54 protein-coding genes and 1 other annotated feature (1 of these 55 running past the window's edge) are annotated in these 57,671 nt (G+C 28.3%); of the genes, 42 read left to right on the plus strand and 12 right to left on the minus strand.

Annotated features, from left to right (window positions below):
* Positions 1 to 243: 243 nt before the first annotated feature.
* Positions 244 to 2,517 (plus strand): carbamoyltransferase HypF, encoded by a 2,274-nt coding sequence (gene hypF / locus J2Z24_RS04765; protein ID WP_035148712.1) that lies wholly within the window; start codon positions 244 to 246, stop codon positions 2,515 to 2,517.
* A gap of 61 nt (positions 2,518 to 2,578) precedes the next feature.
* On the opposite strand, the gene J2Z24_RS04770 is transcribed toward hypF, so the two are convergent.
* Positions 2,579 to 2,737, minus strand: coding sequence for a hypothetical protein (locus J2Z24_RS04770; RefSeq protein ID WP_173680050.1), 159 nt, complete (start codon positions 2,735 to 2,737; stop codon positions 2,579 to 2,581).
* A 155-nt stretch (positions 2,738 to 2,892) separates the two neighbouring features.
* On the opposite strand from J2Z24_RS04770, the gene J2Z24_RS04775 reads away from it, so the two are divergent.
* The 3 genes from J2Z24_RS04775 (at position 2,893) to J2Z24_RS04785 (ending at position 5,286) form a co-directional block, all read left to right on the plus strand.
* Positions 2,893 to 3,684, plus strand: coding sequence for an inositol monophosphatase family protein (locus tag J2Z24_RS04775; RefSeq protein ID WP_035148776.1), 792 nt, complete (start codon positions 2,893 to 2,895; stop codon positions 3,682 to 3,684).
* A gap of 17 nt (positions 3,685 to 3,701) precedes the next feature.
* A complete protein-coding gene (msrC, locus tag J2Z24_RS04780) occupies positions 3,702 to 4,205 on the plus strand; it encodes a free L-methionine (R)-S-oxide reductase MsrC (RefSeq protein ID WP_035148714.1) in 504 nt (167 codons plus the stop codon).
* Between the two features lie 181 nt (positions 4,206 to 4,386).
* Positions 4,387 to 5,286, plus strand: a complete 900-nt coding sequence (locus J2Z24_RS04785; protein WP_035148716.1) for an HD domain-containing protein — start codon at positions 4,387 to 4,389, stop codon at positions 5,284 to 5,286.
* Positions 5,287 to 5,426: 140 nt separating this feature from the next.
* On the opposite strand, the gene J2Z24_RS04790 is transcribed toward J2Z24_RS04785, so the two are convergent.
* A complete protein-coding gene (locus tag J2Z24_RS04790) occupies positions 5,427 to 5,840 on the minus strand; it encodes an HNH endonuclease (protein WP_051593300.1) in 414 nt (137 codons plus the stop codon).
* A 160-nt stretch (positions 5,841 to 6,000) separates the two neighbouring features.
* Between J2Z24_RS04790 and J2Z24_RS04795 the strand changes: the two genes are divergently transcribed.
* Positions 6,001 to 6,618 carry an IDEAL domain-containing protein gene (locus J2Z24_RS04795; RefSeq protein ID WP_035148718.1) on the plus strand — a complete coding sequence of 206 codons (618 nt, stop codon included), beginning with the start codon at positions 6,001 to 6,003 and terminating at the stop codon, positions 6,616 to 6,618.
* Positions 6,619 to 6,670: 52 nt separating this feature from the next.
* Here the strand turns inward: J2Z24_RS04795 and J2Z24_RS04800 are convergent, their stop codons facing one another.
* Entirely contained in the window at positions 6,671 to 8,383 is a 1,713-nt protein-coding gene (locus J2Z24_RS04800) for a methyl-accepting chemotaxis protein (RefSeq protein ID WP_051593301.1), read from the minus strand.
* 270 nt (positions 8,384 to 8,653) lie between these two features.
* Here J2Z24_RS04800 and J2Z24_RS04805 point away from each other — a divergent pair, with 270 nt between their 5' ends.
* Complete coding sequence (locus J2Z24_RS04805; protein WP_051593302.1) at positions 8,654 to 9,529, plus strand: hypothetical protein; 876 nt, start codon at positions 8,654 to 8,656, stop codon at positions 9,527 to 9,529.
* A 79-nt stretch (positions 9,530 to 9,608) separates the two neighbouring features.
* Positions 9,609 to 9,983 carry an HIT family protein gene (locus J2Z24_RS04810; RefSeq protein ID WP_035148719.1) on the plus strand — a complete coding sequence of 125 codons (375 nt, stop codon included), beginning with the start codon at positions 9,609 to 9,611 and terminating at the stop codon, positions 9,981 to 9,983.
* Between the two features lie 69 nt (positions 9,984 to 10,052).
* Here J2Z24_RS04810 and J2Z24_RS04815 read toward each other — a convergent pair whose 3' ends face one another.
* The 4 genes from J2Z24_RS04815 to J2Z24_RS04830 all read right to left on the minus strand — a co-directional run bounded on the left by J2Z24_RS04815 (position 10,053) and on the right by J2Z24_RS04830 (position 14,735).
* The gene (locus J2Z24_RS04815; protein WP_035148720.1) at positions 10,053 to 10,781 is read right to left on the minus strand and encodes an accessory Sec system protein Asp2; all 729 of its coding nucleotides are present in this window, start codon (positions 10,779 to 10,781) and stop codon (positions 10,053 to 10,055) included.
* 147 nt (positions 10,782 to 10,928) lie between these two features.
* Complete coding sequence (locus J2Z24_RS04820; protein ID WP_241393026.1) at positions 10,929 to 11,780, minus strand: DNRLRE domain-containing protein; 852 nt, start codon at positions 11,778 to 11,780, stop codon at positions 10,929 to 10,931.
* Positions 11,781 to 11,794: 14 nt separating this feature from the next.
* A complete protein-coding gene (locus J2Z24_RS04825; RefSeq protein ID WP_035148722.1) occupies positions 11,795 to 13,564 on the minus strand; it encodes a tetratricopeptide repeat-containing glycosyltransferase family 2 protein in 1,770 nt (589 codons plus the stop codon).
* Between the two features lie 184 nt (positions 13,565 to 13,748).
* A complete protein-coding gene (locus tag J2Z24_RS04830) occupies positions 13,749 to 14,735 on the minus strand; it encodes a DUF6385 domain-containing protein (RefSeq protein ID WP_111947728.1) in 987 nt (328 codons plus the stop codon).
* A 263-nt stretch (positions 14,736 to 14,998) separates the two neighbouring features.
* On the opposite strand from J2Z24_RS04830, the gene J2Z24_RS04835 reads away from it, so the two are divergent.
* The 12 genes from J2Z24_RS04835 (at position 14,999) to J2Z24_RS04890 (ending at position 26,510) form a co-directional block, all read left to right on the plus strand.
* On the plus strand, positions 14,999 to 16,945 hold the full coding sequence (locus tag J2Z24_RS04835) for a glycosyltransferase (protein ID WP_051593303.1): 1,947 nt from the start codon (positions 14,999 to 15,001) through the stop codon (positions 16,943 to 16,945).
* Positions 16,942 to 17,880 carry a glycosyltransferase gene (locus tag J2Z24_RS04840; RefSeq protein ID WP_085059082.1) on the plus strand — a complete coding sequence of 313 codons (939 nt, stop codon included), beginning with the start codon at positions 16,942 to 16,944 and terminating at the stop codon, positions 17,878 to 17,880. The genes J2Z24_RS04835 and J2Z24_RS04840 overlap by 4 nt, the downstream gene beginning before the upstream one ends.
* A 21-nt stretch (positions 17,881 to 17,901) precedes the next feature.
* Complete coding sequence (locus J2Z24_RS04845) at positions 17,902 to 18,297, plus strand: sugar 3,4-ketoisomerase (RefSeq protein WP_035148725.1); 396 nt, start codon at positions 17,902 to 17,904, stop codon at positions 18,295 to 18,297.
* A 15-nt stretch (positions 18,298 to 18,312) separates the two neighbouring features.
* On the plus strand, positions 18,313 to 18,999 hold the full coding sequence (locus J2Z24_RS04850) for an acetyltransferase (RefSeq protein WP_035148726.1): 687 nt from the start codon (positions 18,313 to 18,315) through the stop codon (positions 18,997 to 18,999).
* Between the two features lie 21 nt (positions 19,000 to 19,020).
* A complete protein-coding gene (locus J2Z24_RS04855) occupies positions 19,021 to 19,899 on the plus strand; it encodes a glycoside hydrolase family protein (RefSeq protein WP_051593305.1) in 879 nt (292 codons plus the stop codon).
* Positions 19,900 to 19,919: 20 nt separating this feature from the next.
* Positions 19,920 to 20,876, plus strand: a complete 957-nt coding sequence (locus J2Z24_RS04860) for a GNAT family N-acetyltransferase (RefSeq protein WP_207714598.1) — start codon at positions 19,920 to 19,922, stop codon at positions 20,874 to 20,876.
* A gap of 22 nt (positions 20,877 to 20,898) precedes the next feature.
* Complete coding sequence (locus tag J2Z24_RS04865) at positions 20,899 to 21,996, plus strand: DegT/DnrJ/EryC1/StrS family aminotransferase (RefSeq protein WP_035148727.1); 1,098 nt, start codon at positions 20,899 to 20,901, stop codon at positions 21,994 to 21,996.
* 269 nt (positions 21,997 to 22,265) lie between these two features.
* Positions 22,266 to 23,009 (plus strand): sugar phosphate nucleotidyltransferase, encoded by a 744-nt coding sequence (locus J2Z24_RS04870; protein ID WP_035148728.1) that lies wholly within the window; start codon positions 22,266 to 22,268, stop codon positions 23,007 to 23,009.
* Between the two features lie 22 nt (positions 23,010 to 23,031).
* Positions 23,032 to 23,916, plus strand: coding sequence for a dTDP-4-dehydrorhamnose reductase (gene rfbD, locus J2Z24_RS04875; RefSeq protein WP_307861361.1), 885 nt, complete (start codon positions 23,032 to 23,034; stop codon positions 23,914 to 23,916).
* Between the two features lie 16 nt (positions 23,917 to 23,932).
* Positions 23,933 to 24,502 (plus strand): dTDP-4-dehydrorhamnose 3,5-epimerase, encoded by a 570-nt coding sequence (rfbC, locus tag J2Z24_RS04880; protein ID WP_035148730.1) that lies wholly within the window; start codon positions 23,933 to 23,935, stop codon positions 24,500 to 24,502.
* Positions 24,499 to 25,491, plus strand: coding sequence for a dTDP-glucose 4,6-dehydratase (gene rfbB / locus J2Z24_RS04885; RefSeq protein ID WP_035148784.1), 993 nt, complete (start codon positions 24,499 to 24,501; stop codon positions 25,489 to 25,491). The genes rfbC and rfbB overlap by 4 nt, the downstream gene beginning before the upstream one ends.
* 20 nt (positions 25,492 to 25,511) lie before the next feature.
* Positions 25,512 to 26,510, plus strand: a complete 999-nt coding sequence (locus J2Z24_RS04890) for a glycosyltransferase (protein WP_035148731.1) — start codon at positions 25,512 to 25,514, stop codon at positions 26,508 to 26,510.
* 294 nt (positions 26,511 to 26,804) lie between these two features.
* Here J2Z24_RS04890 and J2Z24_RS04895 read toward each other — a convergent pair whose 3' ends face one another.
* On the minus strand, positions 26,805 to 27,377 hold the full coding sequence (locus tag J2Z24_RS04895) for a beta-class carbonic anhydrase (RefSeq protein ID WP_035148732.1): 573 nt from the start codon (positions 27,375 to 27,377) through the stop codon (positions 26,805 to 26,807).
* A gap of 357 nt (positions 27,378 to 27,734) precedes the next feature.
* Between J2Z24_RS04895 and J2Z24_RS04900 the strand changes: the two genes are divergently transcribed.
* The 10 genes from J2Z24_RS04900 to J2Z24_RS04945 all read left to right on the plus strand — a co-directional run bounded on the left by J2Z24_RS04900 (position 27,735) and on the right by J2Z24_RS04945 (position 40,510).
* On the plus strand, positions 27,735 to 28,403 hold the full coding sequence (locus J2Z24_RS04900; RefSeq protein ID WP_035148734.1) for a response regulator transcription factor: 669 nt from the start codon (positions 27,735 to 27,737) through the stop codon (positions 28,401 to 28,403).
* The gene (locus J2Z24_RS04905) at positions 28,400 to 29,410 is read left to right on the plus strand and encodes a sensor histidine kinase (protein ID WP_035148736.1); all 1,011 of its coding nucleotides are present in this window, start codon (positions 28,400 to 28,402) and stop codon (positions 29,408 to 29,410) included. The genes J2Z24_RS04900 and J2Z24_RS04905 overlap by 4 nt, the downstream gene beginning before the upstream one ends.
* 379 nt (positions 29,411 to 29,789) lie before the next feature.
* Positions 29,790 to 30,503 (plus strand): ABC transporter ATP-binding protein, encoded by a 714-nt coding sequence (locus J2Z24_RS04910; RefSeq protein WP_051593306.1) that lies wholly within the window; start codon positions 29,790 to 29,792, stop codon positions 30,501 to 30,503.
* The gene (locus tag J2Z24_RS04915) at positions 30,493 to 32,496 is read left to right on the plus strand and encodes an FtsX-like permease family protein (RefSeq protein WP_035148740.1); all 2,004 of its coding nucleotides are present in this window, start codon (positions 30,493 to 30,495) and stop codon (positions 32,494 to 32,496) included. The genes J2Z24_RS04910 and J2Z24_RS04915 overlap by 11 nt, the downstream gene beginning before the upstream one ends.
* A gap of 31 nt (positions 32,497 to 32,527) precedes the next feature.
* Positions 32,528 to 33,820 (plus strand): glycosyltransferase family protein, encoded by a 1,293-nt coding sequence (locus J2Z24_RS04920; RefSeq protein WP_035148742.1) that lies wholly within the window; start codon positions 32,528 to 32,530, stop codon positions 33,818 to 33,820.
* A 186-nt stretch (positions 33,821 to 34,006) separates the two neighbouring features.
* A complete protein-coding gene (locus tag J2Z24_RS04925) occupies positions 34,007 to 34,876 on the plus strand; it encodes an ABC transporter ATP-binding protein (RefSeq protein ID WP_035148744.1) in 870 nt (289 codons plus the stop codon).
* Complete coding sequence (locus J2Z24_RS04930) at positions 34,873 to 37,059, plus strand: membrane protein (RefSeq protein ID WP_035148745.1); 2,187 nt, start codon at positions 34,873 to 34,875, stop codon at positions 37,057 to 37,059. The genes J2Z24_RS04925 and J2Z24_RS04930 overlap by 4 nt, the downstream gene beginning before the upstream one ends.
* Positions 37,052 to 37,771, plus strand: a complete 720-nt coding sequence (locus J2Z24_RS04935) for a hypothetical protein (RefSeq protein WP_035148746.1) — start codon at positions 37,052 to 37,054, stop codon at positions 37,769 to 37,771. The genes J2Z24_RS04930 and J2Z24_RS04935 overlap by 8 nt, the downstream gene beginning before the upstream one ends.
* Before the next feature lie 593 nt (positions 37,772 to 38,364).
* Positions 38,365 to 40,122 carry a helicase-related protein gene (locus tag J2Z24_RS04940; protein ID WP_035148747.1) on the plus strand — a complete coding sequence of 586 codons (1,758 nt, stop codon included), beginning with the start codon at positions 38,365 to 38,367 and terminating at the stop codon, positions 40,120 to 40,122.
* A 157-nt stretch (positions 40,123 to 40,279) separates the two neighbouring features.
* A complete protein-coding gene (locus J2Z24_RS04945; protein ID WP_035148748.1) occupies positions 40,280 to 40,510 on the plus strand; it encodes a DUF3892 domain-containing protein in 231 nt (76 codons plus the stop codon).
* 235 nt (positions 40,511 to 40,745) lie between these two features.
* Here J2Z24_RS04945 and J2Z24_RS04950 read toward each other — a convergent pair whose 3' ends face one another.
* Positions 40,746 to 41,660 (minus strand): transposase, encoded by a 915-nt coding sequence (locus J2Z24_RS04950; protein WP_035148749.1) that lies wholly within the window; start codon positions 41,658 to 41,660, stop codon positions 40,746 to 40,748.
* 248 nt (positions 41,661 to 41,908) lie between these two features.
* Here J2Z24_RS04950 and J2Z24_RS04955 point away from each other — a divergent pair, with 248 nt between their 5' ends.
* The 7 genes from J2Z24_RS04955 to J2Z24_RS04985 all read left to right on the plus strand — a co-directional run bounded on the left by J2Z24_RS04955 (position 41,909) and on the right by J2Z24_RS04985 (position 49,805).
* Positions 41,909 to 43,480: a sigma 54-interacting transcriptional regulator gene (locus J2Z24_RS04955; RefSeq protein ID WP_035148750.1), complete on the plus strand. Its 1,572-nt coding sequence runs from the start codon at positions 41,909 to 41,911 to the stop codon at positions 43,478 to 43,480.
* A 397-nt stretch (positions 43,481 to 43,877) separates the two neighbouring features.
* Complete coding sequence (gene megL, locus J2Z24_RS04960; protein WP_035148752.1) at positions 43,878 to 45,083, plus strand: methionine gamma-lyase; 1,206 nt, start codon at positions 43,878 to 43,880, stop codon at positions 45,081 to 45,083.
* A gap of 48 nt (positions 45,084 to 45,131) precedes the next feature.
* On the plus strand, positions 45,132 to 46,574 hold the full coding sequence (locus J2Z24_RS04965) for a Na+/H+ antiporter NhaC family protein (RefSeq protein ID WP_477100030.1): 1,443 nt from the start codon (positions 45,132 to 45,134) through the stop codon (positions 46,572 to 46,574).
* Between the two features lie 185 nt (positions 46,575 to 46,759).
* On the plus strand, positions 46,760 to 47,344 hold the full coding sequence (locus J2Z24_RS04970) for a 2-oxoacid:acceptor oxidoreductase subunit gamma family protein (RefSeq protein ID WP_035148755.1): 585 nt from the start codon (positions 46,760 to 46,762) through the stop codon (positions 47,342 to 47,344).
* Complete coding sequence (locus J2Z24_RS04975) at positions 47,337 to 47,636, plus strand: 4Fe-4S binding protein (protein ID WP_085059083.1); 300 nt, start codon at positions 47,337 to 47,339, stop codon at positions 47,634 to 47,636. Before J2Z24_RS04970 ends, J2Z24_RS04975 begins: the two co-directional genes overlap by 8 nt.
* Positions 47,637 to 47,651: 15 nt before the next feature.
* Positions 47,652 to 48,842: a pyruvate ferredoxin oxidoreductase gene (porA, locus tag J2Z24_RS04980; protein ID WP_035148756.1), complete on the plus strand. Its 1,191-nt coding sequence runs from the start codon at positions 47,652 to 47,654 to the stop codon at positions 48,840 to 48,842.
* Between the two features lie 12 nt (positions 48,843 to 48,854).
* The gene (locus J2Z24_RS04985) at positions 48,855 to 49,805 is read left to right on the plus strand and encodes a thiamine pyrophosphate-dependent enzyme (protein ID WP_035148757.1); all 951 of its coding nucleotides are present in this window, start codon (positions 48,855 to 48,857) and stop codon (positions 49,803 to 49,805) included.
* A 103-nt stretch (positions 49,806 to 49,908) separates the two neighbouring features.
* Here J2Z24_RS04985 and J2Z24_RS04990 read toward each other — a convergent pair whose 3' ends face one another.
* Positions 49,909 to 50,637 (minus strand): YkgJ family cysteine cluster protein, encoded by a 729-nt coding sequence (locus J2Z24_RS04990; RefSeq protein ID WP_035148758.1) that lies wholly within the window; start codon positions 50,635 to 50,637, stop codon positions 49,909 to 49,911.
* Positions 50,638 to 51,089: 452 nt separating this feature from the next.
* Positions 51,090 to 51,341: a binding site (T-box leader), on the plus strand.
* Between the two features lie 177 nt (positions 51,342 to 51,518).
* On the opposite strand from J2Z24_RS04990, the gene J2Z24_RS04995 reads away from it, so the two are divergent.
* The 5 genes from J2Z24_RS04995 to J2Z24_RS05015 all read left to right on the plus strand — a co-directional run bounded on the left by J2Z24_RS04995 (position 51,519) and on the right by J2Z24_RS05015 (position 55,111).
* Complete coding sequence (locus J2Z24_RS04995; RefSeq protein WP_035148759.1) at positions 51,519 to 52,145, plus strand: class I SAM-dependent methyltransferase; 627 nt, start codon at positions 51,519 to 51,521, stop codon at positions 52,143 to 52,145.
* An 18-nt stretch (positions 52,146 to 52,163) separates the two neighbouring features.
* On the plus strand, positions 52,164 to 53,315 hold the full coding sequence (locus tag J2Z24_RS05000; RefSeq protein ID WP_035148760.1) for a trans-sulfuration enzyme family protein: 1,152 nt from the start codon (positions 52,164 to 52,166) through the stop codon (positions 53,313 to 53,315).
* A complete protein-coding gene (locus tag J2Z24_RS05005) occupies positions 53,308 to 53,760 on the plus strand; it encodes an S-ribosylhomocysteine lyase (protein WP_035148761.1) in 453 nt (150 codons plus the stop codon). The genes J2Z24_RS05000 and J2Z24_RS05005 overlap by 8 nt, the downstream gene beginning before the upstream one ends.
* Positions 53,744 to 54,652, plus strand: a complete 909-nt coding sequence (locus J2Z24_RS05010) for a PLP-dependent cysteine synthase family protein (RefSeq protein WP_035148762.1) — start codon at positions 53,744 to 53,746, stop codon at positions 54,650 to 54,652. The genes J2Z24_RS05005 and J2Z24_RS05010 overlap by 17 nt, the downstream gene beginning before the upstream one ends.
* A gap of 90 nt (positions 54,653 to 54,742) precedes the next feature.
* Positions 54,743 to 55,111, plus strand: coding sequence for a VOC family protein (locus J2Z24_RS05015; protein ID WP_035148763.1), 369 nt, complete (start codon positions 54,743 to 54,745; stop codon positions 55,109 to 55,111).
* 145 nt (positions 55,112 to 55,256) lie between these two features.
* On the opposite strand, the gene J2Z24_RS05020 is transcribed toward J2Z24_RS05015, so the two are convergent.
* Positions 55,257 to 55,679 carry a putative ABC transporter permease gene (locus tag J2Z24_RS05020; protein WP_035148765.1) on the minus strand — a complete coding sequence of 141 codons (423 nt, stop codon included), beginning with the start codon at positions 55,677 to 55,679 and terminating at the stop codon, positions 55,257 to 55,259.
* Between the two features lie 276 nt (positions 55,680 to 55,955).
* Positions 55,956 to 56,870: a branched-chain amino acid transaminase gene (locus tag J2Z24_RS05025; protein ID WP_035148766.1), complete on the minus strand. Its 915-nt coding sequence runs from the start codon at positions 56,868 to 56,870 to the stop codon at positions 55,956 to 55,958.
* 556 nt (positions 56,871 to 57,426) lie between these two features.
* Between J2Z24_RS05025 and ilvN the strand changes: the two genes are divergently transcribed.
* Positions 57,427 to 57,671 carry the start of an acetolactate synthase small subunit gene (gene ilvN / locus J2Z24_RS05030; RefSeq protein ID WP_035148768.1) on the plus strand. It continues 247 nt past the right edge of the window, so only the first 245 of its 492 coding nucleotides appear in the window; it begins with the start codon at positions 57,427 to 57,429; its stop codon lies beyond the right edge, outside the window.

A 57,671-nucleotide genomic window follows, 5' to 3' on the forward strand; every position in this document is an offset into this window, starting at 1 on the left:
CACATAATTCTTAAAGAACCGCCGTGTACCAGACCGGTACGCACGGTGGTGTGAGAGGTCGGGAAAATTTAATTAATTTTCCCTCCTACTCGATTCTAAAATTTTTTTATTATATAAGTTTAAAGATTATTAATGATTTTATATACTTATTATGTATTTATAAAAAATAAAAGGTAATAATTATAAGTAAATTTAAATACATTCTAATATGAAAAATAAAACATAATTTAAGGAAGAATTATTATGGAGAGAAGATATATAGTAGTTAGAGGAATAGTTCAAGGTGTAGGTTTTAGACCTTTTGTATATAGGGAGGCAGTTAAAAATGGACTAAAAGGATGGGTAAAGAATACATCTAAGGGAGTTTATATAGATGTTGAAGGAGATAAAAATAATATCTATAAGTTTTTACAAGAGATTAAAATTAATCCTCCACCACTTTCTCTAGTTGAAAAAATAGAAGTGAGTAGAAAAGAAGTTAAGCAATATAAAAGCTTTAATATAGAGAAAAGTAATGAAAGTAACAGTAACTCTATCACTATTATTTCACCTGATATAGCCATTTGTAAGCAGTGTGAGGAGGATATAAAAAATCCTAATAATAGAAGATATAAATATCCTTTTACAAACTGTACCAATTGTGGACCAAGATATTCTATAATAGAAAAGCTTCCTTATGATAGAGAAATGACTACTATGAAAGAATTTAATATGTGTTCTTCTTGTAAAGAAGAATATAAAAATCCTTTAAATAGAAGATTTCATGCTCAACCTAATGCTTGTAAGGAGTGTGGACCAAAAGTATGGCTTGCAGATTCTCATGGAAATATTATTGAAGAAAAGCAGGCCATAGAAAAATCAAAAGAGTTGTTGAAACATGGTAAAATCATAGCAGTTAAGGGATTAGGAGGTTTTCATTTAGTTTGCAACGGAAAAGATGAAATAGCTATAAAAATTCTAAGAGAAAGAAAAAGAAGACCTTTTAAATCTTTAGCTCTTATGATGAAAAACATGGATACGGTAAAGAAATATTGTGAGGTAAGTCCACTAGAAGAAACAGTATTAAATGGAATAAAGAAACCTATATTATTACTTCAAAGAAAGAATAGTCTTTTACCAAAGAACATATCGCCAGATAATAACAACCTAGGAATAATGTTACCATATACTCCTTTGCATATACTTTTATTTGATAATGATTTAGAAGTATTGATTATGACTAGTGCTAATTCTAGTGGACTTCCTATGGTGTATAGTAATAAGGAAGCACTAGAGGGTTTAAATGAAATAGTAGATTATTTTTTATTACACGATAGAAATATATATATGCCCGTAGATGATTCCGTTGTAAAAGTTATAATGAATAAAGAATATGTAATAAGAAGTGCTAGAGGATATGCTCCAGGATATTTACATTATGAGGGAATAGAAGATACTTTAGCTTGTGGTTCGGAATTAAAAAATACTTTTGCCATATCTAAGGGGAATTCTATATTTATTAGCCCTCATATAGGAGATATGAGTAATTTTGAAGTATATAATAGTTTTAAAAAAGGTATAGAGCATTTTAAAAATATATATAATATAGCACCTAAAAGAATATGTTTCGATATGCACCCTCACTTTATGGGGAATGTGTTAAGTAAAAGGTTTGAAGGAAGGAAAGTTCCAATTCAACATCATCATGCACATATAGTAAGTTGCATGGTGGAAAATAGAGTTAAAGATGAAGTTATAGGAGTAGCTTATGATGGTACAGGTTATGGATTAGACGGTAAAATATGGGGAAGTGAATTTTTAATAACTTCCTTAGGAAAATTTAAAAGAGTAGGACATTTAGATTATATACCTTTACCTGGAGGACAACAGGCTATAGAGGAACCTTTCAGGATAGGATTAAGTTATATTTATAAATGTTTTGGAGAAGAATGGGGAGTATTTTTGCCTTGGAAGGATTTTAATGATAAATATTTACTTCAAAATATAATAAAAATCATTAAAAAAAATGTTAATTGCATAGAGACTTCAAGTATGGGAAGATTTTTTGATGGAGTAGCATCGCTTTTAAATTTAAAGAAAAGAATTACTTATGAAGGAGAGGCCGCCATAGCTTTAGAGAATATATGTAATCCTCAAGAAAAAGGAGTTTATAATTATGATATAGTAAATCACAAAGGGGAATTTATTATAAAAGAAGAAAAAATAATAAAAGGAATATTAAAAGATTTATTTCACAGTGTAGAAAAAGGAGTTATAGCTAAAAAATTTCATAATACTATAATAGAGCTTACTGTGGATATGTGCAAAAAAATAAGGAATGTATATAGAATAGATAAAGTTGCTTTAAGTGGAGGAGTCTTTCAAAATAATATTTTGATTTTAGGAACGGTAAAAAAGCTTCAAGAAGAGGGGTTTAAAGTTTACACACATAGTAAAATACCTTGTAACGATGGAGGGGTGTCATTAGGACAATTGATTATAGGAAATTATAATATTTTTAAGGATAAGTTACTCTAAGCTTCAGCTAGATAATGTATTTTATATAAGGTTGTTTTAGCTGAAGCTTAAAATAACCTCATTAATTTTCTTCATAAAAGGTTATCATATTTTTAATAACTTCAAGCCTTGCTTGAACTTCAGGATAATCCATATAATTATCACCAAATTGATATTTAAAGCTTTCCTTTAATTCTTCTAATTCTTCTTTTAATAGAGCTACTTTTACATCTTTATCCAAATAAATCACCTCGTTTTATTCTTCTTTATTTATTATCTCATAAAATCTTTAATAAATTAATAATTCACTTAAAAATAAATATAATTTCACAATTAAGTATTTTTAGTATAAAATTGATAATGTATAATTAAGAGAAGAAGGTGATTTTCTTGGAAATGAAAGAGATATTATTAAATGTAAAACAATGGGTTCTAGAGGTTGGTAAAATACAATTAGAAAAATTCAATGAGGATATTAAATATTCTAGTAAAAGTACTAAAATAGATATGGTAACGGAAGTGGATATTCTTTCAGAAAAGATTATTATAGAAAAAATAAAAGAAAACTATCCAAATCATTCAGTAATATCTGAAGAAAAGGGAGAAATGAGTTTAGAAAGTTCTTATACTTGGATTATAGATCCATTAGATGGAACTAATAATTATCTACATAAATTTCCTATATTTTGTATATCAATAGCCTTAAAGCACTTAGAAGAAACTGTTTTAGGTGTGGTATATGTTCCTAAACTTAATGAAATGTTCTATGCAATAAAAGGAAAAGGTGCATTTTTAAATGAAAATAAGATAGAAGTAGGAAATAAAGAAGAACTCCAAAGCTGTATACTTACTACAGGATTTCCTTATGATAAGAAAATATCTACGCATAATAATGTAAATTTATTTGATAATATAGTAAAGGATATACAGGGAATTAGAAGAACGGGAAGTGCTGCTTTTGATCTTTGTTCTGTAGCTTGTGGAAGAATAGATGGATATTGGGAGCTTAAATTAGGACCTTGGGATTTAGCAGCTGGAGAACTTATAGTAAAAGAAGCTGGCGGAAATATACTTACTTCAAAAATAAGAAAAGAGAATGGGGAAGAAGGAATAAATGTTATTGCAGGTAATGGAGAAGTAGTGAAATTAGTTTACAATAAAATTAATGAAGTATATAAATATTTTTAAGTTTAGGGGGATATAATATGTTTGATATAAGTGTATTTGAAGGATTAAATGAGGAAGAAAAATATGAAAATATGGTTACTATGTTAGAAGGATTAATAAGTGATGAAAAAGACATAATAACCAATCTAAGTAATACATGTTCATTAATAAAAGCTTTAGTAGATAGAACTAATTGGGTAGGATTTTATATAATGAAAAAAGGAGAGTTGGTACTAGGACCATTTCAAGGATTGCCAGCTTGTAATAGGATAAAAGTTGGAAGTGGAGTTTGTGGCACTTCAGTAAGTGAAAAAAAGGTAATGAGAATAGAGGATGTACATAGTTTTAAAGGACATATAGCTTGTGATGCTTCATCTAACTCAGAATTGGTTATTCCTATTATAAAAGACGATAAAGTATATGGTGTTCTAGATTTAGATAGTCCTTATCAAGGAAGATTTACAGAAAAGGAAGAAAAATATTTAAAACAATGTATGGATATATTAAATAAATATACAAATTGGAGACAAATAAGTTATTAAATTTAATATTAAAGTTACATTTAGTTACATAAGGATTTAAGATTTTAAAGAGTTAGAAATCTTAAATCCTTTTATATTTTTATATTGGATTGAACATAATAGATATATGCAAAAAGAACTTAGTAAAGATTATATTTTGGCTACATAATTTAATAAATCATAGGAAAGGAGAAAGATAGTGATGAAACAGGTATATAGTAAAGATATAAAATCCGGGTTAAATGTAAAGTCAAGTTTTATGATAATGAAGAAACTTTATAGAGATGATAATGGAAATACTATTTGTTATTTAGGTGACAATACAGGAGATATTAAAGCTTTAGTTCCAGATAATGAAGATAGGCTCAGTGTAGGAGATGTAATAGAAGTAGAAGGTAAAATGGCGGCATTTTTTGAAATAGGATCTTTTAAAAAAATAGAAGAGGTTAATATAGAGGATTACTTACCAACGGTGAAAAGACCTATAGAAGAGATAATGGAGGAAATTGATAAAATTTCAAAGGAAGAGTTTAAGAGTAAAGAAATAATAACTTTAGATAAATATTTCTTTGGAAATAAGGATTTTGTAGAGAAGTTTAAAAAGTGTATAGGAGGAGTAAGCCAACATCATAATTATAGAGGTGGATTAGCAGAACATACTCTAGATGTTATGTATTTAACTAAAATTTTTGCCTATAGATATGACTGTAGAAACAAGGAAATAGCCATACTTGGAGCAAAACTCCATGATATGGGAAAAATATATGAGTATTTTGTAGATGGACCATTTTCTTATACATTAAAAGGAGAAATGGAAGGACATATTGTTATAGGAGTAACTATGCTTGAAGAAGCTTTTGGAGCTGATATGGATGTTTACAATGAAGAGTTTAAAGAAAGAATGAAGGGATGCATAGTACAACATCATGGAAAGATGGAATATGGGTCACCTAAGCAGCCAAACACAGAAGAAGCTTATATAGTTCATTATGCAGATTATGTAGATGCTACTTTGAATAAGATATCTCAGATAAAAGCAGGACTTACACCGGGCACCTGGTCTAACTATGAAAGAAGAATAGAAGGAAAAATTTATTATTAGTTGACAGTGTAACAAATTATAAGTAATTTTTAATATAACAGAATATAGAGAACAGAGTACAGATAAGGAAAAAATTCTTTGCTAACATTATTGTTTTTGAAAATATGTTCTGTGCTTTGTTATCTGTAATCTGTAATTGATTAAAGATGTATTATTTTAAATACTCTATTATTTTTTACATAAAATCTCTTTTCTAAACTTTGGAATATGAAATAATCTGTTAGCCCTTCTAGCTTAGTTACTTTTACAAGATCTGATTTAAGATCTTTTTGAGAAACTTTTAAACCACTTCCTAATATATAATTATCATCTACAGCTTTTAAAAATAGCTGCAATATAGTTTCTTCATAATTTTCAGGGATTCTATTTCCTTTTAATTTATTACAAAATTTGCAGCAGGTAACTAAATTAAAAATGTCTGTAGTACCTTTTTTGCTTTTAGGAAGAAAATGATCTAAGGTTATATTATTATATTTTAAATTTTTTCCACAATAGTAACATTTACCGTTATCTCGAGTATATATATAATATTTATTTTTATTAGGTATATTCATAGAATATCACAGATCCTTTCAATAATATTATAACCTTAATAAAATAAAAACTATATCTAAAATTTAAATTATCTTAATATTTCGCAAAAGGCGCTATAATGATTTTTTTAATGTATAATATACTATGTTGTAATTTAATCGAAAAAAAGGAGAATTTGTCGTGGAAATAAATAACTTTGTTTTACCAAAAAATACATTGGGTAGCAGATTTAAGTACGGCGTAAGATTCATTCCAGAGAGGACTTTAAATAGATATTTAGATTATATGTTGTTTGTTGCAAAGAATGACTTTAAGGGACAAGAAGTGTACAATTTATGTTTTAAAAGAAGTAATGAATTCAATAACTTTGTTTTTACACAAAATAAATTTACACATTATATTAATTTCTTAAAAAAGGTATATTTTAATGTAAAAAACTCTTTAGATATAGAAGAAGAATTCTTAGTTAAGGAAGGACAAAAAATAGTTATTTCTTCTTTAAATGAGAATTACCTAAAAATTTGTTCTATTAAAGAGAATAAGATTTCTAATTCTAGAGTATTTTTTGTACTTTCAAAAGAAGAAATAGGGGAATACTTAATAGCATTAAATGCTTTTTATAGAGAAAGAAGAATAGTAGAAGAGTTAAATAAAACTACAACTGGATTTTTGAGAAAGATAGAAAAAGATAAGCTTTATTTAAATGCTTTATATATACTTATAAACGAAGCATTAGATAGTAGAAATGAAAATATGTTTAAAATTTTATCAAAAGAAATTAAAAGATTTACAAATTAAAGAGTTTAAAAAGCGTGGAATGATTTCCACGCTTTTATATATGAAATATTTGTTATATTTTAAACTGTTTTATAGAATCATTTAATTTAGTAGTTATAGTTAATTGTTTTTCTGCAATTGAAACTATTTTATTCATGTTAACTGAAGTTTCATTTATGCTTTCTAGTATATTATTTGAACTGTTATTACTGTTGTTTAGTGACTGCGAAATATTTTGTACAACTGTAGATACTTCATCTATAGTTGCATTAATCTCTTCAGACATGGCAGCAATATTTTGAGACATTTCATTTAAGAACTTAGCATCTTTTTCATATTTATTTCCTGTATCAACTAATAAATCATAATCTTTTTTAATATTATTATTGATAAATTCTATAACTTCATGAGAATTATCTGATAAGTTTTTAAATGCCAACTCTACTTTTTCAACGATATTTTGTATATTGGAAACATTTTTATTAGATTGTTCTGCAAGTTTTTTTATTTCATTAGCTACCACAGCAAATCCTTTTCCATACTCTCCAGCTTTTGCTGCCTCTATAGTTGCATTTAATGAAAGAAGATTAGTTTGTTCGGCAATGGTTGCTATAGCATCTGCCATTATTTTTATTTCTTTAACTACTTGCCCATCTTCTATTGCTTTAATTATATTTTTTTCTTTTTCTTCACACAATTTATTAGTTGAAGTTTTTGATAAATTACCTTTAGCTTTCAGTTCTTCTGATTTCTCTTTTATATTGATAGACTCATTACTTCCTTCAATAGCTCGTTTTGAAAGTTCAGTAGTTCCAGCGTTAACTTCTTCAATAGATGCTGTAATTTCTTCAGTAGTAGCATTAACTTCGGAAAGTTCTTCAACTATAGTTTGAGTAGATTTATCTATATTTTTTATTTTAGTATTTATATTTTCTATACTTTTAAGCAGCTGTTCACTCTCTATACTACTTTCATTAGATTGTTCAATTATAGCTTGTACTAAATTTTTCATATTACTTTGAGCTAAATGAAGCTCTTTGCTTAATTCACCTAATTCATCATTAGACTTTAAGTCAATATTATAAGTTAAATCTCCATTACCAATGGCTTTTGCAAAGTTTAATCCTTCTTTTAATGAATTAGAAATATATTTTGATATTATTATTGATAGTACTATTGATACTAATAATCCCAAAATCATAATGAAGATCATTGTAATTATCATTTTTCTATATAATTGATTATTTGTATCATTAAATTGTTTAGCCATAGTAGTATTTTTATCTATTAAATTATTTAAGGATACAAGTATTTTTTCTCTGGATTTTCTCATTTCAGGCCAATAATTTTCAGCATCAGAAAACTTTTTTAATTTTATTAATTGAATTGTTTTAGCTTGAGCTTCCCTATATATTGCAAGATCTTCTTTAAATTTATCCCATATTCTCATTGCTTCAGGAGATAAAGGATATTTATCATATTTATTTATTAATTGATTATTGGTAAGTTTTAATTTCTCAATATTGTTAATTCTACTTTGAATTTCTTCTTCGGTGTTTATGAAAATTGATGCTTGTAGCTCAGCTCGTGCATCTAATATATTTTCCCTTATTAAGTGTAGATCATCTATACTTTTTAAATTATACATATACATAGTAGAAGCGTTTTTATTTATAGTTTTTATGCTAATTAATCCAGTAAATCCAACCATTATAATAATTACTGTCATAAAGAGAAATGACAGTATAAGTTTTGTTTTTATTCTTAAATTCTTAATGAATTTCATATTAATCATCTCCTATATTCTTAATATATAATATTAAAAACATATTAGGGTGGTTCTGAATTATTAAATTAAAATAAGTTATAAAATTTATTAAAATACTTTTATATAGTGAATTTTATTGTAAAATATGATATAATATTCAATTGAATGTATTAAATACATATGATTGGAAATGATAATTTTTATTTTAAAAAATTATAAAACGCCCCCTTATATTAGAAATAGTATAGGGGGGGCTTTATTAATTTAATTAAAATGGAGGGATTTTTAATGAAGATATTGTTCTGTAACATAGGGTGGATGAAGAGATATAAAGGAGTTACAGGAGATGATAATATTACATTATCAGGAGAATATGTGGATAAAAATCATAAAGGAGCTGAACAATATAATTTTTTGAATATAGATGGCAATTATTATGGGTATGTATGCACAAAATCTAGCGGAAATAAAAATAGTGAACTTCAATTAGAAAAAATAGATGATAGCGGGGAGAATAAGGATTCCTTAGAAGAAGTATTAGTAATATGGGTAGCTAAAAGACCCAATGATAAAGTAGGAGGGAGAATAATAGGATGGTATAAAAATGCTACAGTATATAGATTCTATAAAGAAAATTCTTTATTAATTTATAATATAAAAGCGAAGGTGGAAGATTGTGTTTTGATACCTCCTATGCATAGAACTTATATAATATATCCTGCTAGAGTAATAGGAGCAGGAAAGGGAATGGGTAAATCTAATACATGGTTTGCAAAAGGAGAAGAAGCAGAGGAAATAATAGAAAATTGTATAAGATATATAGAAACTTATAGTTATGAAAGATATGATCAACCTATAACAGAAGACCAGTTAACTTTCGTAACAAAGGATGAATTTAATGATTTGAATAGTTACCTAAAAGAAGGAGATAAACTTTTATACAAAAATCCTTTGAAGTCTATACAATATTGGAACAAAATAATTAAAGAAGGAGGAGAGGATTTAAATATTTTATATAGAAAAGCATTAGGATTTATCAATCTAAGATTTTATAGTAAAGCTGATAAATTATTGAGATATATTTTAACTAAGGATAGCAATTACAAAGAAGGAAAGAAGAAAATAATAGAACTGGAAAATATGTTGAGGGGTTTGGAAAACTAATAATATTTTAATTTAAAAAAAGTTATAATTTAGTTTATAATATATAATTAATATATTATTAGAGTTAAGGAGAAGAAAAATGAATTGTATATTTTGTAATAATGATGAACTAGAAATAATAGCAGAAAATAAGTTAGCTTTTGCTATAATGGATAAGCATCCAGTAAATGAAGGACATGTACTTATAATACCCAAAAGGCATTTCGCAAGCTATTTTGAAGCTACAGAAGAAGAAGTAAAATCTATACGCAATTTATTGCATGAAGTGAAGGAAATGTTAGATGTTCAGTATGAGCCATCAGGCTATAATATAGGAGTAAATGTTGGTTATGATGCCGGACAAACTATAATGCATTTACATGTACACCTGATTCCTAGATATAAAGGAGATATAGAAAATCCTAGGGGAGGAGTTAGAAAACTTAAGAAAGCTTTAGTAGAATATGATGGATAATAAAAATATTTTAAGCTTCAGTTGGGGGGAAGGTTTTGATTTTAGGGAAACTCCAGCTGAAGCTTACAATTATTTCATAATATGGAGTAATATTTTTCTTAAATAATTTGGATAATATATTCCTGTATCATTGTGAGAAGAATAATCTTCAATATCTAATTCATATTTAATTTTGTATTTATCAAAAGTATTTATTAATGGCATAACATGATTTTCATAATGGAAATCTCCTCTACCAACATGAATAAATATTTGGGATACAATAGGAACTTTTTTTATTATGTCAAATATTAAATTGTCCAAATATATAATATCATTATTATTTATATCACCAGATATAAATTTAGCTGTATTCATAGCGGTAGGACATTGCTTTATCAGATATGAACCTATTTTACTTTGAGGCGCTCCAGATATTATATACCCCATACCATATTTCATACCATAATATAGACAAGAGTAGCCTCCTTTACTAGAACCTGTGCATATTACATTACTCTCATTTATATTATATTTTGATAAAATACATTTTATAAGTTTGTAAACTGAAGCTTCAAAGTTAAAAGATCTATGTTTGCCTAGATAATAACAGCCTCTATCACCATAATCATCTAATATATAAAGCTTGTTAATATCTATATCATTAAAAGTAGTTATATAACTATAATGGGGTGGTTCACCAATTGGGCTAAAGGCTGAAAAAATTATCATCAGGTATTTATAATTTTTAATAGCTTTCTTAAATACATATTTAATATCGCAAGAATAGTGAAATATTTCTTCATTTATATAGGGCAATAAAATCACCTTCTTTATTTGCAATTATGATACTTAAAACCACCAAGTTTAGATAAGTATTTTATATAAAGAAGAAGGAGCTCTTAATAAGGTTCAGATGGATGGAGTATTTTATATAAGTGAATTCCATCTGAACCTAAGAATAATTTAATATTGTTTTAATATCCAGTATTTTAAATTACTAATCCCATCAGGAGAAGAATATCTAAGTCTAATATAATTTGTAAAATATTTTGGAGTAATTAAACCTAATTCTCCTACAGCTAAAGGCTCGTCAGTAGTATCTGGAAGGAAATTTGAACCATCTGGACTTACATCTAAGGATACCTTAATTGGATTATCACCAATGTTTCTAATGAATATAGTGTATTCAGAAATATTGGATATATTTATTGCAGCAGTAGCTTGTTCTGAAGGAGAAGTAATTACTGTATCTGTCATATTTTCAAATCTTCGTTCATATATAAACACAGAAGATGGATCATTATATACTACTTTAATAAAAGGTCTAAGTCCTAGTGAAGTAGTTTCATTACTACTAAAAAAAGTTTTAACTCCATATTCTACTATTTCTGTAGAGTTAATAACTAAACCATTGTTAATTCCAGTACCAACCCAATATTTTAATAAAGTAGTAATATCAAAATTTACAAATCCTCTAGAGGTTATTGCCTCGGAAGAACCTCTAATTGAGTAATTTATTCCTGGTTGAGTAGCCCATTTTGTAGCTTCTGTCCAAGAAGAATTAACCAAATAAGGAGTAAAAAAATCTCTTATATTAGGATCAACTGCGCTATATACATACAAGCTTAAAGTGCAACTTTCTATTACAGCAGATGAAGGTATCGAACTTACATCAAAATGAAGAAGGCTTCTATAAAGAGAAGGGGGAGTAGATGAAGATAAATATAAGCCTGATAATAAAAAGTCGCTTTCAGCCCAGTTAGTTCCTGGGTTTGCTTGATCTAATGTTACATCATAGTCTGAATAAAATATCATTTCAGGCAAAGTAATCACATCCTTAAATAGAGTTTGTTTAAGATGTTAGCACCTTCTCCATCCATTACATTCATTAAATTAATAGAACGTAAAAGTTCTTTCATACTTAAATTATATTTTTCATATTTGAAATAAAGTTTACCTAATTTTAAAAGTAAAGTGTTGTCATTTATTAAATTTAATAATTCTAAAGCTTTTTCAAAGTTATCATATTCTTCAAATTCTAATAAAATATCTAAAAGCTTAAATATAATTTTTGAGTAAATTATAGATTCATTTTCGTCATCGGTAATATCATTAACTTCTTTGCTATTTATTAGCAAATAATAGCATTTACATATATCAGTAACCTTACTTTTCTCATTTAGTAAATTGGAAATTTCATCTTCTTTATTAAGCTTAATATAGGATAAAAATTTAAATAATAAAGATTCTTCCTTATAGGCATCAGATACTATATTAGAGAAACTATTTAAGCATCCATTAAAATTAAAAAGTTTAAATTCGCAAAGACCTTTTAAATAGAAAAGTTTATCATCTTTTTTAGAATTAAGTCCTACATTACAGTATTCCAAGGCTAAGGCATAATCTTTTTCACAAACAAGTATATGAGAAATGATACTTGCACTATTAGATAAATTGTTTCCAAATAATTTATTTAGTGTATTTCTTATATAATTTTTGTCTAAATTAAGTTTGTATAGGCAGTGTACAAGAAGGTAGATTATATTAATGTTGCTATTATAATTTAATGTCTTATAACAACAGTCTAGACATTTTTCATAATCTTCTAAAGAAGAATATATATTTGCTAATCTTTCGTAACTTAAATAACTTCCAACTCCACTAAAGAAAGCAATTTCTTGAGGAGGTTCTCCATATTCAATACATTTATTTAAATCATCTATAGCCAAAGTAGGTTTTGACAGATTTAGGTGAATTAAACTTCTAAGATAATAAAAATCAGATAATTTATTATAATATTTTAATCCTGTGTTTATACAATCGTATGCTTTTTCATATAATTTAGTTTCAATAAAACATAAAGTTAGTCTTATAATTATTTTTGTATAATAAGCTAAATTTGGGCTACAATTAGTCATAGCTTTAATATAAAGTGGAATAGCTTTATCATACTGTCTTAAGGAATAATATTCACTAGCTAAATTGAATTCTGTAAAAGGATCATTTGGAGATGCTTTTATTTCTTCTTCAAGTATTTTTAAATTTCGTTGTCTTTTATTCTTCTTTTCAACATTTTCTTGTAAATAGCCGTAATGATATATTTCTATATCTTCAGTTTTTAATATAGCTTCAGGACATATTTTTTTTATATTAGATGCTAGCTGTTCATGAATTCTTCCGCTGAATCTATAAAAAGGTTTATTTTGAAATAATCTAAAGTTAGAATTTACTATTACATCTTTATTGTTATAAGATGAATTTAAAAAATTTATAGTTTTAAAAAAATAACCTTCAATATTTTTATTAGAAGTAAGCTCTAAAATTTTATTTTTATATTCTTCGGGAACTTCATCATCACCATCTAATAATAATATCCAATCTCCTTTAGCTTTCTCTAAAGAGAAATTTCTTGCAGCACTAAAGTCGTTATCCCACTTATAATAATAAATTTCATCAGTATATTTTTGGGCTATATTTACAGTAGAATCTGTTGAACCTGTATCTACAATGATAATTTGATCAACTATGCCTTCGATACTTTTTAGGCATCTGTCCAAATTATCTTCTTCATTTTTTACTATCATACATAAGCTTATCAAGGAAAGCCCCTCCTAATTATATTAAATTTATATAAGCTTTATGACTTACTTAATAACACCGGATATTAAACCTAATTTAATAGGTTCAACATCCGGTTAATTTTATCTTATAGCTATCATACTAAAATTAGCAATAACTTAACATCATGTGACAGAAAAATTTTAAATAATAGTGAGGATTATATTATACAACACCTACAAAATATAATTCAGCAGTAGCTGAGGAACCAGCTGTATTAAATATAAGCCTTGTATACTTACCATATCTACCTACAGGAAGTAAACCCGAAGTTGAAGTTTGAACAGTAACTGTAGCAGCTCCATCATCTACGAAATAATTACCATCATCTAAAGGAGAAACTTCTACATCAAAACCTATATCAGCTGATCCTGTATTTCTTACGAATATTGATGCATCAGAGTAGATTGAAGTGTCAATTGTAAATACTGGGTCGTTAGTTCCTATTACATTTGCTATAAGAGTAGTATTAGAAGACTCTGTTACCCTTCTAGAACCTAATTCAATTGAATCATCTGTATAGGAAATATTTCTAATGTCAAAGTCTGTAGCAGTAACAGTAACTGTATCTAAAGTAGCAAGTAGATTTCTAATGTCGAAGTCTTCAGCAGTAACAGTAACTGTATCCAAAGTAGCAAGTAGATTTCTAATGTCGAAGTCTTCAGCAGTAACAGTAACTGTATCCAAAGTAGCAAGTAGATTTCTAATGTCAAAGTCTGTAGCAGTAACAGTAACTGTATCCAAAGTAGCAAGTAAATTTCTAATGTCAAAGTCTTCAGCAGTAACAGTAACTGTATCCAAAGTAGCAAGTAGATTTCTAATGTCAAAGTCTTCAGCAGTAACAGTAACTGTATCTAAAGTAGCAAGTAAATTTCTAATGTCTAAATCTGTAGCAGTTACAATTACATTACCAGCATCGTCAACTTTTAAGATATGACCAGTTGAACCGTCAGAACCATAAACATATACGCTATCCTGAGTGAAAGTCAAATTTCTTATATCTAAATCAGTGGCTGTTATAGAAATATCACCAGTAATACTAACAGAACCATCAGAAGTAACCTTTATAGGGGTTGTCCCTGTCCCTGTACTTCCATAGATTTGAACTTTTAAGTCTTCAGCTATATTGCTGAAAACAACCTTATTAGGCATAAAGAACACATCCTTTTTTTATTTCAAATTTTAGTAAGAATTTTTCTAACTATTTAAGAACTTATTTTTGTTCGTAATTTAATATATTAAAAGTTGTGTGAATATGTGATTTTTAATGTTCATTTTATTATATTTCCATGGTTGTAAATATATTCGCTAAATACGATATTGTAAATCATCAATCAATACAAAGTTTTGCACAAATTAATAATTAAATGAATAGATTATATAAGCGTACACTAACATTTAAGGATGGGGATCTTATGAAAACAAGTATAGTAATACTTACAAAGGATAATCTGAAGTATACAAAATTATGTTTAGAAAGTATTAGAAAATATACTAAAGAGAGAACTTATGAACTGATAATAGTAGATAATGGTTCTCAGGATGGAACAGTAGATTATATAAAGGGATTAAAAGGAATCAAATTTATATTAAATGAAAGTAATAGAGGATTTCCACAAGGATGTAATCAAGGCATACAGATTGCAAATAAAGAAAATGATATTTTACTTTTAAACAATGATGTAATAGTAACTAATAATTGGTTGTTAAATTTAAATAAATGCCTATATAGTAGTAAAGATATAGGAGCGGTAGGAGCTGTAACTAATAGTTGCTCATATCTTCAAACTATAAATGCAAGTTATAAAAATTTAAATGAACTTCAAGATTTTGCAAAAGTAAACAATATATCAGATAGTAATAGATGGGAAGAGAGACTAAAACTTGTAGGTTTTTGTATGCTTATAAAAAGAGAGGTTTTAGATAAAATAGGACTTTTAGACCAAAGATTTACACCAGGAAATTTTGAAGATGATGATTATTCTTTGAGAATTATAAGAGAAGGATATAGACTTATGCTTTGTAAAGACTGTTATATACATCATTTTGGCAGTGTTTCTTTCAATAAAAATTTATCTTTTCTTAGCAATTCAATGTTAATTAATAGAGAAAAATTCTATAAAAAATGGGGAGTTGCCTCAGATGAAATTTTTGGATTTAATAGAGACACTCCAATATTTTTAAATGAAAACTCATTAGATAAATTTAGCTTTCTACATGTAAACTGTGGAGGAGGAGGAAGTCTTCTTTATCTAAAAACTATATTTAAGAATATAGAAGTATATGGAATAGAAAATGATATTAATTTAATAAAAACACTTGCTCCTTGTGGATGGAATAATGATAGAGGAATAGGAAAGAGTATTACTATATATACCTATGATGAAATATATAATATGGAGAGAAAAAATCTCTTTGACTATATTTATATAGAAGTTAAGAACTTATATAATTTTGAAAAAGATTTTATAAATGCAGTGAAACTTATAAAAAAACAGGGAACCTTTATAATAAATAGAGATATATTTAAGTTAAAAGAAGAGTATATAAAAGCCACATTGACTAAAGAATTTAATAATTATTCTTTAATTGAATTGTATAATAAAATTCTAATAAATTTAATAGATAAAAAAGAAAAGGTAAAGGTGAGATATTTAAATTATAATAAATGCAAAACAACAGATAGCAATATTAATATAGATAAAAACAAGATTGCATTTATATGCTGTATAAATAATAGAAATAAATTTAAAGAAGCAAAAAATTATATAAATAGATTAAATGATTATGCTAATGTTTCTTGTGAAATATTAGCTGTAGAAAATGCTCCAAGTTTAACTAGTGGGTATAATGTTGCTATGAATAATACCAATGCTAAGTATAAAGTATATATACATCAAGATGTTTATATATTAAATAAATATTTTATAAGAGATATTATAAATATATTCAATAAGGATGAAAATTTAGGGGTTTTAGGATGTACAGGCTGTGAAAAGTTACCTAAGAATGCTATATGGTGGGAAGGAAAGTGTTATGGTAAAGTATTTGATAATCATAACAATAATATGAGTTATTTAAAGTTTAATGATTTTGGTGGATTATATAAAGAGGTAGAAGCTTTGGACGGATTAATACTAATAACTTCTAAAGATATAACTTGGAGAGAAGATGTATTTAATGGATGGCATTTTTATGATATATCTCAATGCAAAGAGTTTTATAGAAAAGGGTATAAAGTAGCAGTTATAAATCAATTTAATCCTTGGTTCATACACAATTGTGGCATAGTAAGTTTAGATGGGTATGAAGAGTATAGATTGAAGTTTATAAAGGAATATGAAAAGGAGGAGATAATATAGAACAGTATAATCCATTAGTGAGCATTTTAATACCTGCATATAATGAAGAAAAATATTTTAAAAAGGCTTTGGATAGTGTAGTGAATCAAAGTTATAACAATATAGAAATAATTGTATGTGATGATAGTAGTACAGATGATATTAACAATGTTATAAAATCATATATTAATAATTATAGTAATATAAAATACTATAATAATGGAGGGCCACTAGGAGATAGAGGAGCCAAAAATCTGCAAAAATGTTTTCATATGTGTAGTGGAGAGTATATAAATTTTCTTCTTCAAGATGATATATTTTCTAAAAATAAAATAGAAAATATGCTTAACTATTTCAAACAACACAAAGATATTACTTTAGTCACGTCTTATAGAAAACTTATAGATGACAATGATAATTTTATTCCAGATTTAGAAGTTACTAAACCATTAATAGATAGAAATAGTAAAATTTCAGGTGAAAGTTTGGGCCATTTTATGATTAAAAACAGGATGAATGTAGTTGGAGAACTTACTACAGCTATGTTCAAAAAGGAAAGCATTGATAAAAATGTTTTAGAATACGAAGGAGTAAAGTTTAAATGCATAGGAGATGTAGCATTATGGTTAAAGCTTTTGAAGAAAGGGAACTTAATATATATAAGAGAACCATTAAGTTTTTTTAGAATTCATAAAGACCAAAATACCTATAATGTAAATCTTCAGATACAAGGTGCATTGGAGTGGAATTATCTTATAAATAAATCCTATGAGAGTAAATGTTTTATAAAAGATTTTAAAGAATATAAACAATGCATTATAAACTGGTTTACTGACTATAGTAGAAATTTAAAAACTATATGTGAAGTAGACAATAAAGATGAGGAATTTAGATCATTACGAGAAGAACTTCTTATATGTTTAAAGGAAGCAATAAATATATGCTTGAAAAATTAATTGTATAAATAGAGGTTAGACATGGAAATTATAAAATATAATTTTAAGCAAATAGGGGATTACAGAGGGGTTTTAGTAGCTATAGAAGAAAACAAGGACATACCTTTTAGTGTGAAAAGAATTTATTATATGTATGATACGAAGAAGTATGTGGTAAGAGGAAAGCATTCTCATAAAACACTTAAACAGATATTAATATGCATAAATGGAAGTTGTAAAGTGTTATTAGATAATGGAAAAGAAAAGGAAGTTGTAATTTTGGATAAACCTTATATGGGATTGTATATAGGACCCAATACATGGAGGGAGATGTTCGACTTTTCACAGGATGCTGTTTTAATGGTACTAGCCTCTGATTATTATAGTGAAGATGATTATATAAGAGACTATAGTAGCTTTTTAAACAGTTTAAATTGAGATGGAGGGGTTTATATGGATAGATTTGAAGAAGAGAAACAACCTATAGTAATTATAGGAGATGGAGAATTTGCAGAAATTGCTTATGAGTATTTTACCTATGATTCACCTTATGAAGTGGTTGCCTTTGCCGTAGAAAAGGACTATATAACTAAAGACAGTTTATTTAACATTCCTGTAATTGCTTTTGAAGATATTGAAAAGAATTATCCCAAGGAAAAATATAAAGTTTTTACTGCTATAACTTTTACTAAGCTTAATAGAGTTAGGACTAGACTATATAATGAAGCTAAAGATAAAGGATATAAATTTGTATCCTATGTTAGTTCTAAATCCTTTGTTTGGAGAAATGCAAAGATAGGTGAAAATTCATTTATATTTGAAAACAATGTTATCCAATATAATGTGAATATAGGGAATAATGTAGTGCTTTGGAGTGGTAATCATGTGGGACATAGAGCTATAATAGGCGATAATTCCTTTATATCATCTCACGTAGTTATATCTGGATACTGCAATGTAGGGAAAAATTGTTTTTTAGGAGTTAATAGCACATTAGTAGACAGCATAAGTATTGCAGAAGATACTTTAATAGGGGCAGGTTCAGTTATTACAAAAACTATAGAGAATAAAGGGAAAATATATGTAGGAAGTCCAGCAAAACCAATAGAGAAAACTGTCTATGAGAAGTTTGGTATTTAAATTTTGAAGGAAGGGATTATATTGAAATGGATAAAGAAAGGACAAATATATAAGCCAGGACTTCAACCTACACCTTATAAGTTTTCAGATAATATTATAAGAATATTTGCAGGTTTTAGAGATGAAAATGGAGTAAGTAGAGTGCATTATATTGATGTAAATAGCTCAAATCCATCTAAAGTAATAAAAGTATCACAAAAACCTGTTTTAGATATAGGAAAAGAAGGATGCTTTGATGACAATGGGGTAGTACCTTGTGCAGTTATTGAATATAAGAATAAGCTCTATATGTATTATGCTGGATATCAACTAGGCAATAAGGTAAGAATGCTTATATTTTCAGGACTTGCTGTAAGCAGTGACAGAGGGGAAACTTTTAAAAGATATTTAAATACACCTATAATGGAAAGAACTTCTTATGAAACATTATTTAGAGTTATACACTCCATAGTGTTTGAAGATGGAATATTTAAGGTTTGGTATGGAGGAGGAAATTGTTTTAAAAAAGGCAAATATAAGACTCTTCCCATATATGATATAAGATATGGAGAAACAAGGGACTTAAAAAAATTTGATTTTACAGGTACTACAGTAATTCCTACATCTGGGGACGAATATAGAGTAGGTAGACCTTATGTAATAAAAGATGAAGGTATATATAAAATGTTTTTTTGTGCAGGAAGTGAAAGTTTAACTTATAGATTAGCCTATGCAGAATCTTTTGATGGAATTAATTGGATTAGAAAAGACAAAGATCTTAATATTGATTTTTCAAAAGATGGATGGGATAGCGAAATGATGGCTTATCCAGCAATTACAAAGTGCAACAATAATGTATATTTATTTTACAATGGCAATGGTTATGATAAAGAAGGTTTTGGATATGCACAGCTTTTATAAAAATTATAAGAGGTGTAAATATGGAAGAAATTTATATTGAGCCTTATAGTAAAGACAAGAAAGACCTTTGGAATGATTTAATAGATAAGGGTAAAAATACCCATTTTATGTTCAATAGAAACTATATGGATTATCATAGTCATAGATTCATAGATAGATCGTTAATGTTTTTTAAAAATAGAAAATTAATAGCGATTCTTCCTGCTAATATAAATTTAAAAGAAGATAAGAAGTGGGAATTAGTAAGCCACGGAGGACTAACTTTTGGTGGAATGGTATGTGACACTTCAGTAACTACAGGTCAAATGATAAAAATATTCAATTCTATTATAAAATACTGCAGAGAAAATAATATATCAAATATAATCTATAAACCTATTCCCTATATATACAATAAAATACCTTCTGATGAAGATTTATATGCTTTATTTAGGTGTGGCTTCAAGCTCATAAAAAGAGATTTGTCTTCTACTATATATTTAAATGAAAAATTAAAGTTATCTAAAGGTAGAAAGTATGCAGTAAATAAAGCTTTAAAAAATGAGTTGCAGGTAGAGAGAAGTTTTGATTTTAAAGAATTTATGGAGCTTGAGTATAGAGTATTAAAAGAAAAATATAATAAAGAGCCTGTGCATACAGCTGATGAAATAAAAAAATTATCTCTTAATTTTCCAGAAAATATAAAGCTTTTTATCTGCCATAAGAATAAAGAAATTCTTGCAGGAACAATAATATATGAAAATTTAAATATAGCTCATACTCAATATATGGCAGTTTCAAAACAAGGAGAGAAATGTGGAGCTTTAGATATTATAATTTATGATTTAATAAATAAATATTATAAGGATAAAATTTATTTTGATTTTGGAATTTCTACTGAGAATAATGGACTTTATTTAAATGAAGGATTAATTAGACAAAAAGAAATGTTTGGTGGAAGAGCAGTAGCATATGATTGCTATGAATTAACACTATAACATTAGCTTAAGGAGGAGAAAAATGAATATTCCATTTGCCAATTTTGAATCTATGCATAAAGAGATAGAAGACGAAGTGCAGAAAAAATTTATGCAAATATATCATAAAAATGACTTTGTTTTAGGAGAAGAAGTGGACAATTTTGAAAATGAGTTTAAAACATTTTGTAATACTAAATATTGTGCTAGTTGTGGCAATGGGTTAGATGCTCTTGTATTGGCCCTTAAGGCTAATGATATAGGAGATGGAGATGAAGTTATAGTTCCTATTAATACATTCATAGCTACAGCTTTAGCCATATCCTATGTAGGGGCAAAACCTGTTTTTGTAGATGTTAATACTAAAAATTTTAATATAGATACTTCTTTAGTAGAAAATCATATAACAAATAAAACAAAAGCAATAATACCAGTTCATCTTTATGGAACACCAGCTGATATGGATGAAATAATTAAAATTTCAAAACAATATTCCATTAAAGTAATCGAGGATTGCGCTCAGGCTCATGGGGCAATTTATAATGGAAAGCATGTTGGAAGTTTTGCAGATGCAGCAGCTTTTAGCTTTTATCCAGGAAAGAATTTAGGTGCTTTAGGGGACGCAGGAGCCGTGGTTACGAATAAAAAGCACATATATGAAAAAATAATAGCTCTTAGAAATTATGGCTCTATAAAAAAGTATCATCACTATTATAAGGGGGTAAATTCTAGATTAGATGAAATACAAGCGGCAGTTTTAAGAATAAAGTTAAAATATTTAATTAAATGGAATAATGAAAGAACTAGAGTAGCAAGAAAATATATTAATGAAATAAAAAATCCTTTTATTACAGTACCAAATATATTTGAGAATATGAAACAGGTCTGGCATTTATTTGTTATAAGAAGTAAAAGCAGAGATAATTTAAAACAGCATCTTCATGATATAGGAATAGATACACAAATTCATTATCCTATTCCTATACATCTACAGGAATGTTATAAGGATTTGAACTATAAGAATGGAGATTTTAAAATAGGGGAATTACTAGCAAAAGAAGTTTTAAGCATTCCTATATGGTATGGAATGAAAGAGGAAGAAATAGATTATATCATAAATGCTTTAAATATATATGAATAGTAACACAATATATGGTTTTATGAATATGATAAATTAAAGAATTATTATAAGTAATAAGGTGATTCTTAGGTTCAGGTGAAGTTTTACTAGAAGAAATTTTCCCTTCATCTGAACCTTAGAAGAACTTATCCAGAAATATAGCCACTATGCGTAACATAACACCTTTAAATGATTAAAAGGCAAAGAGTTCTAGATTTCTTAATGGTAGAAAAAGAGATTATTATGCATGGTAGCTAGTGGATAAAATCTAAAATTGGAGATAGATAGAGATGAAAGGGATAATATTAGCAGGGGGAACAGGTTCAAGGCTGTCCCCGCTTACTGATGTAACAAACAAGCATTTATTACCAGTGGGTAAATATCCAATGATAGATTATAGCATAGCCAAAATAAAGGAATGTGGAATAGAAGACATTATGGTTATTACAGGAAAAGAGCACATGGGATCAGTAGTAAATCTTTTAGGTAGTGGAGAAAAATATAAATTAAAATTTACCTTTAGAGTTCAAGACAAAGCTGGAGGCATTGCAGAGGCATTAGCCCTTTGCGAAGATTTTGTAAATAAAGATAAATCTCTTGTTTTACTGGGAGATAATATTTTTGAAGATAGTATAAAAGAATATGTAGACAAATTTTCTAAGCAATGTACAGGAGCGAAAATTTTATTGAAAGCAGTAAAAGATCCAGAAAGGTATGGAGTAGCAGAGCTTAATGGTAACAAAATTATATCTATTGAAGAAAAACCATCACTACCTAAAAGCAATTATTGTGTTACTGGTATATATATGTATGATGAATTGGTTTTTGATATTATTAAAACTTTAAAGCCTTCTAGAAGAGGAGAACTGGAAATAACTGATGTTAACAACTGGTATATAAAAAATAGTGAATTAACCTTTGATATATTAAAGGGTTGGTGGACAGATGCAGGAACTTTTGATTCATTATTGTACTCTAATAATTTAGCTAAGGATATAAATTTAGATGAAATTTTACAACAAAATGTTAATTAAAAGTTATCCATAAAAAGAGGTGGTGAAATTGAAAATATTAATAACAGGAGCTTCTGGACAGCTTGGAAAGAGTATATTAAAGTGTTTAAGAAGTGGATGTAGTAGTTTAGGAAATATAGATTCAAATTATAAAGATGCACATATAGTAACACCTAGTTCTAAAGAGCTTGATGTTACAAATTATGCGTCTGTAATGAAATATATAGAGGAGCTTTCACCACAATTTATTATAAATTTAGCAGCTTATACTCTAGTAGACAATTGTGAAAAAGAAAATATGAAGGCTTTTGCTGTAAACTCTTTAGGAGCAAGAAATTTGGCTATAGCTGCAGAAAAGGTTAATGCAAAGATTATTTATATATCTACGGATTATGTTTTTTCCGGCGAAGGAGAAAAACCTTATACGGAGATGGACTTGCCATGTCCACAAAATATATATGGAAAAAGTAAATTACTAGGTGAAAAGTATGTAATGAATTTTTCAAGTAGATATTTCATAGTAAGGACTTCTTGGTTGTACAGTAACTATGGGAAAAATTTTGTTAGCACTATAATTGATATAGCTAAAGATAGAGGAAAGTTAGAAGTAGTAAAAGATCAACTAGGAAGTCCCACTAGCTGTGATGAACTTGTATATCATATTCTTAAAATATTGAATACAGAGGAATATGGAATATATCATTGTACAGGAAGAGGACAGTGTAGTTGGTATGATTTTGCAACATCAATATTAGATTTTGCTCATATATCTTGCAAAATAACCCCTATAACTTCAGATAAAATAAAAAGATTAGCTAAAAGGCCAACTTTTTCAGTACTTCATAGTGTTATGCTTCCTTGCACTATAGGAAACCATATGACACACTGGCAGGAGGCACTTTTTAATTTTATGAAGAATTTTAAATAATTTATGGGAGAATATAATGGCAAATTTTAAATTTATAAAAACCTTTATTGATGACGTATATATTATAGAAAATAAAGTTTTTAATGATAAAAGAGGATATTTTATGGAAAGCTATAATTTAAGGGAATTTGTGCAAAATGAACTAAGTAAAAAATTTGTACAAGATAATGAATCAAAATCTAGAAAAGGAGTTTTAAGAGGGCTTCATTTTCAAAAAAAATATCCTCAAGGTAAACTTATAAGAGTTATAGAAGGAGAAGTATTTGATGTAGCCGTTGATATAAGGGCTAAATCTAAAACTCTTGGTCAATGGATAGGAGTTTATTTAAGTGAAGAAAATAAAAGGCAGTTGTATATTCCAGAAGGATTTGCTCATGGATTTTTGGTGGTTTCAGATACTGCAAAATTTATTTATAAGTGTACTGAGATGTATCATCCAGAAGATGAATGTGGAATAATTTGGAATGATGCAGATGTTAATATACATTGGCCAATAAATAGGGTAGAGGAAATTATACTATCAGAAAAGGATAAGAAATGGAAAGGACTAAATACTGTAATAAACAATTATAAGGAGGAAATATGAAAACTTATCTTATAACTGGAGGGGCAGGATTTATTGGAGCAAATTTTATACTATATATGCTGAAAAAATATAAAGAAATAAAAATAATAAATTATGATAAATTGACTTATGCAGCGGATATTAAGAATTTAAAAGAAGTAGAAAATAATGATAATTATATTTTTATACAAGGAGATATATGTGATAAAGAAAGACTCTATGAAGTTTTTAATAAATTTAATATAGATTATGTAGTAAATTTTGCGGCAGAATCTCATGTGGATAGAAGTATAGACAATCCCTATAATTTTGTAAGAACTAATATAGAGGGGACATTTATTCTGTTGGATACTTTTAAGAATTTTTGGCAAGATAGTTACCAAAAAAGTAATGATAAGAAGTATTTACAAATATCTACAGATGAGGTATATGGTTCTTTAGGAGAAGAGGGATATTTTACAGAGCAATCTTCTATATGTCCTAGGAGTCCGTATTCTGCTAGTAAAACTTCAGCAGATATGTTAGTTAAGTCTTATTATTACACCTATGGATTACCAATAAATATAACTAGATGTTCAAATAATTATGGACCTTTTCAGCATAAAGAAAAACTAATACCAATGACTATATATAATTGCATAAATGAAAAGAATATACCTATATATGGAGATGGTCTTAATGTAAGGGACTGGATTTATGTAAAAGATCATTGTAGGGCTATTGATTTGGTGTTAAATAAGGGAATTAACGGGGAAGTTTACAATATAGGATGCCACAACGAAAAGACCAATTTAGATATAGTAAATTTAATAATAGATATTTTAAATGAACTTGGAAAGTATAAAATAAATAAAAATATCATATCTCATGTAAAAGATAGATTAGGACATGACAGAAGATATGCTATAGATTCATCGAAATTACACAATTTAGGATGGCAGCCCTATGTTTCTTTTGAAGAAGGATTAAAGAATACTATTATATGGTATATGAAAAAATTTTCTAATTAATTTAAAAATGGTGATAAATTATGCCTACAATTATATACCCATCTCCTGTTGATTTTAGATGGATGTATCAAAGACCTCAACAGCTATTATATCAAATGAGTTTGCTTGGATATCTTTGCATTTTTATAAATCCAGCAATGCATATTAAACAGAGTAGTCCCGTAGAGAAAATAAATGATAATCTGTTTATAGTTGTGAGAGAATGTAATATAAACTTTGATATTTTACCAAGACCTATAATTCTTGTTGAAAGTTATCCACCACAATATAAGGCAAATAAGACTATACCAAGAGATATAAGTATATTTGATTGTCTAGATTATCCAGGTGAGCAATTTGAACATTGGAAAAGTAATTTTGATGAAATAAGTAGTGAAAGTGATATAATACTATGTTCTGCAGATAAGCTATATGAATATCAAGAAAAGTTTAAAGATAAATGCCATATAGTTAAAAACGGAGCTGATTTTCAGTATTTTAAAAGAGCAGAGACTATTCCTAAAAATGAGGTAAAGCAAATAGGATTTATAGGAAGTGTAGCACCATGGCTTGATTATGAAATAATAGATTATATAGCAAAGACAAATGAAGATAAGAAATTTATATTTATAGGGGACTTTTATGAAATAGGAGATCCTATTAAGAGAAATAATATAGTTTATCTTGGAAGAAAGGATTATTTTACTCTTATAGATGATATGGCTAAAATGGATTTATTTATAATGCCTTTTAAAGTAACAACTATGACAAACTGTGTAAGCCCTATAAAATTATTTGAATATTTAAGCACTGGTAAACCTATAATATCAACACCAATACATGAAGTTAAATCATTGGATAGAAGTTTTGTATATGTGGCAAATGATAAAGAAGAATTCAGTAATCTTATTGAATTAGCTTTAGAAGAGAAAAATAAAAAAATAGGAAGACAAGTGTACGCATATTTTAATTCTTGGAGATTTAGAGCGGAAAAAATAGATGAAATAATAAAAACAGTATGTAAAGAAAAATATATTTAATAAAGTAGATATAATATATAATGAATTGATAATTTAAAAATTACCCATAAAGTTATTATTTCCAAACTTATGGGTAAATTTTTATGTGCACTTTTAGAGAGATATTCTTGGTACATTTATAATTTTAGTACTTTTATACTTTTAGGGACAGTCTTACAATATTAAAGTAATAAACTATGTGTTTTCTGGGGGACAGTCATATAGTGTTTAGCGATTTATGGGGACAGTTATATAGTAAAAAGAAATAAATATGAGATCTTTTATTAAGAATCCCATCTCTATTATTTGGAAAAATTAGATGTTGTTTCTGTTGTATCCATCTACAATAACATCTAGTTTTCCTGTTTCAGGATCTATTACAAGACCATGCACAAAAACATCTTTGGGCATTAATGGATGATTTTTGATCATGGAAACACTTTTCTTAACAGAATCAGTTACACAATCGAAACCATGAAACCAATTTTTTAAATCAATGCCTGAATTTTCAAGAGTTACTAAGGTATCTTGTGATATGCCTCTTTGTGTAATCTTTTCCAAAGTTTTAGTTGTATCAATATTACTCATACCGCAACCATGATGGCCTATTACAAAGACTTCTTCAGCATTTAATTCATAAATTGCTACTAAAATGCTTCTCATGATACTTCCAAAAGGATGGGTAATTACTGCTCCAGCATTTTTAATTATTTTTGCATCACCATTTTTTAGATTTAGGGCTCTAGGTAGAAGTTCTGTTAATCTAGTATCCATGCAAGAGAATATAACCATTTTCTTATATGGATATTTTGTTGCTGCATACTTTTCGTATTCTTTATTTTTTACAAATGATTTATTGAATGATAATATTTCTTCAAGTTTGTTCATATAAAAATCTCCTTTAAATTTATTTTAAAAATTATCTATCAGTAAGATTTATTTTATACAAGGAATGAAACTTTGTAAATTACTAAATGATTTAATATATTATTAAATTGTAAATATTTTGTGAAAATAATTGATTTGGTGTAAGTGATTTTATTAATTGGTGTGTCAAGTTTTAATTAGTAATAATTAAATTTGGTGTTATAATATAGGCATAATAGTCTTAAAGACTTTTATTAAAAAGAAATCTATCAAAGATGAGGCGGTAGAAAACAATTGGTTGTACTTTATTGAAATATTGAAGGGGATTAAGAATTACATTATTTTATTAAGTAGTATAATGTGTAGGTGAGGTGTATTATGGAAAAAGTATTTATTATAGAAGATGATTTTACAATAAGGAATGAGCTCTGTACATTTCTTAATAGATATGGATATAATTGTTGTTTTTCAACGAATTTTCAAAATATAATAGAAGAGACTATAAGCGAAAAACCAGATATTGTTTTATTAGACATTAATTTACCACACTTTGATGGTTATTATATATGTAGGGAAATTAGGAAGGTGTCACAGGTGCCAATTATAGTAGTTACTAGTAGAGATGATGAGTTAGACGAACTTATGAGTATAAATCTAGGAGCTGATGATTTTATAACTAAACCTTATAATCTACAAATTTTATTGGCTAGAATTACTGCTGTATTAAAAAGAACATATGGTAATGGAAAAGGTGACTTTTTAACATGTAGAGGAATTGTTTATAACATGGCTGCTAGTGAGGTAGAGTTTAATAATAATAAAGCAGAGCTTACAAAAAATGAGAGTAAAATTTTACATATATTGATAAATAATAATGGAAAAATTGTGTCAAGAGATGAGATTATGAAATGTTTATGGCAAGAAGCAGAGTTTGTTGATGACAATACCCTTACTGTTAATGTTAATAGACTTAGAAAAAAGCTAGAAGATATTGGAGCAGTGGATTACATTCAAACTAAACGTGGACAAGGATATATTTTAATATGAGAATAAGAGAATATTTTAAGGATAAATATATTTTTATTCTAATTAAAGTTATTGTATTAATATTTACATCCATGATTTTAAAGGCTTTAAGTGTTGATACATATGCTATTATTTTTATAGTAATTTTAAACTTTATAGCATTTATAAGTTTTTATTTCTATGACTACATTATTAAAAATAAATATTATAAAAAAGTGTATGAAAATTTAGATTCATTAGATAAGAAATATTTGATTTCAGAGCTTATTTCTGAAGGAGATTTTTTAGAAAGTAAAATTTTTTATGATATTTTAACTCAAACTAATAAATCTATGAATGATGAGATAGGAAAGTTTGTAAGTGACAAGCATGAGTACAAAGAATACATAGAAATGTGGATACATGAAGTAAAGACACCCATAGCAGCTGTTAAATTAATTATTGATAATAATAAATCTAATGTAATTTCTAATATTTTAAAGGAAATAGAGAGAGTAGAAAATTATATAGATCAGTCTCTTTTTTATAGTAAAAGCAGTCAGGTTGATAGAGATTATATAATTAGAAAGTTAAATATTAAGAATTGTATTAATAATGTAGTTATTAGAAATTCTAATACACTTATTGATAAAAATATAAGAATTAAGATTATAGAATGTAATGAATTTATTTTTTGCGATAAAAAGTGGATTGAATTTATTTTACATCAAATAGTAAGTAATTCTATTAAATATATAGAAAAAGCTGAAGGTGAAATTACATTTAAATGTAAAAATAATAATAGAGAAGTAATTCTAGATATAAGTGATACAGGCATTGGTATAAGCGAAAAATCATTAGTCACCATATTTAATAAAGGTTTTACTGGAGAGAATGGCAGAAAGTTTAGAGAATCTACGGGATTTGGCCTTTATTTAAGCAAAAAGCTTTGTGATAGTTTAGGTTTAGGTATTAATATAACTTCTAAAGAGGGTATAGGAACCACAGTATCTATATTATTCCCCAAAAATAATATGCATACATTTTAATAAATTGGAATTAGAGTAAAGATATAGCTCTAAGAGCAGCAAAGCCTTTGTATAACAGCTTATTTAAGTTGAAATTAATAGAATTAAAAATAACTAGTTGATATTATTATATTGACTAGTTATTTTTTACTAGCTCAACCATGTGGAAAACTATACTAGCATTCTTGGCTAACGGATTAGTTATCCTTTTTAACATGTATTAGTGACAAAATTGTTAGTTTTATGTTGTGTTATTCTATGGTTTAAATTAATAAAAAAAATTAATATATACATATACGGGTACTTAAACGTGTAACAGGTATATATTTGCAAGGAGGAAATTGTGAATAAAGCAATATTAAAGGTTGAAAATATACAAAAATATTATGGTAGTAAAGGTATGATAACAAAAGCAATTAATAATATAAGTTTTGAAGTTAATCAGGAAGAATTTATAGGTATTATGGGACCATCAGGTAGTGGGAAAACCACATTATTAAATTGCATTTCAACAATAGATAGGGTGACTGGTGGTCATATTAGTATAGATGGCAAGGATATAACTGAATTAAATAAAAAGAAAATAGCTGAGTTTAGAAGAGAAAAACTAGGATTTATATTTCAAGACTTTAACCTTTTAGATACTTTAACAGCCTATGAAAATATAGCATTAGCACTTAGCATAATAAAAACAGATAGTAAAATTATTGATACAAAAGTAAAAGAGATTGCTGAAACATTAAATATAACAGACATTTTAAATAAGTACCCATATGAAATATCTGGAGGAGAGAGGCAAAGAGTGGCAGCAGCTAGAGCCATTATAACAAATCCTTCTTTAATATTGGCTGATGAGCCAACAGGAGCTTTAGATTCTAAAGGAGCCAAAATCCTTCTTGAAAGTTTAGAAGGTTTAAACAGAACTAAGAATGCCACAATAATTATGGTAACACATGACCCCTTCTCAGCTAGTTATGCAAAAAGAATACTATTTATTAAGGATGGTAAGATATTTAATGAGATCATAAGAGGAAATGATTCTAGAAAGGAATTTTTCAATAGGATTATAGAAGTAGTATCTCTTTTGGGAGGGGACCTAAGGGATGTATATTAAGTTAGCTAAAGGAAATATGAAAAGAAGTTTAAAGGATTATACTATATATTTTGTAACGTTAGTATTTGGGATATGTATATTTTATACATTTAATTCTATTGGTTCACAAAAGATTATGATGAAGCTTAATGAATATGATGTTCGTAACTTTGAAAGAATAGATAAGTTAATGGGAATAGTATCTATATTTATAGCATGCATACTTGGTTTCTTAACAATATATGCCAATAATTACCTTATAAAACTTAGAAAAAAAGAATTTGGTATTTATTTAACTTTAGGCATGGAAGATAAAGAAATATCAAATATGTTATTGATTGAAACTATTTTAATAGGAGTACTTTCTTTAGGTGTAGGGTTATTTTTAGGAATATTTTTATCTCAGGGAATGTCAATTTTCACAGCAAAATTATTTCATTTGGAAATGCAAAGTTTTAAATTTACATTTTCTAGTAGTGCCTTTATAAAAACCATAGTTTATTTTGCAGTAATGTACATAATTGTATTTTTATTTAATACTAAAACTATAAAAGATTTAGAACTTATTGACTTATTAACAGATGGAAGAAAAAATGAAAAGATAAAAGTAAATAGTTTAAAAACTTTAATAATAATTTTTATTACTGGAAGCATTTTTATAGTTGCAGCTTATTTAATAATTTTACATAAAAATTCAAAAATAATATTTGTAGACCTAACTATTAGTATACCTATAATATTATGTGTAATTGGAACATTTCTATTTTTTTTCTCTCTATCTGGAGTTTTATTAAGAGTAGTTCAAAATAATAAAAAAGTTTATTTAAAAGAATTAAATATGTTTTTATTAAGGCAAATAAGTAGCAAGATAAACACTACTTTTGTATCCATGTCACTTATATGTTTAATGTTGTTTATGTCTATATGTATGTTATCAGGTGGATTTAGTATTAGCAACACTTTAAATAAAAATATAGATGATTTATCACAATATGATGTTACTTTACTTTACAGTAGTAAATTACCAATGGATAAATTTTTAGAAAACAATATAAATCTACATCACTATACAGACAATTATGTTACTTATTATCAGTATTATAGTGAAAATAGAGAAGAGGAGCTAGGGATTAAGACTTATCTTGGCAGGAATGAAGGAGAGAAATATAAATCATATAAGGATGTTGCACAAAATACTACAATTCCAATAATGAAGTTATCTGATTTTAATAGTATTATGAAATTTTCTAAAAAAGAAACTATAACTTTAAATAATGGAGAGTATGGAGTCTTTGGAGATGTAAATGGATTACTATCTCCTATACAGAAGACCATGGGTAAAAAAACAAAAATTAAAGTTAATGGACAAGAGTTAATACCTTCAAAAAATCCTGTTATAGAAGTTACTATAAGTAATGGTTTTAATAAAGTTAATTTTTGTACATTTATAGTAAGGGATGAGGTAGCAGAGGGGTTAATGCCAGCTATTGGTTTTCTAAATCTTAATTTTAAGGGTGATAAAGCTAAGATGAAGGAGGAGTTTTTAAGACATATACCCTCATTAGATGAAAGCAAGACAAATGGAATAACTTGTATACCTATAACCAAAGATGATTTGAGACCAACAGCTTCTGGGTTAGGGGGAATGGTTTCCTATTTGGCTCTTTATGTAGGGGTGATATTTTTAATAACATCAGCAGTAATATTAGCTCTTCAGCAGTTGTCCAGCTTAGCAGATAATATTCACAGATATAATCTTCTTAGAAAAATAGGTGTAGATGATGAAATGATAAATAAAACAATATTAGCACAAGTATCAATTTATTTTATATTGCCACTATCTTTAGCATTAATTCACTCTATTGTTGGACTAAAAGTAGCTAAAATAATAGTGAATTTTTTTGGAACAGGTAACATTACAGAGCAGCTTTTAATAACCACACTTATTTTCATTATAATCTATGGAGGATATTTTTTGGCTACTTATATTGGAACTAAGAAGATGGTGAAATAAGAGTAACAATAGTAGAAAGGACTAGTTGTATATGAAGAAATTTATTTTAAAGAATAACATCTATTATAAAATTATAATAGCGCTAGGAATGATATTATCCGTATTATGGACATTAATTGTAGATACACAACCATTTTCAGATTTTGATTACTATTATAGATTGGCAGTGGATATAGCAAATGGACTTCCTTGGGGAGATACATATACATCTGTAGGATATAGCATACTTTTAGGTGGAGTGTTTAAGATATTTGGAGCTGGTTTACTTAAAGCTAAAATATTTAATTTGCTTTTAACTTTTGGAACCTATGTGCTATTTTATGGAGTTATAAAAAGAGTGAACTTAAAAGAAAGAGATAGAAAAATAATATTTACGCTATTTGTTCTTATGCCTAATAACATATTTTATAATAGTATAGTTGGCACAGAGATATTATTTACTAATATACTTATTTTTATTACTTTTATATATTTTAGTGATATTAGATATAAGTATGTATATATAGGGATACTTGTAGGATTAAACACAATAGTAAAAACTTTTTTTATTGTATATTTTTTTGCTGTATTTTTATTGGAATTATTAATAGAGAAAAAAATTATAAGCTCTATAAAAAATTCATTAATAGTCCTAGTAGTTTGTACTATTACTATATCACCATGGATATATAGAAATACAAAGCTAGTAGGACAGCTTACTTATGTATCTAACAATGGAGGAATTGTTTTATATATAAATAATAATTCTCAAAATAAAATGGGAAGATGGATGCCAGCAGATGAAGTAGAAAATTCTATTGTAAAAACAGAAGAATATAAATCAGCTAATATGACACAAAAAAATAAGATGTTAAGTGCTGCAGCTAAAGCATGGATTAAATCTCATCCAATTGAGTTTATAAAATTAGGCTTGAAAAGATTAGTAAATGTATATTTTTGGGGGGATGATGTATGTTACAGTACCTATGGAAGTCAGATAAGTGATGCTGCTAAACCTATTATATTTTCTATTACTAATAATATTAGAAACATAATTTTCGTGCCAGCTATAATATATATATTGATTTATAGTGTGGTAACTTTAGGGTGTATATTTAAAAGAAAAACACATCTTTTGAATGAATATACATTATATAACGTAATATTGTTTTATATGTTTACATGTGTATATTTTATAACAGAAGGACAAGGAAGATATGCTTTTCCAGAAATATTTATAATGGTATATTGCTTTTATAATTTTATAGAGGTTTTAGTATATAAAAAAATTTTTACTCAGAAATATATTAAAAATCAATCTGAGATCTCTAATAAGGATACTTAGTAAAATTGCACGTAAAAATATTGTTGTAGTGAAACAAAGTAAATAATATTAGTGTTAAGTTGAAGTTAATGTAAATGTAGAGGTAGAAGTGTTTAATATAAGAAACTCTGTAGTTCTTGAGGAATAATGAATTTTGAAATTCATGTAATAATTTAACATTATTTTAAAAGAAAGGATAATAATATTATGAAGATTTCAGTTGAAAATTTAAATATGATCTACCCAAAGGGAAAAAAGGCATTACAGGATATTTCTCTGGAAATGGAAAGTCCTAGTCTAATTGGACTTTTGGGTCCTAATGGAGCGGGAAAGTCAACCTTTATGAAGTTATTGGTAGCAGAACTATTACCAACTGGTGGGAAAATTTTCATAGATAATGAGCCTTTGTTGAAAAATGAAAAAAAGCTAAAATCTAACTTGGGATACTTGCCACAATCCTTTGGACTTTATGATGAACTTAATGTGTGGCAGTTTCTCGATTATATGGCAGCACTGAAAGGAATAAAAGATAGGAATAAGGCTATTGATAAGGTTTTAGAAAAAACCAATCTCTTTGATAAACGAAAAACTCGTATTTCAACTTTGTCTGGAGGTCAAAGGCAACGTGTAGGTATTGCTCAAGCGCTTATGGGCAACCCAGAATTACTTATTTTTGATGAACCTACTGTTGGACTTGATCCAGAGGAACGTATTAATTTTCGCAATTTATTTTCTCAAGCTGCACAGCATAAGATTGTATTATTGTCCACACATATAATTGAGGATGTGCAATCAGTATGTGATAGATTGATAGTTATTAATCAGGGTGAAATTTTATTTAACGGTACACCAGAAAAATTAATTGCATTGGCTCACAACCATGTTGGGATATTTAAAGAAAGCTTATGGGAAAGAGTTGAACAAAAATATCAGATAACAGCTAGAGTTAATACAGCACGAGGTATTTATTGCCGTATTGTAGCAGAAAAGCTTCCAGCTTTTGCACAAGCTGTGGAACCTACACTTGAAGATGCTTATATGTATTTGATTATGGGTGATGAGGTGATTAAACCATGAATTTCTTTTCTTATTTAAGAGTAGAATTGAATCGTGTTTTTCACTCAAAAGTTGTTTATATGATTATAATACTGACTATACTCTGTCCAATGGCTGGATATAAGTTAAATCAAACTATACTTGAGAAGTTGAATGAAAATATGTTTGCTGAAACCGTATCTGGTAATTTAATTGCAAATCCGTGCATTGCTGGGGCACTGGGAGGAGCAGTTTTATTTGCACTGTTAACCTTACTAGAATTCGATAGGGTTCGTAAATATCAGACTGTGGCATTAACAGATAGTATTGTATCGCCATTGATAATGAATATGGTGAGATTAATTTCTATAGAAATAGTAGCAATTGTTAGTGTTATTCTTACAGCAGTGTTATATTTTTCATATACAGCTATGAAAATAGGAAATACCTTTGATGTATACACTTATTTGAATAGTTTCTTCTTATTTATGCTACCTTCTGTGTTGTTGGCAATTTTAGCAGCTTCCGCATTTTATCAGGTTTTTTGTCGTGTAGATCTCAGTATTATAGCATTTATCGTATTTAGCTTGATTAGTTTTAGCCCATTTATTTCTTACAATAATATTCTACGCTGGATTAACCCACCTATTCCCTCACTTTCAGATGATTTTAGTAATGATATGGTATTTCGTTTGATGAAGCACAACAGAATTTTTTGGTTTTTGATTCTTGGTGGATTGTGGATAACTACATTGTTATGTGTTCGTTGCTATGGCAAAGGTTTGCTTGGTTCTATTTTACATAATTTTAGGAAAGTGCATATACCTATACTGGCTATAATATTAATTGGTAGTGGGTGTTATGCTTATATAAATCAACCTTATATTGATCAAACTCCACTTCGACTTAAAATGAAAATAGGTGAAATTGACAATAATAAATATATTAAGCTGTTAAACACGGATTTGGAAATATCCTTTGATACTAATAAAGGGAGCCTTTTAGGAAAGGCAGTGTATTCATTGCAGAATGTGAGCGGTGATATACAGAAATGTACACTTATTATAAATTCGGGATATACTGTTCACAACATCATGGCAAATGGAAAAGAGATTGTATTTAAAGCTATGAATAATAAAAGTAACATTGAATTCACTGTACCTAATGATGAGAAGATTAAGCTTACTATAGAATATAGCGGTGTACCTAAAATTCATAAAATGTTTGGTGATATTCTATTTTCAACTAATATCAGTGATAAATATATTGACTTGAATAATAAGGAAATTTGTCCGATTCTTAAAGTAGAAGATAGCAAACAGGGTACTAAAGTCACAGGAAGATTTACTATGTCTGCTAATCTCGTACCAATTGTGACAGGGGACACGGTAAAATTAATCTCTAAAGATGGAAATAGTAAAACTTGGCTTGTTCATAATATTGGAAATTCTTTTAATTTAATAGCAGGTGACTATGTTATGAAAAAGTTAGACAGCAGAGGTGTACCAATAGAATTTTACTATAGTCGTAAACATGAGGATACTATGAAAAATATGAGTAATGAAAAAATGATTAAGGATACTATTGATTATTGTAATGCTAAGTATGGTAAGTTGTATAATGTGTCTGGAAATTTTCCGCTTAAAATATTACAAGGGACGGTATTTTATTTTGGTGGAAGAGCGTACACAAATTTTAGTATTATGGAGGAAACAGTGTTTAGTTATAGTAATTTAAATAATAAACTAATTGGAGCATCTAATGCTGAAGTATTGTCTCATGAGATTGTTCATCAATGGATGAGTTGGAAGTATATTCAGGATAGTACAAATAAAGCTTGGACAAGTGAAGGGCTTACGGTTTATACCACTTATCGAATAGCAAAAGAAAAATATGGAGAAGAATATGCTGAAAAAAATTATGTGGACAAATGGAAGAAGGGTGTGAAAGATCAAAATAATAATTTTTATAATCGACATCCAGAATATTTAGATATGTTACCAGAAAAATATATTGCTCATATTCAGGGAATTAACCGCGCCACTAACTTATATCAAAAAATGCCTCTTCAAATTTTGAAAGCTACTGAATTGGTTGGTGGTGAAGCTAATATGGATAAGATTCTAGCTAATCTATATAAAAATATACCAAAAACAAAAGTTATTACATGGCAAAATTTCTTGGATGCCTGTGGGCTGAGAGAGGAGGAATTAAAAATTGAGTAGATTATTTAAATATGAACTTAAAAGACTACTTGTGAATAAATTTTTCCTAAGCCTTTTGATTATTTCTATTCTTTACAGCCGACAAGTCATGTGCAAAGATATTATACTTGGTGTTGCAAATACTGCTCCGTTCTCAGGCTGGAGCTATGGAGCGTATCTTGCTAAAGTTCTACCAATTCTACTTGTTGCTTTACTCTTTTTTATATCTTTTCTTTATTCAAAACAAGAAAAGAGTGTACAGGCGTTAACTAAAGCAACACCTATTGATCCATTGAGGTTTCAGATGTTACGATGTGGAGCAATTATGGTGGCTTTTAGTTTAATTTTTGCTGTGCCTATTGTATATAGCTTATGGTTCTATGGAGCAAACTTTCATTTCACTAATTTCGGAAGCCTTGCATTACCTACAGTCATAACACTATTGACGTCTATGCTGTTTGTGTTTGGAGCAGGAATGCTTGGAGGGCAATGCCATCAAGCAATAATTTTTGTATTGATAGTAGTGATAATATTGATTAACTATTTTCCACTACCATATGCATTTGATTTGTTTGGAGTTAATTTTTTTACAAACTATCCAATACACCTTGGTACAGTGGAACCAGCTTTCTTTATACCTACAACTGTACTAATAGGAAAATTTATTTATGGATTGCTTGGTATTGCAATGATGTTTATAGCTAGTATTCCTAAAAAGAAAAACAACAGTTAAATTACTAAAATGGAAAAGGATTGCACTGTGCAACTCCTTTCCATTTTGCCTTTTCTTTAGAAATTATAATATATAATAGGGTATATAATAGGGGACATTTAAACAGAATGGAGGATAAATATTATTAATATAATAGGTAGCACAATAAGGGACATTTAAACAGGATAGGGGCTAAACTTTATTAGTATAGAAGATAATGGAAATGAATACGATTTTATGAATTTGCATGTGTGGTATGGATTTGTATATGGGACATGAAAATATGAGAAAAGGTATTAAGTAGAAGAAGAAAAAATTAGATAGTTAAAGGAATCCATAATTCTTATAAGGACATAATAATACTAATATTCAGTATGCAAACTAAAAATTAAACAATTATTTTTGTATAATTAAAAGTGAACTTTTGCTAATAATACTATAATAGAGGTATAATTAAATAAACAGAATTCTTGGCTTGAGAAGGAGTTTTTACTCCTACTGAAGCTTAGAAATCGTTATCCGGGGACATAGCCGCTCTTTGCTCTAACTTTGAAGAAGATGGAAGTATTAGAGTAGGTAGTAATTGGATAAATCCTACTTTAGGAGGAACGATTATGAAAAAAAGAAACATAGAAAGAAATTTTAGAAAAATAAAAAATGAGATAAATCAAATAGAGGACATAGTAAGACATACTAAAGCAAATGCTTTATGGGATCATGAAGCAGCAGTAAGAAAGAAGCTAAAGATTTTAAAGGAGTTTGAAAGGGAAGATATTAGAGACTTTAATAAAGTATATGGGAGATATCTAGATCTTTTAGATTACATATCTATAAAATTAATCGAAGGATATAATAGAAAAAATAATACAGATTTTGTACTGGAAGAAATAATAAGAGATGATTATGATGTTTATTTAAAATCGGGAATTATGAGTGTTCTTATAACTAAACATATCCCTAAATTAATATATGAAGAATTTGAACATGTATTTCCTTCTAATCCTAAGGATGAATATGAAGATACAAGAAAGTTCAATAGAAAGTTTTACCTTCATTTAGGAGAAACTAATACAGGGAAGACTTATAATGCTATGGAAAGATTAAAACAAGGTAAAAAAGGTGTATACCTGTCCCCGCTTAGAATATTAGCTTTAGAAAACTATGAAAAATTAAATAGAGAAGGAGTTAAATGTAATCTTTTAACTGGGGAAGAGGAAATAATAGTGGAAGATTCTACCCACATTTCATGTACTATAGAAAAATTAGACATTAATGAAGAATATGATGTAGCTATAATTGATGAAATTCAAATGATAAATGATGATCAAAGAGGAGCAGCATGGACTAGGGCAGTTTTGGGTTTAAAATGTAATGAAATACATATATGTGGAGCTTTAAATGCTAAAGAGTTACTTATAAATATAATTGATGACTGTGGAGAACATTATATATTTAAAGAATATAAGAGAGATATACCACTTGAAATAGAAGATAAATCTTTTTCGCACAGAGATATTAAGCAAGGGGACGCTCTTGTAGTATTCTCAAAAAAGAGAGTACTTCAATTAGCCTATTATTATGCTGATTTAGGAATAAAGGCTAGCTTAATATATGGAGATTTACCACCAGAAGTTAGGAGAAAACAGTATGAACAATTCATAGAAGGTAAAAGTACTATATTAATAACTACAGATGCTATAGGAATGGGAGTTAATTTACCTATAAAAAGAATAGTGTTTATGGATATTAAAAAGTTTGATGGAGATCAGGTAAGATATTTAAGTTCTCAAGAAGTTAAACAAATTGCAGGAAGAGCAGGAAGAAAGGGAATATATGATATAGGTTATGTAGCTTCATCTGGTAGTACTCAAAATTTTATAGAAGAAATGATAGATACAGAAGATGATGTTATAGAAAGAGGTGTTGTAGGGCCTAGCGAGGCTATACTTAGAGTAAAAAACCTACCTCTTAAAGAAAAATTGGCACTATGGGCCACTAGTGAAGAAAAAACACCCTTTTATAGGAAAATGGATGTCAGTGAATATTTAATAGTTCTTGATAACATAAAGTCTTATAAGATTGATGAAAGAACTCAATGGCAGCTATTGAAAATCCCATTTGATGCAACAAATTCTGTTATTATGGATGTATTTTTAAATTATATGGATGAGATGTTTATAGCTAAAATAAAAAAATTATCGAAACCTAGTTATAAGTTTAAAGACTTGTATGAATTAGAGCTTTACTATCAAAAAATAAATCTTTATTATTCTTTTTCAAAAAATTTTAAATTGGAATTAGATGAAGAGTGGATATATAACGAACGCTTAAAAGTAAGTGAAGACATAAATAATATTTTGAGAAAAATATAGAGTAAAACAAAGGGACAATTGATAATTTATTAATACGTGTAAAATCTGTTAATAAGTTATATATTTAGAAATATATGGTTAAATGTTTCGTGAATAATTAGTATAGTCTTCCATAAGATAATATTAACTCATAAAAGTGAGTAAAGGAGAGGTACCTATGGAAGAGAAAAATAAGATTATAAAGGTTAAAAAGAATTCAGAAGGAGATATAACTGATGTAATGTTAGATAATGGATCAGTATATCCTATTAAAGAAGCTATTAGTATGGCTAAAAATGAAGCAATTGATGGAGTAAATGTTGGGAAAGCTAAAAATGGAAGGGAATTTTTGAGAAGTAATCCTAATGGAAAAGAAGATGACAATTTAGATCATCTGCCGAATTTTTAAACATTTAATGGAAACTGTTAAGTAAAATCGCTTAGCAGTTTTTTATTAGAAAGAAAACAATTAGTCTAAAATTGTGTTATATAAAACAATTTAACGAACCATATAATGATTTTGAAAGTTATTTTTATTATTATGAGGTTGTATATATTATAAAATTTCGGATGAGTAAATTTACTTGATAATTTGATAAAATTAGAAAAATAATATTGGAAATATAAATAACTGAGATTATATTTTATTTAACACAATGTAAAGATGCGAAGTCGGAAACTATATTGGCATATTGCTTTTCATTTTCAATAATATTTACACCTACAGTACATAGACTAGATACCCTGCTTTGAGTTATATCGCCCAAAAATTTACAAATATCCTTGCAACTTAAATTAGATAAACATCTCAACAAAAATACAACTAGAGCCCTAGCTTTTGTTGAGTTTTTATTATTTTTCATACAAATATTAGCTATTGATATGTCAAGTTTTTTAGAAACAAAGTCAACAATCTCCTTTTCATTAAAGTTTCTTATTAAAATAAATCTTTTACTATTATGATAGGTATTTTCAGTTTTTGATTCAATTAATTTTTCAAGTACTTTATTATCACTATATATAAGATATAGATATCGCTTTCTAGATTCTTTTAAATTACTACCTAATAATTGCAATATAAAATTTTCATCTACTAGGTTAAAAGGGTCTTTTTTTAGTCCTAAAAATATTGGCAAACTTGAATATTTATATTTTTCAGGTGAAAGTTTATATTTTTTTATATCTAATGGATTTCTGTGTATGTAAGCAGAGGCAGTAATTATATATCTATCATCATAAATTATTTTACTCTTAAATCTACCTTGAAAAAGATGTCCATTTCTTTTATGTTTCTTATTAAAATTAATAGCAAACCTAAAATTAATTCCATGCATAACCTTTGATATATCAGCGCCATTAGCATCTATTATAAAATGAGCATGATTACTCATAAAACAATAAGAATAAATTTTGAAATGATAAATTTTTTGATAATGTTTCATAAAGGATATATACATATCTTTATCACTATCATCTTCAAATAAGAATATTTCACTAATACTTTTAACAATTATATGAAATATGGAATCTTCAGATTTAATTCTAGCACATCTAGGCATAAAAATACTCCTTTTTTAATATTTGTTAAAGATTATTTCCATATATTATATAAATATTCACTTTATATACCTTTAATATATTAAGCAGCTTTGTTAAGGTTCTTAATCATTAACTGTCCCCATATAATTATCATAGGATCTAATATTATGTTTTGAAAGAAATAAAATATATAGTATAATTATATTAGAAAAATATGGAAAATTAATACTGCTAAATTAATTACATTATATGTGAAAAGAGGAGTAATATGGGGAAAAATTATTTTAGATTTGAAATAATAACTAAAGATAGAATAGGAATAACTTTAGAGATACTAGATAAAATTTATAAGTTAAATATAAATCTTGTTTCTTTAGAAGTATTTCCTAAAAAAGTTTATGTAAAAATAAAAGACATAACTAAAGACCAGAAGCTTTTATTAAAACATGATCTTTATAATATAAATGGAGTAGTTTTTATAAATGAAATTGAGCTTTTAGAACATGAAAAACATGAAAGAAAGCTGCTGGCAATTATTGATTCTATAGATGATGGAATAATATATATAAATAAGAATATGGAAATTGAAATATTTAACAGCTATTGTGAAGAAATATTTCATTATACAAGAGAAGATGTTATTGGACAAAATGCAAAAAATATAGTGAAGGATGCACCTATGGTTGAGCTATTAAATAGTGGAGAGAAGTATGACAATATTGAGGTGAATATAGAGAGTAGTAGAGGTAAATTGCATTATTTGACAACGGGTAGACCTGTAAAGGATGACAATGGCAACAATATAGGAGTAGTGGCTTCCGTAAAAGATATGAAAAAGGCTATAGAAATGGCTAATGTATTATCTAATGCAGATAAAGATAATGGAGCGTTTAAAGAAATTATAGGAAATAGCCTATCCATGGAAAAAGTAAAAGGAATGATAAGATCAGTTGCTAAGAGCAATTCAACAATAATTTTAAGGGGAGAAAGTGGTACAGGAAAAGAATTGTTTGCAAAAGCAGTTTACAATCTTAGTGGAAGAAAAGATAAAAGTTTTATTCCAATAAATTGTGCTGCACTTCCGGAAAATTTAATTGAAAGTGAATTGTTTGGCTATGAAAAAGGAAGTTTTACAGGAGCAGTTTCAACAAAAGAAGGGCTTTTTAAAGAAGCTCATAATGGTACATTATTCTTAGATGAAGTTGGAGAACTTCCTTTGGTATTACAGGCTAAGCTTTTAAGAGTATTGCAAGAAGGCGTTATTAGAAAAATAGGTTGCAATAAAGAGGAAAAGGTAGATGTTAGAATTATTTGTGCTACTAATAGAAATTTAGAGCATATGGTTCAAAATGGCGAATTTAGAGAAGATCTATATTATAGATTAAATGTTATACCAATATATATTCCACCACTAAGGCAGCATTTAGAAGATATACCTATTTTGGTTACATATTTTATAGAAAAGTTAAATAAGAAATTAAGTAAAAATATTTTAGGAACAGATTTAGAGTTTATCAATGAACTTATAAAATATAATTGGCCAGGAAATATAAGAGAACTTGAAAATGTTGTAGAAAGAGCTATGAATCTATGCAATCAAGGATTTTTAAGAAAAGAGCATCTTATGATAGATGTTTATAATCCACCTAAAATAATAGATAAAATTGATAGATTGGAGGATATGAAATTAAAAGATATAGTAGATATAGCAGAAAAAGAAGCAATAATAAAAGCGCTAAAGAAACATAAGACTTTTAGAAAAACTGCAAAAGCTTTAGGGGTATCTCATACTACAATAATAAATAAATCAAAAAAACTTGGAATAAAATGGAATCAATAATTTACAAGTGTAAATATATTTTTACATATATTTTGGTGAAACGGTTACAAATATTTCCATTACATTTTTGATAATGGATTCAATTATAAAGGTATTTACAATTTTTTTTATACATAATTGCTGTAAAATATAGATAATTTTTATTGAAAGTTAATAACTGTCCCAAATAATTATGAAAAAATAGGAATTGAGAAAAGTTACAAAATTAAAGATATGAAATGACTGTCCCCATAAGTTTAATATTTAAATAATGGATATCTTAATTTAGAAAAGTTTTTTTGTCTGGTAAAGTAAATAACCGTCCCCTAATTTACCTCCTAATTTATTTGGCAAAGAAATTGCTTATAGAATTATAAATATAGGGATATAAATTTATAAAATTTGGGGGTATGTATTTATGAATAAAGAATTTATGACAAGTATGGGATTTGGAACTAAGGCTATACATGGAGGGCATAAAAAGGATGAACAATATGGTTCACTTGCAACTCCTATATATCAAACTTCAACATTTATATTTGATTCAGCAGAACAAGGAGGAAAAAGATTTGCACTAGAGGAAAATGGGTATATATATACAAGACTAGGTAATCCAACTAGTAGTGAACTTGAAGAGAAAATTGCGTTATTAGAAGGAGGAGAGGCGGCAGTTGCAGCAGCTTCAGGTATGGGAGCTATATCATCAGCATTATGGACTGCCTTGAAAGCAGGAGATCATATAGTTGCATCAGATACTCTTTATGGTTGTACCTTTGCACTTTTAAACCATGGTATAACTAGGTTTGGAATAGATGTTACTTTTGTGGATATATCTAGTTTGGAAGAAGTTAAAAAGGCTATTAGACCTAATACAAAAGTTGTGTACTTAGAAACTCCAGCAAATCCAACTTTAAAAGTTACAGATATTGAAGCTGTTTCTAAAATAGCTCATGATATTTCTGGGTGTATGGTTTTTGTGGACAACACATTTAGTACACCGTTTATACAAAGACCTTTGGAACTTGGAGCTGATGTAGTACTTCATTCTGCAACTAAATATTTAAATGGACATGGGGACGTTCTTGCAGGCTTTGCTGTAGGTAAACAAGATTTTATAAATCAAGTTAAATTGTTTGGATTAAAGGATATGACTGGTGCAGTTATAAGTCCATTTGATGCATATCTAGTTATAAGAGGGATGAAAACTCTAGAAGTTAGAATGCAGAGACATTCAGAAAATGCAATTAAGGTAGCAGAGTTCTTAGAAGCTCATCCAGCAGTTAAAAAAGTATATTATCCAGGGCTTAAAAATTTTGAATATTATGAATTAGCTAAAAAACAGATGAGGCTTCCAGGAGCTATGATTTCATTTGAATTAAATGGGGGAATTGAAGAGGGAAGAACAGTTATGAATAATGTTAAATTGGCTAGTTTAGCTGTAAGTTTAGGAGATACAGAAACTTTAATCCAACATCCAGCGTCAATGACCCACTCACCATATACTTGTGAGGAAAGAGCAGAAGCAGGAATTAGTGATGGATTAGTTAGATTATCTGTTGGACTTGAAAATTCTGAAGATATAATAAAAGACTTAAAGGGAGCTTTAGATTTAGTAGTGAAGTAGTGTACTTTACTACTATAAACATAATTATATCGCTTAATGATTACTTTAATGAAAACAATTTCAAAGGCTAATGGGGATGTAAAAATAGCCACTAATTATAGGGGGAATAAAATTATGGAAGATAAACCAAAAACCTCAAATGGTAAGGCGTTAATACCGTTTTTTATATTTGTAGCTATATACCTGGGAAGTGGATTGATATTACAAGTACAAGGTGTTGAAATGGCTTTTTATCAGCTTCCTGCACCAGTAGCTATATTTTGTGGTATTATTAGTGCATTTTTTATATTAAAGGGAAATATAAATGATAAGTTTAATGCACTAATAGAAGGATGCGGTAATCAAGATATAATTATTATGTGTACAATCTATTTATTAGCAGGTGCATTTGCTTCTGTGGCTAAGGCAATGGGCGGTGTTGATTCTACTGTAAATTTAGGACTTACCTATATACCAGCTCAGTATATAACTGTGGGATTATTTATAATATCTTGTTTCATATCTATATCTACAGGAACATCTGTTGGAACTATAGTAGCTGTGGCACCTATTGCAGTAGGACTTGCTCAAAAGTCAGGACTGTCCCTGCCGTTTACTTTAGCAGCAGTTATGGGTGGAGCTATGTTTGGAGACAATTTATCTGTAATATCAGATACTACAATTGCTGCTACAAGAACTCAAGGATGTGAAATGAGAGATAAATTTAGAGTAAATATATATATTGCAGCACCAGCAGCTATAATAACTATAATTTTACTGTTAATATTTGGCCGTCCAGAAGCAATTCCAGCTATGAAAAGTTATGATTATAACATAATAAAGGTTATACCATATCTGTTTGTATTAATTTTATCTTTAGTAGGTGTGAATGTTTTTGTGGTATTAACAATAGGAATAGTTCTTGCAGGAATAATAGGAATAAGCTATGGAAATTTAACAGTATTATCATTTACACAAGAGATATTTAATGGGTTTTCAGGTATGATTGATATTTTCCTTTTATCAATGTTTACTGGTGGACTTGCTAATATGATAACTAAGGCAGGAGGAATACAATTTTTATTAGAAAAAATTCAGGAGACAATAAAGGGAAAAAAATCCGCAGAGTTTGGTATTGGCGCTCTCGTAGCACTTACAGATGCAGCAGTTGCTAACAATACAGTGGCTATAATTATAAATGGACCTATTGCAAAGGAAATGTGTTATAAGTATAAAGTTGATCCTAGAAGAAGTGCATCTATATTAGATACTTTTTCTTGTATAATGCAGGGAATCATTCCTTATGGAGCTCAAATGCTAATTCTATTAAGTTTTACTAAAGGAGCAGTAACTCCATTTCAAATAATACCATTGTTATGGTATCAACAGCTTCTTTTGGTATCAGTAATAATATCAATATTTATTCCATTTGCAGATGGACTTATAAAGAAAAGACCTTGGGATTGGAGTAAGAAAGAAGAGGGCAATGTACAAATACCAAGTGATTCTTAAAGTTCTAACATACATTACCTAGTCCTTTATAAATTTTTCTGGATATAGGAAGTAGTGTGGATGATAGCTATGATATAAATATATTATTTTTGTGAGGTAAAACTTGCGTCAGGAAGGATTTTAGATTCTACTGACGCTTAGTTATGAAATAAAAGTAATAGTTGTCAATATAAGGAGGGAAATGAATGAAGAAAAAATTAATTGAGATTAGATGGCATGGCCGAGGAGGACAAGGTGCTAAGACGGCTTCATTACTTTTAGCTGAGGTAGCATTTAACACCGGAATGTATATTCAAGGTTTTCCAGAATATGGACCAGAAAGAATGGGAGCACCTATAACTGCGTACAATAGAATAGCAAATTATCCATTAAGGGTACACAGTAATATTTATGAACCAGATTATGTGGTGGTTGTTGATGAAACTTTATTAAAAACTGTAGATTGCACAGCTGGTTTAAAGGGGGACGGGGCTATAGTTATTAATACTAAAAAAAGTCCCGAGGGAATAAGAAAAGAATTAAGAGGATATGAAGGAAAGGTTTATACAATAGATGCTAGAACTATTTCAGAACAGACTTTAGGAGCAAATTTTCCTAATACTCCAATGTTAGCGGCTATAGTTAAAATACTTGGAATAATGGATAAAGAAGAATTTATAAAGGACATGGAAAAATCATTTAAACATAAGTTTGCTACAAAACCAAATGTTATTGCTAAAAATATAGAAGCATTAAAAAGAGGATTACAGGAGGTGAAAGGACTTGAGTAAGATAATGAATGTAAACTCAGATACAAAGTGGATGGACCTTCCTAGAGGAGGGGCTATGATAGAAGCAGGCAATGCAGTAGATTTTAAGACTGGTGATTGGAGAGCAATGAAGCCTATATGGTATAAGGATAAATGTAAACACTGTTTATTTTGTTGGGCAGTATGTCCTGATATGTCCATAATAGCAAAGGACAGAAAATTGGTTAAATTTGACTATGACCATTGTAAAGGTTGCGGAGTTTGTGTGGCTCAATGCAAATTTGGAGCATTAGAATTGGTAGTAGAGGAATAGGGAGGAGGAATAAATATGGTAAAATCAGAGCAATTAAGAAGAAGTCTTAGTGGTAATGAAGCAGTTGCTACAGCAATGATGCAAATAAATCCGGATGTGGTAGCAGCATTTCCAATAACTCCATCTACAGAGGTGCCACAATATTTTTCATCCTTTGTGGCAAATGGCAAATGTACCACAAAATTTGTACCAGTAGAGTCTGAACATAGCGCTATGAGTGCATGTATAGGAGCATCTGCTGCTGGTGGAAGAGTTATGACAGCAACATCTGCTAATGGATTAGGTCTTATGTGGGAGATGCTTCATATAGCAGCAGGGGATAGATGTCCTATAGTAGTAGCTTTAGTAAATAGATCCATGTCACCACCACTTAACATACACAATGATCATTCAGATTCCATGGGAGCAAGGGATACAGGTTGGATACAACTGTATTCTGAAAGTGTTCAAGAAGCTTATGACAATTTTATTCAAACAGTTAAAATAGCAGAAAATGAAGAAGTTATGACACCAGCTATGGTATGTTATGATGGATTTATTACAAGTCATTCTGTAGAAAATGTATTCTTAATGGAAGATGAAGTAGTTAGAAATTTTGTTGGTTCAAATAAAAGAACAAATAATGGATTGTTAGGAAATAAAAACATAGCAGTAGGGCCAATGGTTCTAACAAACTTTAGTATAGAAATGAAAAGGCAGCAACTTCAAGGAATACTAAATGCTAAGGATGTTACTTTGAAAGTTGCTAAAGAATATGAACAATTAACAGGAAGAAAATATGGCTTGTTTGAAGAATACAAGTTAGATGACGCAGAGATTGCTATGATGATAATAGGCTCATCTGCTGGAACGGCTAAAAGGGTTGTGGATGATTTAAGAGATAAAGGCATTAAAGCAGGGATGTTAAAAATTAGATTGTTTAGGCCATTCCCAGGGGACGAAATAGCTGAGGCGTTAAAGAATGTAAAAGCAATAGCTGTAATGGATAAATCAGAGGGTATGTCAGGAAATGGAGGGCCATTATTTACAGATACTTGCGCTTCTTTGTATAGAAAATTAGAAGGCAAAATATTAATGAGCTATATCTATGGTCTAGGCGGAAGAGATGTTAGAGTTGAGGACTTAGAAAAAGTATATGGTGATTTACAGAATGCTTTGGATACAGGGCATTATAAAAAATATAATTACTTATCTGTAAGGGAATAGGGGGGAGACTACATGGCAACATTAAAAGAATTAACTAATATTCCAGATAGAATAACTAGCGGACATAGAATGTGTGCAGGTTGCGGAGCTCCAATGGTAGTAAAATGGGTTATGAAGGCTATTAAGCCAGAACATAAAGCAGTTGTATGTAATGCTACAGGATGTTTGGAAGTCTCAACAACTTTATATCCTTATTCTGCATGGACAGATTCCTATATTCATACAGCTTTTGAAAATGCAGCTGCTACTTTAAGTGGAGTAGAATCTTCCTACAGAGCCATGAAAGAGAGAGGGACGGTTAATGAAGAATATAAATTTGTGGCTTTTGGTGGAGATGGTGGTACTTATGATATAGGACTACAATCATTGTCTGGTGCTATGGAAAGAGGACATGATATGCTTTATGTTTGTTATAATAATGGAGCTTATATGAATACAGGAATTCAAAGATCCTCAGCTACACCAGCAGGAGCAGATACTACTACTACACCACAAGGAAAAGAATCTGTTGGCAAACCTCAATTTGGCAAGGATTTAACTTCTATAATGGTAGCACATAATCTTCCTTATGTTGCTCAAACTGTACCTGTAATGCCAGGAAGCAAATATATGATGGATCTTTATAATAAATCTAATAGAGCCATCAATGAATTTTATGGAGCTAAGTTTATAAATGTATTAACTCCATGCTCAAGAGGGTGGAGATGTGATACCCAAACTGAATTAGATTTAATAAAATTAGCAGTAGAAACTTGTTATTGGCCAATTTATGAAGTAGTTGATGGAGAATATAAATTAAATTATAAACCAAAACAAAAGCTTCCAATAGAAGAATGGCTAAAGCCTCAAGGAAGATTTAAACATCTTTTTAAATCAAAAGAAGGAATTAATATAATTGCTGAAGTTCAAGAGGAGATAGACAGGAGATGGAAAAAGCTTTTGTTCCTTTGTGGAGAAGAATAGGGGGACGGTTAATAAATAATCCTTACTTTTTAGATAGAGTTTGCTAAAATAATATAAACTTCCAGTTAAATCTAAAAAAATGAGAACTAAGGAGCAAGAAAAGTTACTCCTTAGTTCTATCTATTTCTTTAAATCCGTTTTTAAGCCAAGCAGATATGCCTTTGTATAAAGCTTTATATTCATTTCCATTAGGAACCATAAGTTTTTTATATCTAGTTACATTCATAGATAATATGTTTATGCTATACATGCCTATATTATTTATAGATGGATTAATCTTTACAACATGTGTACCATTAGCACATTCTTCAGCAGGTGTAATAGTTAAAAATTTTCTACAGTTAAATGTTCTTACAGGATATATAGTACAAGCTCTATTTTCAGATAAAAAAGGGCAAGGAATTTTTTCTTTAAGATAATTTAAAGCATGTTTCGAATTTTCATCTACCTCGCTACTGGTAGGTAATGAAGCTAGAAGATCATCTATTTTGCTTTTAACAATAGTTTTTTCTTCTTCAGTAAAATTATTTTCTATATATTCCCTTATTAATTCAGCTTCAATTGCAGTGCAGTCTACATAAAGACAACAGCAATGAGCACAACCTTTTTTACATGAAGCATATTGTTCAAATCCTTTATTACCTTCATCATATAAATCATATATTTTTCTTAATAGTTCTTTTCCCTTAGAAACACTTAAATCCCCAATATTAATTTCTTTAAGAAGTATATTTGAAATTTCATCATAAGTTTTTTTAGTCTTAGTTTCATTATAAATCATATCTACACCCAAATAGTTCTTGCCAAGACTTTTAAATTTCTCTTTACCCAATAATATCACCGCCTTTGATGATTATAGTATAAATAAATTCTCTGGACAAGTTAATAAATTGTTCCCAGGGAATTAAGTGGAAAAGGTTAGAAAGTTGGGGACAGTTATTAAATTAATTTAATTTTTGCCATATATATACTGGAACTACACTCTTCAAAATAAGATGATAAGTAGGAGACAGTTATTAAATATAAATAGAATTCAGATATTAGTTATATCTTAAATAATGAATATTAGTTATTTTGAATATATGGAAGCTAATAATTTATTCTAAATTAAATGACTGTCCCTGAATTTTGAATTTTAGAAAGTTTTTATTGTGTGAGCTTGAATGACTGTCCCCAAGTTTTGATAAAAAATATGTTGACAAATTAAAAGAATAAGTATATATTAATTGCATAAAACATACTAATCCAATATGAATAGTATGTTTTATATGAAAGCAGAATATTTTATATGTGAAGAAAAGAAATAGTATCATAAGGTAAGCTTTCAGAGAGAAGTCTTCTTAGGCTGGAAAAGACTTTAGGTATAACTTGTGAGAATGCATCTTTGAGCACTGTGCTGAAGAAATGGTTTTTAGTAGGATACAGCGTGTACGCGCGTTACAGCGTTGAGGTATATTTGTACCAATAACGAGATGTTATATGCTTTGGTATATAATAATTAGAGTGGAACCGTGGAATGGAACTTCTGCCTCTAAATGAGGGAGAGCTTTTTTTATTTATCTAAAAATTAGGATTTTATTAGGAAAATATAAAATTTAAACAATAGAAATTAAAAATTACTTATTTTTACATGTAAAGATTTTTATATATAAAGTATGTAAAAAAATAAAAGATATTTAGGGAGAAAATCATAAAAATAGGAGGAATATTAATATGAATTCATTAAATTACTTTGATTCTATAGCAAATAATTGGAACGTAATAAGAAGTGAATATTTTGAGGAAAAGTTAAAATACAAAGTTTTATCTAAAGCAGAAATAGATAATAAAATTGCTGCAGATTTAGGTTGTGGTACAGGCTTTATATCTTTAGCATTAGCAGAAAAAGCAAATTTAGTATTTTCATTAGATCAATCTAACAATATGTTAAAAGAATTAAAAAAAGAAATTTCTAAAAAAGATATAACAAATATATATGCAATTAAGTCTGATTTAGAGAACATTGTATTGTTTGATGAATCAGTGGATGATGTATTTATAAATATGGCATTACATCATGTAGTTAACGTGGACAAAGCTATATCAGAAATATATAGAGTGTTGAAAAAGGGAGGAAGTATAGTAATTTCGGATGTAACAGAACATGATGGACAATGGGCAAGAGAAGAAATGTATGATGAATGGTTAGGATTTTCAAATGAGCAGATAAATAATTGGTTAAGTAAATATAATTTTAAAAATATAGAAATAGAAAATACAGACTTATATTGCAAAGGATATTCAAGTAAAGGTGAATATACGGAAACAAAAATATTTATAGCAAGTGCTAAAAAGTTATAAGAAAGGGGAAATAGTATTATGAATTTTGAATCAATTTTAATACATGGAGGAATCGATGGAGACTACTTTACAGGAGCAGTAAATATTCCTATATATCAAACATCTACTTACAAGCAGACAGGTATTGGAGTTAATAAAGGATATGAATATTCAAGAACAGGTAATCCTACAAGAGAAGCTTTAGAAAAACTTATAGCAGATTTAGAGCAGGGAGTTGGTGGATTTGCATTTTCATCAGGAATGGCAGCTATAACAGCAGTACTTTCTCTTTTCAAAGCAGGAGATAATATAATAATTCCAGATAATTTATATGGTGGAACTTTTAGAGTACTAGATAAAGTCTTTAAAAATTTCAATATAGGGTATAAGATAGTAAACACAACAAACTTACAACAAATTAAAGATAATATTGATGATACTGTAAAAGGAATATATATAGAAACACCAACAAATCCATTAATGGATATAACAGATATTAAAGAAGTAGCTAAAATAGCAAAAGACAATAATTTACTTACAATAGTGGACAATACTTTTATGACACCATATCTTCAAAAACCGTTGGCATTAGGAGCAGATATAGTTATTCATAGTGCTACTAAGTACCTTGGTGGACATAGTGATTTGATTGCTGGATTAGTAGTAGTAAATAATGAAGAATTAAAGGAGAAGATTCATTTTATACAAAATACCACAGGAGGAGTACTATCACCATTTGATTCATTCTTACTTATAAGAGGGATAAAAACTTTAGCAGTTAGAATGGACAGACATAACTCAAACACTAAAGCTATAGCAGAATTTTTAAAAGATAGACCTGAAATTAAGAAAGTCTACTATCCAGGATTTGAGGAACACCTAGGATATAGTATTCAGTCAAAGCAGGCAAAAGGCTATGGCGGAATGATATCCTTTGTGCTAAATGAAGGATATGATTATAAAAAGTTCTTTGAAAAATTAAGTCTTATAACTTTTGGGGAAAGCCTAGGAGGAGTAGAATCTTTAGCATGCCATCCAGCAACTATGACTCATGGAGCTATACCATACGAAATAAGACAGAAGGTAGGTATTGTTGATAATTTAATAAGACTTTCAGTTGGAATAGAAAATGTACAAGATATTATAGAAGATTTAGAAAGGGCATTAAAAGGAGGAAAAGTTAATGGTTAAAGTAGAGAGTTTTGAATTAGAACATACAAAGGTAAAAGCACCTTATGTAAGAAGATGTGGTACAGAAAAAGGTAATAATGGAGATATGGTTTCCAAATTTGATTTAAGATTTTTACAGCCAAATAAAAAAGAAATGCCAACAGGTGCAATGCATACTTTAGAGCATTTATTAGCTGGGTATATGAGAGAGAAAATGGACGGAATAATAGATATATCTCCAATGGGATGCAGAACTGGATTTTATATGATTGCATGGGGAATGCCACAGGTAACTGAAGTAATAGAAGCATTAAACTATTCATTAAACAAGGTATTAGACACAGAAGAAATACCAGCAACAAATGAAATTCAGTGTGGAAATTATAGAGATCATTCATTATTTGCAGCAAAAGAATATATCAAATTAATATTAAAAGAGGGGATTAGCAGTGAGATATATAGATGATATCAGAAGTTATATAGGAAATACACCTATTATGAAGCTAAATAATATGGGAATAAAGTCTGGAGTAAATTTATTTGCTAAATTAGAATTTTTAAATCCTGGTGGAAGCGTTAAAGATAGAATAGGTATATACATGATAGAAGATGCTGAGAAGAATGGATTACTTAGGGACGGTTATACAATAATAGAAGCTACAGCAGGTAATACAGGAATAGGCATAGCACTAGCAGCTATAAATAAAGGATATAGAATAATATTTGTTGTGCCAGAAAAATTTTCTGTAGAAAAGCAAACATTAATGAAAGCACTAGGTGCAGAAATAGTGAATATTCCTAGAGAAGAAGGTATGTTAGGAGCTGTTAAAAAAGCTAATGAACTTTTAGCAACAATAAAAAACTCTATAAGTTTAAAACAATTTGATAATAACTCTAATCCATTGGCTCATTATGAAACTACTGCACCTGAAATATATAAAGATTTAGATGGTAAAATAGATTATTTCCTTTGTGGTGCAGGTAGTGGAGGAACTTATACTGGTGTATTAAAGTATTTAAAAGAAAAGAACCCTAATATAAAAGGTATTTTAGTAGATCCAGAAGGATCAACTATGGGAGGTGGACAGGAAGCTTGTTATAATATAGAAGGCATAGGAAATAATTTTATTCCTGGAACTATGGACATGACCTATGTGGATGAAGTTATAAAAGTTAATGATGAAGAAGCATTTTATACTGTAAAACAACTTGCATTAAAGGAAGGACTGATTGTTGGAACATCTTCTGGAGCGGCAGTAACAGCAGCTATTAAACTAGCTAACAAAATGGATAAGGGAAACATTGTAACTTTATTACCGGACAGAGGAGAAAGATATTTTAGTAAAGGTATATATTAATTGCTTTTGAAAAATGGTATATATTTCTTTTGTAGTAAAGATAGGCTATAATATACTTAAGATAAATAATTTAAATGGGGTGATTTTTAAATGAAATTTAAATTTGAACATAATAATATCAATGTATTAGATTTGGCAAAAAGTGTTAAGTTTTATAAGGAAGCCCTAGGATTTGAAGAAGAAAGAAGATATCATGCACCAGATGAAAGTTTTATATTGGCATTTTTAAAAGGCAGTGAAAGTGATCATATGATTGAGCTTACATGGCTTAGGGATAGAAAAGAGCCTTATAATTTAGGTGACAATGAGATACACATGGCAGTAAGAACTGATGATTTTGATGGTGCTTATAAAAAGCATAAAGAAATGGAATGCATATGCTATGAAAATAAGGAAATGGGATTATATTTTATAGCTGATCCAGATGGATATTGGACAGAAATATTACCTGCAAAGTAAATTGTAAATACAATTGCATGATAAATATAGGCATAATGGATTATGCGACACTAGTTAACTAATATAGAAATTTTAAGAGTTAACTTGGTGATTTTAATAGTTTAAACCTATATTGTGAAGTTAGTATAAAGGAAAGGGCTAGAATTTAACCCTTTCCTAAATTTAAGCCATTTTCAATTTGTATTAAGGCATCATGTACTTTTTCAAAAATAAGGCCAGCTGTGAACCAAACTGGTATATAACTTAGGGTTATTATTCCGTATATTGTGAAAGGTTCAGTTACATAATTCCATGGACAGACACCTATAATTCTTTTTAAAAGTAAACCGCTTAAAAGTTCTATTGTAAATATAAGAATCATGTATACACCTCCCCTTATTATAAATGAAAGGTGTCTTATCCTGTTGTGTATTGGTTCTAAGAATACTGCAAGGCCATATATAAAAAACATCCATACATAGGTAGATGCAGTAAGCTTTATATCTCCCTTTAGTAAAGAACCAAATCCAGTCCATAAAACCTCCATACAAAATCCTAAAAGACCATATATTATAAATCTTTTTCCCATAGATATATTTTCTGTATTATAAAGAAAAATATACTATGAAATAATTTTAAAATATCATTTTTTCATTTAAGTATTTTGTTCAGAACCAATAACTGTCCCTCTATTTACTCAATAAGGAATAACTGTGCTTAAATCACTAAGTTATTTAATTTTCAATGACTGTCCCCGATTTTTACCGATTTTTATCATTTTTAATCACTGCTTTTGTATTACTACAATGCAATGACTGTCCCTGTAATTACGTAATTATGCCGTATTACGTATATTGGTGTTGTTTTAGTAAATAGGGGTACAGGAAGAACTGTATTTCTCAATTTTTCCTACTGTTAAATCTAAAAATAGTTCTTTTATACTTTTGCATACCTGTCCCGGAGTTCCGTTACCAACTTCTCTGTCGTCTACTTTTATAATAGGAGTAACCTCCATGGCAGTTCCGCTGAAAAATAGTTCATCTGCAGCATATAGTTCAGTTCTTGTAATACTTCTTTCAACTACTTCTATATTGAGTTCTTCTTTTGCTAATTTCATAACAAGTTCTCTAGTTATACCCTCCAAAATATTGTCACAAGGAGGAGGAGTAATGAGTTTTCCTTTTCTAACCATAAATATATTTTCTCCTGGTCCTTCACAAACATGACCAGTTTGGGTTAAGAATATGGCTTCATCGTATCCTCTACTAGTAACTTCTAGTGAAGCTAGTGCTGAATTTAGATAAGCCGCAGTAGCTTTAACTCTTGGAGGAATCATATTATCATTTAGTCTTGTCCAAGATGTTACTGCAACGCTAAGAGCGTCTTTTCCAGTATAACTTCCTAAAGGTTGACAGTATATAACTATACGATCATCATCATCATTAAGAGTTGGACCTATGTTATTAGAACCTTTAAAAGCTATAGGTCTAATATAAGTTGTGGTTTTAAAATTATTTTTTCTTAAAAGTTCTACTGTTAAATTACAAAGATCTTCTACGGTATAAGGCAATTTAATATTTAAAGCCTTACAAGATTGCAGGAACCTAACATAATGCTCCTTTAATTTAAACGCATAAAGTTGACTGTTTTCTTCATCCCAATAAGCTCTTATTCCTTCAAAACAAGCAAGTCCATAATTGAAAGCCTTAGATCTAATGCTTATACGTATATCATTCTCCTTTATAAAGTCTCCTTGATAAAATGCATAGTAATTATTCATAAATAAAGCCCCCTTATTTAATATAAATTTTGTTAATGAAAAAAATTTATTTATATCCGTTTAGGAAACAAATCAATATCTATATATGAATATGCCCATAAAAGGATAAAAAATCCATAGTGAAAAATAATATTATTTTAAATTTGATAAACTATGTTGAAAAAAATCAAATTTTTTAGATTATTATAGTTTAATTATAGATTTTAAAGCTTTTTTTTTATGGTGTCAATAAAAAATGAAACTAAAATACAATAAAATTTCAATTTTCTTATGAATTTCAGAATTTAAACAACTAAAATTCATAATGAAACCAAAATGAAATTGAAAAAAATCAATTTTGAATCTCAAAAATGATAAATAGAGATAAAACAAGCAATAACAACGTTTACATAGCCTTAATATACTAAAATATGCAATAAAAAAATCATTATAAAGTTTTAAAATGCAAGTTTAAATTTTTTCTGAAAATTGATTGACGATGCATAAAATATATGGTACGATTACTGACAAGATTTGACTTGGTAAGGATATTTTCTTTTGAAAGGAGATGATTTAGGTGAAATCTTATGTACTATCTGTAATAGTTGATAATAATCCGGGAGAACTTTTAAGAATATGTCAACTGTTTAATAGAAGGGGATACAATTTAGAGAGTGTCACAGCAGGGGAAACGGAAAGGCTGAATATATCTAGGCTCACTTTAATTGTAAAAGTAGAAAAAGAAGAAATAATACATCAAATAATAAAACAGATTAAAAAATTGGAATATGTATACAATGTAATAGTCTTAGATGATAAGAA

The organism is Clostridium tetanomorphum (assembly GCF_017873215.1).
Lineage (GTDB): Bacteria > Bacillota > Clostridia > Clostridiales > Clostridiaceae > Clostridium_AO > Clostridium_AO tetanomorphum.

Excerpts from the sequence above, each read along its gene's own strand:
- J2Z24_RS04905 (WP_035148736.1), top strand. The coding sequence starts at position 28,400 with ATGAGAATAAGAGAATATTTTAAGGATAAATATATTTTTATTCTAATT.
- J2Z24_RS04910 (WP_051593306.1), top strand. The coding sequence starts at position 29,790 with ATGATAACAAAAGCAATTAATAATATAAGTTTTGAAGTTAATCAGGAA.
- megL (WP_035148752.1), top strand. The coding sequence starts at position 43,878 with ATGAATAAAGAATTTATGACAAGTATGGGATTTGGAACTAAGGCTATA.
- J2Z24_RS04925 (WP_035148744.1), top strand. The coding sequence starts at position 34,007 with ATGAAGATTTCAGTTGAAAATTTAAATATGATCTACCCAAAGGGAAAA.
- J2Z24_RS04950 (WP_035148749.1), bottom strand. The coding sequence starts at position 41,660 with ATGCCTAGATGTGCTAGAATTAAATCTGAAGATTCCATATTTCATATA.
- porA (WP_035148756.1), top strand. The coding sequence starts at position 47,652 with ATGGTAAAATCAGAGCAATTAAGAAGAAGTCTTAGTGGTAATGAAGCA.
- J2Z24_RS04800 (WP_051593301.1), bottom strand. The coding sequence starts at position 8,383 with ATGAAATTCATTAAGAATTTAAGAATAAAAACAAAACTTATACTGTCA.
- J2Z24_RS04930 (WP_035148745.1), top strand. The coding sequence starts at position 34,873 with ATGAATTTCTTTTCTTATTTAAGAGTAGAATTGAATCGTGTTTTTCAC.
- J2Z24_RS04995 (WP_035148759.1), top strand. The coding sequence starts at position 51,519 with ATGAATTCATTAAATTACTTTGATTCTATAGCAAATAATTGGAACGTA.
- J2Z24_RS04870 (WP_035148728.1), top strand. The coding sequence starts at position 22,266 with ATGAAAGGGATAATATTAGCAGGGGGAACAGGTTCAAGGCTGTCCCCG.
- J2Z24_RS04805 (WP_051593302.1), top strand. The coding sequence starts at position 8,654 with ATGAAGATATTGTTCTGTAACATAGGGTGGATGAAGAGATATAAAGGA.
- rfbB (WP_035148784.1), top strand. The coding sequence starts at position 24,499 with ATGAAAACTTATCTTATAACTGGAGGGGCAGGATTTATTGGAGCAAAT.
- J2Z24_RS04920 (WP_035148742.1), top strand. The coding sequence starts at position 32,528 with ATGAAGAAATTTATTTTAAAGAATAACATCTATTATAAAATTATAATA.
- J2Z24_RS05025 (WP_035148766.1), bottom strand. The coding sequence starts at position 56,870 with ATGAATAATTACTATGCATTTTATCAAGGAGACTTTATAAAGGAGAAT.
- J2Z24_RS05015 (WP_035148763.1), top strand. The coding sequence starts at position 54,743 with ATGAAATTTAAATTTGAACATAATAATATCAATGTATTAGATTTGGCA.
- msrC (WP_035148714.1), top strand. The coding sequence starts at position 3,702 with ATGTTTGATATAAGTGTATTTGAAGGATTAAATGAGGAAGAAAAATAT.
- J2Z24_RS04845 (WP_035148725.1), top strand. The coding sequence starts at position 17,902 with ATGGAAATTATAAAATATAATTTTAAGCAAATAGGGGATTACAGAGGG.
- J2Z24_RS05000 (WP_035148760.1), top strand. The coding sequence starts at position 52,164 with ATGAATTTTGAATCAATTTTAATACATGGAGGAATCGATGGAGACTAC.
- J2Z24_RS04940 (WP_035148747.1), top strand. The coding sequence starts at position 38,365 with ATGAAAAAAAGAAACATAGAAAGAAATTTTAGAAAAATAAAAAATGAG.
- J2Z24_RS04810 (WP_035148719.1), top strand. The coding sequence starts at position 9,609 with ATGAATTGTATATTTTGTAATAATGATGAACTAGAAATAATAGCAGAA.
- J2Z24_RS04890 (WP_035148731.1), top strand. The coding sequence starts at position 25,512 with ATGCCTACAATTATATACCCATCTCCTGTTGATTTTAGATGGATGTAT.
- J2Z24_RS04900 (WP_035148734.1), top strand. The coding sequence starts at position 27,735 with ATGGAAAAAGTATTTATTATAGAAGATGATTTTACAATAAGGAATGAG.
- J2Z24_RS04955 (WP_035148750.1), top strand. The coding sequence starts at position 41,909 with ATGGGGAAAAATTATTTTAGATTTGAAATAATAACTAAAGATAGAATA.
- J2Z24_RS04895 (WP_035148732.1), bottom strand. The coding sequence starts at position 27,377 with ATGAACAAACTTGAAGAAATATTATCATTCAATAAATCATTTGTAAAA.
- J2Z24_RS04860 (WP_207714598.1), top strand. The coding sequence starts at position 19,920 with ATGGAAGAAATTTATATTGAGCCTTATAGTAAAGACAAGAAAGACCTT.
- hypF (WP_035148712.1), top strand. The coding sequence starts at position 244 with ATGGAGAGAAGATATATAGTAGTTAGAGGAATAGTTCAAGGTGTAGGT.
- J2Z24_RS04915 (WP_035148740.1), top strand. The coding sequence starts at position 30,493 with ATGTATATTAAGTTAGCTAAAGGAAATATGAAAAGAAGTTTAAAGGAT.
- J2Z24_RS04945 (WP_035148748.1), top strand. The coding sequence starts at position 40,280 with ATGGAAGAGAAAAATAAGATTATAAAGGTTAAAAAGAATTCAGAAGGA.
- J2Z24_RS04775 (WP_035148776.1), top strand. The coding sequence starts at position 2,893 with ATGAAAGAGATATTATTAAATGTAAAACAATGGGTTCTAGAGGTTGGT.
- J2Z24_RS04785 (WP_035148716.1), top strand. The coding sequence starts at position 4,387 with ATGAAACAGGTATATAGTAAAGATATAAAATCCGGGTTAAATGTAAAG.
- J2Z24_RS04830 (WP_111947728.1), bottom strand. The coding sequence starts at position 14,735 with ATGCCTAATAAGGTTGTTTTCAGCAATATAGCTGAAGACTTAAAAGTT.
- J2Z24_RS05005 (WP_035148761.1), top strand. The coding sequence starts at position 53,308 with ATGGTTAAAGTAGAGAGTTTTGAATTAGAACATACAAAGGTAAAAGCA.
- J2Z24_RS04965 (WP_477100030.1), top strand. The coding sequence starts at position 45,132 with ATGAAAACAATTTCAAAGGCTAATGGGGATGTAAAAATAGCCACTAAT.
- J2Z24_RS04835 (WP_051593303.1), top strand. The coding sequence starts at position 14,999 with ATGAAAACAAGTATAGTAATACTTACAAAGGATAATCTGAAGTATACA.
- J2Z24_RS04850 (WP_035148726.1), top strand. The coding sequence starts at position 18,313 with ATGGATAGATTTGAAGAAGAGAAACAACCTATAGTAATTATAGGAGAT.
- J2Z24_RS04865 (WP_035148727.1), top strand. The coding sequence starts at position 20,899 with ATGAATATTCCATTTGCCAATTTTGAATCTATGCATAAAGAGATAGAA.
- rfbC (WP_035148730.1), top strand. The coding sequence starts at position 23,933 with ATGGCAAATTTTAAATTTATAAAAACCTTTATTGATGACGTATATATT.
- J2Z24_RS05020 (WP_035148765.1), bottom strand. The coding sequence starts at position 55,679 with ATGGGAAAAAGATTTATAATATATGGTCTTTTAGGATTTTGTATGGAG.
- J2Z24_RS04970 (WP_035148755.1), top strand. The coding sequence starts at position 46,760 with ATGAAGAAAAAATTAATTGAGATTAGATGGCATGGCCGAGGAGGACAA.
- J2Z24_RS04985 (WP_035148757.1), top strand. The coding sequence starts at position 48,855 with ATGGCAACATTAAAAGAATTAACTAATATTCCAGATAGAATAACTAGC.
- J2Z24_RS04820 (WP_241393026.1), bottom strand. The coding sequence starts at position 11,780 with ATGATATTTTATTCAGACTATGATGTAACATTAGATCAAGCAAACCCA.
- J2Z24_RS04790 (WP_051593300.1), bottom strand. The coding sequence starts at position 5,840 with ATGAATATACCTAATAAAAATAAATATTATATATATACTCGAGATAAC.